This window comes from Pseudonocardia wallangbongensis (genome assembly GCF_054486945.1).
This window is the reverse complement of sequence record NZ_JBRERS010000009.1, coordinates 284359-339921: the sequence shown is the minus strand read 5'-3', so window position 1 is coordinate 339921 and position 55563 is coordinate 284359. Positions and strand designations below refer to the sequence as shown.

Here is a 55563-nt window from a genome sequence, read left to right as displayed (position 1 = left end):
CGAACGGATGAGGACGGTGTCGGGTTCAGAGGGAGGTGCGCACGTGAAGCGCTACGTGTCCGGCTTCGCCACCATGGTCGCCGCGGCCGCCGTGTCGGTGCCGCTGTTCGCCGGCGCGGCCCAGGCGGGCGACCCGAAGAACCACGACGGTCCGGACGGCCGATCGGGTTCGGCCACCGCCACCTGCCGCTGGCTCCCGCCGGTGGACGACGGCTTCATCATCCAGTGCACGACGTCCGGCGGCACCGGTGGTGCCGGCGGCGCGTCCGTCGAGTACTGACCGGCCGGCGCGGCCCGGACGCGGTGCGCCGCGGCCGGGCCGCCCGTACGACGAGGGGGCGACCATGTCCGGTGACCAGCCAGCACCAGCGGAGGAACGGAGGGGGCGGCGGATCCGGCGCGGCCCGGTGATCGTCCTGGCGGCGCTGCTGGTGCTCGCGCTCCTCCCGGTGTTCGTCGCGCGGATCTACGTCATCCCGTCCGGCTCGATGGAACGGACGCTGCACGGCTGTCCCGGCTGCGACAACGACCGCGTGCTGGTCGACAAGCTGACCTACCGGTTCAGGGCCCCGGAGCGGGGCGACGTCCTGGTGTTCACGCTCCCGGACAGCTGGACCAACAGTGAACTGGAGGTCTCGGCGGGCAGCGGCAACCTGCTCCTCGACGGCGTGGCGCGGCTCGGCGCGCTCGTGGGGATGAACTCTCACAGCGAGAACGAGACCGAGTACATCAAGCGCGTGATCGCGGTCGGTGGGCAGACGGTGGCGTGTTGCGACGAGCGCAACCGGATCGTCGTCGACGGAGTCGGCGTGGACGAGCCGTTCCTCTACTTCCTGCCTGAGGCCGGGGCCCTGCGGCAGGCCGAGTTCGCGCCCGTCCGCGTCCCCGACGGGGAGCTGTGGGTGATGGGCGACAGCCGCAACGACTCGGTCGACTCGCGCGCCGAGGGCAACGGCCCGGTGGCGGTCTCGCAGGTCATCGGCAAGGCCCGGTTCATCCTGTGGCCCTTCGGCCGCATCGGCGGGATCCGCTGACGAGCCACATTCTCAGGGCAGCGTGAGGATCTCCGTCCCGTCCGCCGTGACCACGAGGGTGTGCTCGAACTGCGCGGTGCGCGCACGGTCCTTCGTGACGACGGTCCACCCGTCGTCCCAGACGTCGTAGTCGATCGTGCCGAGCGTGATCATCGGCTCGATCGTGAACGTCATGCCCGGCTCCAGCACGGTGTCGACGCTCGGCTCGTCGTAGTGCAGCACGACCAGGCCGCTGTGGAACGCGCGGCCGATGCCGTGGCCGGTGAAGTCGCGCACCACCCCGTAGCCGAACCGCTTGGCGTACGACTCGATCACCCGGCCGACGACGTTGAGCTCCCGGCCCGGGCGCACCGCCTTGATCGCCCGCATCGTGGCCTCGCGGGTGCGCTCGACGAGGAGGCGGTCCTCCTCGCTCACGTTCCCGGCGAGGAACGTGCCGTTGGTGTCGCCGTGGACGCCGCCGATGTAACCGGTGACGTCGATGTTGACGATGTCGCCGTCCTGGATGACCGTGGAGTCCGGGATGCCGTGGCAGATCACCTCGTTGAGGCTGGTGCAGCAGGACTTGGGGAAGCCCTTGTAGCCCAGCGTGGACGGGTAGGCGTCGTGGGCCACGAGGAACTCGTGCACCACACGGTCGACCTCGTCGGTGGTGACGCCCGGCGCCACCGCCTTCCCACCCGTCTCGAGGGCCTGCGCGGCGATCTTCCCGGCCACCCGCATCCGCTCGATCACCTCGGGGGTCTGCACCCAGGGGTCGGAGTTGCGCTCCGGGCGCTTCCGGCCGACGTACTCCGGCCGCGCGATGTGCGCGGGCACGGGCCGGGTCGGCGAGACGGTGCCGGGGGTGAGCAGCGTGCGGGCGGGCATGGCGCCAGTCTATGCAGCCGCGACGGTCCGCGACCCGGCGCTCACGGACCGGTGCTCAGTGCAGGGCGCGCTGGCGGGCCCGCAGGGACACGGCGGCCGAGAGCGCCCGCCACCCGATCAGGAGGACGGCGAGGGCGACGGCGGTGACCGCGGCGAAGCTCGGCGGCAGGCTCCAGGTGAACCCGGCCCGCACCAGCAGCCCGATCACGACGGTGCCCGCCCAGACGGTGAGGGCCGCCCTGACCCCGACCGGGTTGGCCCGCACGTACGGCGTGGCCCACACCGCCACGAGACCGACGAGGAAGGGCGCCGCGGTGCCGAGCAGGCCGAGCAGGTCGTCGGGCTCGGCGTGGCTCATGCGGCCGATGGCGGCGAACACCACGACGGCGACGACGTCGGCCACGATCGCGAGCGCGGGTATCCGCCGGGGCGACATGACATCCAGCGTAAGCGCCGGGGCAAGACCCCCGTTGGTGTCGCGCGCCACGAGACACCGCCCAGTTCAGCCGATGGCGGACAGGAAGCGCTGCGCGACCTGCACCGCGGGCGCGGACGACGCACCGTCGACCACCAGCACGGCGAACGCCACGTCGCCCCGGTAGCCCATGAACCAGCCGTGCGCGCGGCCGTCACCGGTGAACTCCGCGGTGCCCGTCTTGCCGTAGACCTCCCCCAGGCCCGCGAGCGCGCTCGCCGTGCCGTCCGTGACGACCGCCCGCATCATCGCCCGCAGCTGGCCGAGGGCCGCCGGGTCGGGCACGGTGGCGGGGACCAGTACCCCGGTGGGCCGGCCCCGGATGAGCTGGGGCACCACCGGCGCGCCGTGCGCCACCACCGCGGCCGCCAGCGCGACGCCGAACGGGCTCGCCAGCACCTGCCCCTGCCCGAACCCGTTCTCCGCGCGCAGCACCTCCTCGGCGGACGCCGGCACCGCTCCGGTGACCGTGACGATGCCGGGGACGGCGTAGTCGGCGCCCAGCCCGAGCCGCAGCGCGGCCGCCGGCAGGGCGCCGGGTTCCAGCTGCACCGCGAGCTGCGCGAACGTGGTGTTGCAGGAGCGGGCGAACGCGGTGAGCAGCGGGACGGTGCCGAGGTCGAACCGGCCCGCGTTGGGCACGACCCGCCCGCCGATGACGGTGGTACCCGGGCATGCGACCTGGGTGTCGACGGTGACGCCGTCCTCGGCCATCGCGGCCGTGGCCGTCACCACCTTGAACGTGGAGCCCGGCGGGTACCGGCCGGTGAGCGCGAGCGGGCCCTCGGCGTCGGCGGCGGGGTTCTGCGCGACGGCCAGCAGGTCGCCGGTGGACGCCGAGACGGCCACGAGCATGGCCTGCTGCACCACCGGCTCCACGGCGTCCTCGGCGGCGGACTGGATGGCGCGGTCCATCCCGACACCCACCGTGGTGCCCGGCCGCGGGGCCTGCTCGGCGAGCGAGCGGACGGCGGCACCGCTGCTGTCCACGATCGAGACCGACCAGCCGGGCACGCCCTCCAACTGCTCCGCGGCCTCGTCGCGGACGCCGGGGAGCACCTGCCGTCCGAAGTCGGAGTTCGGCGCGAGCAGCCGCTCCGATGTGGTGAACCGCACACCGGCCAGGTGGTGGATCGCGGTCTTGACCTGGGCGTAGTCCGTCTCGCGCAGCACGGCGACCGGGTAGGCCTGCCCGTCGGGGGTGCGCGCGGCACCGTCGGTGATGGACGCCTGGGTGATCCGCGGGTCGAACGGGGAGAGCGCGGCGGCCAGCGCGCCCGTGACGGCGGGCAGGTCGCCCGTGGCGCGCCGGTCCAGCAGCACGGCGACCACCGTGGTGGCCTCGAGCAGCGGTGCCCCGCCCCGATCGACCACCGGCGCGGGCGAGGGTGCCTCGGTGCGCACCGCGAGCCGCTGCCCGGCCGCCAGGTCGGGATGCACCACGGTGGGTGCCCAGTGCACCCGCCAGCCCTCCTCGGTCTCGGGTGCGGGACGCAGCTCCACCTCACCGAGGTAGCGCCAGTCGCGTTGGCGGCCGAGCTGCCAGTCGACGTCGACGGCCGCGGTGGCGCTGTCGGCGTCGGTGCGCACCTGGCCGAGGGTGGCCGAGAGGCCCTCCGGGGCGAGGGCCTTGCGCGTGGTCGCGAGCAGCTCGCCCGCGCGGGCCGGGTCGTCGGTGAGGGAGGCGGCGCGCGCGTCGTCGCCGGCGGACCAGGCGGCGAGGAACGCCGTCGCGGTGTCCTCCGGCCCGGTGTCCCCGAAGAGCCCGCAGCCGGCCGTGGCGAGCAGCACGCCGAGCACGGCGGCCAGGGCGGTGGTCGGGTGGGGGCGCGGCACGGGGCGAGTATGCCGAGGGGCCCCGGCGCCGCCGGGCTTCACCCGGCCGTGTCGCGGGCCTCGAACACCGTGCACCGGCGGGTGCGGGTGCGGCGGACGTCGGGGAAGCGGGCGCGCAGCGCGTCCTCGATGCGCTGGCCCCACTCCTCCCGGAGCAGGAGCGCGCGGGCGGCGCGGGCCGGCCGCTCGCCACCGTGCCAGCTCAGCACGAGCCGCCCGCCCGGGCGCAGCACGCGCCGCAGCTCGGCGACACCGGCGTCCAGGTCGGGCCAGATCGCGACGTTGTTCACGCCCACGACGAGGTCGACGGCCCCGTCGGGCAGGCCGGTGGCGGCCGCGTCCCCGGCCCGCACGTCGAGGCGGCCGGCCGCGATCGCACCGGCGTGGGCACGGATCGCGAGCGCCCGCATCTCGCCCGAGGGTTCGACGCCGGTGACGTGCCGGGCCGTGCGGGTGAGCATGCCGAGCAGCACGCCGGGACCGGGGCCGAGCTCGAGGACGTCCATGCCGGGGAGCCGCCCGAGCAGCTGCGCGATCTCGCGCTGCTGGGCCCGGTTGAGCAGTCGCATGAGCTGCCCGCCGAACGTGCCGAGCCGCCCGGCCGGGAGCGCGGCGAAGGAGTTCGGCACCGTGCCGGTCGTCCATGACGGGGGTGTCGCTGCTGCCATGCCCCCACCGTGGCGTGCCTGCGCCGGTAACGCGACCACCGGCGACGACGGATGAAAGGGCATCCTCCGCCCGGTCTAGTCTGCGGGCGGACCAGTAAGGACGACGCGAAGAGGACGAGCCTCCAGTATGCAGATCCACACCACCCCGCTCCCCGGCTCGGCACTGGTCGACCTGAAGCTCCTGGAGGACGACCGCGGCTTCTTCGCCCGGGCCTTCTGCCGTCAGGAGTTCGTCGACGCGGGCCTCGAGCCCCTGGTGGAGCAGGCCAACATCTCGTTCAACCACAAGGCGGGCACGCTGCGCGGGTTCCACTACCAGCTGGAGCCGAACGCGGAGACGAAGTTCATCCGCTGCTACCGGGGCGCGATCTGGGACGTGATCGTCGACCTGCGCCCCGAGTCACCCACGTACCTGAAGTGGTTCGGAGCCGAGCTCACCGAGGACAACCGCACCGCGATGTACGTGCCGCGCAACTTCGCGCACGCCTACATCACCCTGACCGACAAGGCCGAGGTCATGTACCAGGTCTCCACGGCCTACACCCCGGGCGCGGAGCGCGGCCTGCGGTGGGACGACCCGGCGCTCGGCGTCGAGTGGCCGATCCCGCCCGCGGTCGTCTCGGAGAAGGACGCGGCCTGGCCGCTGCTGTCCGAGGTCTCGGTGGAGGCCCGCTGATGCTGATCCTGGACACCGCACTCGCCCGCCGCGAGGCCGAGAACCGCCCGATCCGCGTCGGCATGATCGGCGCCGGCTTCATGGGCCGCGGGCTGGCCAACCAGATCGTGAACTCGGTGCCGGGGATGCGGCTCGTCGCGATCGCCAACCGCACCCCCGCCAACGCCGAGCGCGCCTTCAGCGAGGCCGGCGTCGAGGCGGTGCGCGTCGAGGGTGCGACGGAGCTCGACGCGACGATCGAGAAGGGCGGCGCCGCCGTCCTCGAGGACGCGTTCGAGCTGCTGAAGGCCGTGCACCTGGACTGCGTCGTCGACGTCACCGGAGCCGTCGAGTTCGGCGCCCGGGTCACCGTCGCCGCCATCGACCGCGGCCTGCCGATCGTCACGATGAACGCCGAGCTGGACGGCACCGTCGGCCCGCTGCTCGCCCACCGGGCGCGCGCGGCCGGGGTGGTGCTCACCGGGTGCGACGGCGACCAGCCGGGCGTGCAGGCCAACCTGATGCGGTTCGTCAAGGGCCTGGGGGTCACCCCGCTGGTGGCGGGCAACATCAAGGGCCTTCAGGACGAGTACCGCACGCCCACCACCCAGAAGGCGTTCGCCGAGAAGTGGGGCCAGGACCCGTACATGGTCACGAGCTTCGCCGACGGCACGAAGATCTCCTTCGAGCAGGCGATCGTGGCCAACGCGTTCGGGCTCACCGTGCCCGAGCGCGGCATGAACGGCTGGGACCACGAGGGCCACGTCGACGAGCTCACCAGCCGCTACGACGTCGACGAGCTGCGCGAGAAGGGCGGCATCGTCGACTACGTGGTGAAGTCGAAGCCGAGCCCGGGCGTGTTCGTGCTGGGCACGCACGACGACCCGAAGCAGCGCCACTACCTGAACCTGTACAAGCTGGGCGAGGGCCCGCTGTACAGCTTCTACACGCCCTACCACCTGTGCCACTTCGAGGTGCCCAACTCGGTGGTCCGCGCCGTCGACTTCGCCGACGCCGCGCTCGCCGCGCCCGCCGGGCCGCACGTGGACGTCGTCGCCACGGCGAAGCAGGACCTCAAGGCCGGCCACACCGTCGACGGGCTCGGCGGCTACGACACCTACGGCGTGGCCGAGTCCACCCCGGTCACGCGGTCGGAGAGCCTCCTGCCGATGGGGGTGGCCGAGGGTTGCGTGCTCAAGCGCGACGTGGCGACGGACGAGGCACTGACCTACGCCGACGTCACGCTGCCCCCCGGGCGCCTGGTCGACCAGCTGCGCGAGGAGCAGGAGAAGCTCTTCGGCTGAGGGCCACGTCCCACCGCCAGCATGGTGGCCATACTGCGGCGTTACACCAGTATGGCCACCATGCTGGCGTTTCAGACCGTTGCCGGGGCGCGGCGCGTCGCCAGGGCGTGGTCCACGCTGTAGCGGCCGGCGCCCACCGCGGCCAGCACCAGCGCCGCGGCGGCGATCACGCCGACGAGCTCCCAGCCGCCGTCGCCGACCATGACGCCGTTGCCGACGTGGACGATCAGGGCGGCGCCCAGCATGTCCAGCACGACGAGGACTCCCACGACCGCCGTGGCCGCGCCGACCAGGACCAGCGCCCCGCCGACGAGCTCGACGACGCCCGCGTAGGTGGCCGAGACCGGCGCGAGCGGGACGCCCATCTTCCCGAAGCCCTCGGCGGTGGCGCCGAGGCCGTTCGTCACCACCTTCTGCCAGCCGTGCGCGATGAGGACGACGCCGAGCAGCAGGCGGGCCACCAGCAGTGCGCCGTCCCGGACGGAGGGGGGCAGCGTACGGATCACGGCAACGACTCCTCGATGTAGGTGAGCGTTGAACAGTTGCGCGTTCATCTTAGGAAAGCCTTTGTAACGCCGCCGTGTGATCCGCGCCCGCCCAGCGCGGTCCGCGCCCGGGCGCCGTCCCGCGGGGGACTTCACACACCTAGGACCGACTTCGCACAAGGCCGGCCCTAGGCCGGCCCTGTGTGAAGCCCACCCACGGTGTGTGAAGTGGCGCGAGACCGGGCTATCCCTGGGGCGCGCCGCCATCTCCGGGCGGCCGCCGGTGCTCGATCAGCACCCCGAGCCCGTCCAGCACGCGCTGGAGTCCGAACTCGAAGTGGTCGAACATCGAGTTGAACGCCCCGGCCTCGCCGACCTTCGTCAGCATCGGCAGCTCCCCCGCCACCACGGCGGGCCCGACGTACTCGGACTGGATCTCCCACCACTCCTCGTCGCTGATGCCGGTGCGGTCGGCCGCCTGCATCGCCTCGATGGTGGTCTTCGCCAGGCCGGCGACGAACGAGCTGAGCACGACGACGGCGCCGAGCATCTCCTCCTCGGAGAGGCCGATGTCGTCGATGGCGCGCAGGGCGACGTCGGTGGAGCGCATCGAGTGCGGCCCGAGCATCGGGCGGCCCTGCGCGATCTGCAGCATCCACGGATGCCGGAGGTAGAGCGCCCACTCCTGGCGGCCGGACGCCTCCAGGCGCTCCCGCCAGCCGGCCGCGACGGCCTCCGCGTCCGCGATGTCCTCGCTGTAGACCTCGTCGACCATGAGGTCCACGAGCTCGGACTTGCCGGGGACGTACCGGTAGAGCGACATGGCGCCGACCCCGAGCGCACCCGCGATGCGTCGCATCGACAGCGCGACCAGTCCCTCGGCGTCGGCCAGGTCGATCGCGGCCCGGACGATCGTCGCGACCGAGAGGCCCGGCTTCGGCCCGCGGGTGGGCTCGGGCGCGCCGCCCCACATCAGCTGGAGGCTGCGCCGGACGGCCGCACCGCCGTCGGTCCGACCCGCCGTATCGTCTCGTGGCATTGTCGGACATCCTAGAATTGAATACGTTGTACGAATCAAGAAGTACGGTGTACACAGTAGTCCATCGTCACGGCGTGCCGGCCGCCGCCCGCAGGTTCTCGGCGAGCGCCGACACCGACGGCGTCCGGTCCCTGGCTCCCCAGGCCAGCAAGTGGTGGCGGCGGGACCACGGGTCCTGCAGCGCGCACACCTCCAGCCGCCGGTCGTCCTCCACGGCCCGGCGCGGCGCGATCGCCAGCCCGACTCCCGCCGCCGCCAGGGCGACGAGGACGTTGATGTCGGCGACGGTGGTGCGGTAGCGCACCGCGGGGGCGTGCGGGCCCAGGCTCCTCTCGATCCAGCGCCGCAGCGACGACTCCGCGTCGAGCCCCACCAGGGGGTGCTCGGCCACCTCGCGGTAGGCCAGGGAGGTCCGTCCCGCGAGGATCCCACCCGCCTGACCGATCACGACGATGGAGTCGTCGCCGAGGAGTTCGGTCTCGACGTCGCCGTCCCCGGCCTCATTGTCGATCACCACCCCCAGGTCGGCCGCACCGTCGGCGAGCATCTGCAGCGTCTGCGGGGTGCGGCTCTCGTGGACCTCGACGTCGGCATCGGGGTGCTCGCGCAGGAACGTGACCAGAGCCCGGGGCACGAGCCCGTACATCGCGGAACCGCCGGCGAGCAGCGTCACAGGGGCGGTGGGACGGCGGCTGTAGCTGCCGACGGCTCCCTCGAGGCGCGCGGCGTGGATCAGGACGTCCCGCGCGTGGCGGGCGAGCGTCGTGCCCGCCGGCGTGGGCCGCACGCCCCGCCGGCCGCGGACGAGCAGGTCCACCCCGGCGTGGTGTTCGAGGGCCCGGACCCGCGCGCTCGCCGAAGGCAGGCTGAGGTGCATCCGCCGCGCACCCGCGGTGATCGAGCCCCCCGCCACGATGTACAGGAAGAGCCGCAGGTCGTCCAGGTCGTACCGCACGCCTTCAGCCTAAGGCCCTGCCTGAGGCTGGATTCGGGGATCGCGCATTGTGGATCTACCCGCCGGCGGGCGATCCTCGGCCCGTGTCCGAGTTGGTGCTCGTCCTGGTGGCCGGGATCGCCGCAGGCGCCCTGAACGCGGTCGGCGGGGGCGGCACGTTCGTGGCGCTGCCGGCCCTCGTCGCCGCCGGGCTGCCCCCGGTCACGGCGAACGCCGCGTCGACCGTCGCCCTCGTACCCGGTTCCCTGGCCAGCGCGTGGGTGTACCGCCGGGACGTCCGGCCCGTCGGCGCGACGGCCACGCGGGCGCTCACGGCGGCCAGCATGGGTGGCGGCGCCGTCGGAGCGGTCCTGCTGCTCGTCCTGCCGTCGGCGTCGTTCGACGCCGCGGTGCCGTGGCTCCTCGCGTTCGCGACCGTCGTGCTGGCCTTCGGCCGCCACGCCCTGCGCGCCGTGAGCGGCGTCCTGGGCCGCCCGGTCGGCCTGGGCCCCCGGGCCGTTCTCGCGTGGCAGTTCGTCCTCTCGGTGTACGGCGGGTACTTCGGCGGCGCGGTCGGCATCCTCATGCTCGCCGTGTGGACGATCGGGGTCGGCCTCGACCCGGCCGCCAGCAACCCGACGCGGGTCACGCAGGTCGCGGCCGTCTACGTCGCCGCCACGGTGCTGTTCCTGTTCGCGTCCGACGTGCTGCGCGCGCCGCTCCTGCTGGTCGGCATGCTGATCGGCGCGGTGATCGGCGGCGTCGCGGGTGCCGCCGTCGCCCGCCGCATGCCGGCGCGGCTGCTGCGCGCCGTCGTGCTCGGCACGGCCGCCACGATGACCGTTCTCTACTTCCTGCGCGGGTAGGCGGTGACCTACACCGAGGGGTCCCGGGCCCGGCTGGTGATGTCCTTCGAGGCGTGCGAGCTCTCCGACCTCGCCCGCGCGCTGGTCCCGATCGACGACGGCTCCACCGCGCTCGCCGACGCCACGCAGGTGCTCGCGGCGGCGCACCGGCTCCTCGACGCCGCCGTGGTGGCGCGACGGGCGGCCGGCAGGAGCTGGCAGCACATCGGCGACGTCCTGGGCCTGCCTGCCGCGGAGGCGCAGGACCGCTTCTCGCCGGCCGAGGCCCGCTTCCGCCAACAGCTGTGCTCCCCGAACGCAGCTGATGGCGGCGGGTGGCGGGACCACATCGTGCGCGAGCCCCGAGAAGCGGCGGAGGACCTGGACGAATGGGTAGGTCACGGCCCCGCTCCGGTATCCGGCGGCCTGAGGCGAGGGGATGATCCGCCCGCTGGAAGCAGCGGCTGAGCGGCCGCACACGTCGGGTGGGGTCCGCACACATGGTGGGGCGTGTGCGCCGTGCCGCGAGGGTGTGTGCGGCCGGGGAACGTGGCCCTACCGCTTCCGGCCTACGGCGCCGAACTCGTCGACCGCCACGGCCGTGCCGATCTCGGTCGGCTCGGGCCGCCACAGCGGGCAGGACACGACGCCCGGCTCGAGCAGATCGAGACCCTCGAAGTACTGGGCGATCTGCTCGGGGGTGCGCAGGACGTAGGGCAGCGAACCCGCCTGGTTCCACATGTCGATGGCCGCGTCGAACGGACCTCCGTCCGTGATGCCGTCGGCGACCACGAGGTAGCTCCCGGGTGCCAGCGCGGACATCAGCTCGTGGGCGATCCGGTGTGCGTCCGGGAACCGGGGGACGTGGCCGAGGATGTTCATGAGCATCAGCGCGACCGGGCGCTCGAAGTCCAGGCTCTCGCCGGCGAGCTCGAGTACCCGCGCGGTGTCGCGCAGGTCGGCGTCGATGTACGCCGTGGTGCCCCGCAGCAGCACGCGGGCGTGCGCCAGCACCACGGGGTCGTTGTCGACGTAGACGACCCGCGCGTCCGGGGCGACCCGCTGCGCCACCTCGTGCGTGTTGTCCGCCGTGGGCAGGCCGGTGCCGATGTCGAGGAACTGGCGGACACCCGCCTCCCCCGCCAGGTGCGCGACCGCGCGCCGGAGGAAGCCGCGTGATCCACGGGCGATGTCGACGATGGGCGGGAACATCCGCCGGAAGTCGTCACCGACCTGGCGGTCGACCTCGTAGTTGTCCTTGCCGCCGAGCCAGTAGTTCCAGATGCGGGGCGAGTGGGCGACCGTCGTGTCGATCGCGGAGGGCTCCTGGCTGCTCACGCCGAAACCCTACCGCCGATCGCCACCCGTTCGTGCTCCATCGGACACGTAGCGTGGCGGGCTCAGAAGAGGACGGTGGCGAAGCTGCCGATCTGGGTGAACCCGATCCGCGTGTACGCCGCCCGCGCCACCCGGTTGAACCCGTTGACGTAGAGGCTCGACACCCGCCCCATGGCGGCGAGGCGCTCCGCGACCGCGGCCGTGCCGGCCGTGCCGAGCCCGTGGCCGCGCCGGTCCGGGTGCACCCACACGCCCTGGATCTGCCCGACCTGACCGGACAACGCCCCGATCTCGGCCTTGAACACGACCTCGCCGTTCTCGAACCGGGCGAACGCCCGCCCGGCCGACACCAGCTCCGCGACGCGGGCCCGGTAGCCGACCCCGCCGTCGCCCAGCCGCGGGTCGATGCCGACCTCCTCGGTGAACATCGCGACGGCGGCCGGCAGGTAGCTGTCCAGCTCGGACGGGTGCACCGGGCGCACGTACGGGTCGGGCGCCACGGTGGGCGAGCCGGTGAGCACCATCAGCGGCTGGTCGGCGCGCACCTCCCGCGCCGGCGCCCAGTGCGGCGCGAGGTCGTCCCACAGCGGCAGCACCAGCTCCGCCCGCCCCACCAGCGACGAGCAGGTGCGGCCGTGGCGGCGCGCACGGTCGGCGAAGCTGCGCAGGGCGGCGCGGTCACCGCGGAGCGGTACGAGGTTGGCACCGGAGAAGCAGAGCCCGTCCAACCGCGGGCCGACGGCCCACAGCTCACCGCCGAGGCGCCACGGATCGAGACCTGCCAACTCGACGCGAGCGGCGACCATGCAGGCGGCCACCGGATCGTCGTCCAGGACGGCGCGCACACCTGCGCGGTCCCGGTCGTCGAGGAGCCGCGCTCCGGCGAGACGAAGCACCCCCCAACGATGCCAGACGTTCGTGCTCGTGCCCACGACGGGATCGGCCTGTCAGCCGACGGTGACCTGAGGGCTGCCCTCGCCTTCCAGCGACTCGGCGATCTTCATCGCTTCCTCGATCAAGGTCTCGACGATGGCGTGCTCCGGCACGGTCTTGATCACCTCGCCCTTGACGAAGATCTGCCCCTTGCCGTTGCCGGACGCGACCCCGAGGTCCGCCTCCCTGGCCTCACCCGGGCCGTTCACGACGCAACCCATGACGGCGACGCGCAGCGGCACCTCCATCCCGGTGAGCCCGGCGGTGACCTCGTCGGCGAGCTTGTAGACGTCCACCTGGGCACGGCCGCAGGACGGGCAGGAGACGATCTCCAGCTTGCGCGGCCGGAGGTTGAGCGACTGCAGGATCTGCGTGCCGACCTTGATCTCCTCGACCGGCGGGGCGGAGAGCGAGACCCGGATCGTGTCGCCGATGCCCTGGCGCAGCAGCGCCCCGAACGCCACGGCGGACTTGATCGTGCCCTGGAACGCCGGGCCGGCCTCGGTGACGCCGAGGTGCAGCGGGTAGTCGCACTGCTCGGCGAGCAGCTCGTAGGCCCGGACCATGACGACGGGGTCGTTGTGCTTGACCGAGATCTTGATGTCGTGGAAGTCGTGCTCGGCGAACAGGCTCGCCTCCCACATCGCCGACTCGGCGAGCGCCTCGGGTGTGGCCTTGCCGTACTTCTGCATCAGGCGCTTGTCCAGCGAGCCCGCGTTGACGCCGATGCGGATCGGCGTGCCGTGGTCCTTGGCCGCCTGCGCGATCTCCTTGACCTGGTCGTCGAACTTGCGGATGTTGCCCGGGTTGACCCGGACGGCCGCGCAGCCCGCCGCGATCGCGGCGAAGACGTACTTGGGCTGGAAGTGGATGTCGGCGATCACCGGGATCTGCGACTTCCGCGCGATCGCGGGCAGCGCCTCGGCGTCGTCCTGGCTCGGGCAGGCGACGCGGACGATGTCGCAGCCCGCCGCGGTGAGCTCGGCGATCTGCTGGAGGGTGGCGTTGACGTCGGCGGTGAGGGTGGTGGTCATCGACTGCACCGAGATCGGGAAATCCGATCCGACGCCCACCGGGCCGACGTGCAGCTGCCGGGTCGTGCGACGGGGGGCCAGGGTCGGGGCCGGCGGTGCGGGCATGCCCAGTGAGACGCTCACGAACCCCAGTATCCCCGCCCCCGCCGGGCACCGCTTCCGACGGTGGCCGGGCCCACGCCGTCCGCCCCGGGAGGACGGGCTGGATCTTTCACCTGCCACCTCCCACCTGCCACCATCTGTGGTCGACCGGTCGCGGAGAGCAGGGGGTGTGGGGGCGTGCGCAACGGTTCCCTGGTCCGGCGGCGGCAGCTCGCCCGCACCCTGCGCGAGCTGCGGGTCCACGCGGGCCTGACGATCGAGGCCGCCGCGCCGAGGCTGGACGTCTCCCCCAGCAAGCTCAGCCGCATCGAGAACGCCCACCAGGGCGTCGACGTGCACATCGTGCGCAGCATGCTGGACCTGTTCGACGTCGGCGGGGACCGGTGGACGGAGCTCCTTGACCTCACTCGGGCGGCCGGCGCGAAGGGGTGGTGGCGGGCGTACGGGCTGGACGACCGCGGTTACATCCCGCTGGAAGCCGAGGCGAGCACGGTCCGCGAGTTCGCTGCCAGCCTCGTACCCGGGCTGTTGCAGACCGCGGACTACGCCCGGGCGCTGTTCGAGACCTCCCTGCGCTCACGATCTCCGGAGATCCTCGAACGCGATGTGACGGTCAGGATGATCCGGCAGCAGCGGCTCACATCATCCGAGCACCCCAACGAACTGCTCGCAGTGATCGAAGAGGCGGCACTGCACCGCGTGCTGGGAAGCCGTGCGGCGACGTCCACGCAGCTCGCCCAGCTCGTCGACACCGCGAAGCTCGACTCGGTGACGGTTCAGGTCCTGCCCGGCGACGTCGGCGGCCACCCCGGGTTGGACGGGGCCTTCACCGTGCTCAGCTTCGACGGGCTCGGCGAGCCGGACATGGGATACCTCGAACACCCCATGGGGTCGATGCATATCGAGAAGGAGGAACACGTGGCGCGAGCTAGGGTGGTCTTCGACCACCTGAGCTCCATCGCGCTGAGCCCCGGCGAGAGCGTGGCGCTGATCGAGCGGGTGATCGCGCAGATGTAGCCGCGACCGCAAGAGGTGCCCATGCCTGCTCCGGACCCGGTTGGCGCGGCATGGCGGAAGAGCAGCTTCAGCGGCGGCAACAGCGGCGGTGCCGGCTGCGTCGAGGTGGCCCTCCTCCCGGGCGGTCAGGTCGCCGTCCGCGACACGAAGGACCGCACGCGACCCCCGCACCGCCACTCCGCCCCGGCCTGGCGCGAGTTCATGGCCGCCGTCCGGGCGGGCGAGTTCGGGTCGTGATAAGCGGGATCGGGGCATGAGCTGCACCCGGAGCCTGTTGCCGAATCGGCCGCGCCGGCGTTTCGGCGATCAAGGCGAAATGGTCGCTAGTCGATCTTCAACAGCGACCATTAGCCCTTGATCGACGCCCTGACCTGCCGTTATCGGGTGCACATCGTCGTCGCCACAACCATCGACAACCGATACCGCAGATCACGGGCCGCCGGCCGGCGGCTGGATCTGGCAACAGCCTCCATGTGGCCCCCGCACCAGGCCGCCGATCATGCCCAGCGGGCCCCGGCTTGATCAGCAGGTCGGTGCACCCACGGCCACATACGGCCGCCCCGCACCGAAGCCGCGATCAAGTGCCCGGAACCACCTCCGGTGGCGCCGCGCGCCCCACCGGGCAGGCCCCGGCCTGCCCGCGAAGCTGCCCGAAGGGGCCGCAGAGGCTCGTCTGTCAAGGGGCGCGAAGCGCTCGCGCAGCGACGCGGAGCGCCCTTGACAGACGAGGGGCGGCCCCGCACCCTGCGCGGCGCCACCGGAGGCCACGACCAGACACCACTCCCCCGGGAGCGGCAAGCGCCGGCGACGAGCCCAAGCCCGGGCCCGCCCGTGCACCCCGTCTCCCCTCGCGCGCCCCGCTCCGCCGAGCACGGGGCTGCGCGCAGCGCCGACAGGTACCACGATGGACCCGTGTCCGACGACGCCGCGCCCTTGCGACCGACGCCCCGCTACGAGAGCGTGCTCCGGCACGCGGAGGACCAGGCGAGACGCCACGGCCACCGCTACCTCGGCGTCGAGCACCTGCTGCTCGGCATCCTGGACGGCGGGGAGTCGGTGGCCGCCGACGTGCTGGCGAAGTACGTCGACCCACCGGAGCTGCGGAGGGCGGTCGAGCGGGTCCTCGCGTCCGAGGGCTACAACCGGCCGGCGCAGCCCGAGCCGGACGAGGACGGGCGATCCGCGAGCACCCCGGTCACGCTGGTCCGTGACGACGAGCGGCAGCAGGCGGTGATCCACTGGGCGTGGCAGGGCCGCCGCGGCCACTCGGATCTGTACCGGGTGCAGCTGGACTGGGCGGGCGAGCCGATCGACGTCGGCGCGGGCGACATGTTCGACGCCCTCGTGCGGATCCGCGAGCAGCTCGAGCCGCAGGGGTGGCTCGTGGCGGTGCAGGGCTCGCGCCTGGACACCTTTCCGAGCGAGATGCAGCGCGAGATGGCGGGCGGGCTCAACGTCTACGTCATGCGCATCGGCGAGCCGATCCGGCTCGGGGACGCCGTGGAGACGTTCGCCGAGGCCGACCCGGGCCTGCTCGCCACCGTGGCCGCCCAGCACGAGCGGGCCGCGGACTGGGAGCGCTCGGTGCGGGGCGGCGTGGGATCGGGGCGGTAGCCGGCCCGAACCGGGTCAGAAGGGCAGCTGGATCGGGTTGACGACGTCCGCTACCAGCAGGATCGCGCTCCACCCGATGAACAGCAGCGCCACCATGTAGGCGATCGGTAGCAGCTTGGCCGCGTCCACCGGGCCGGGGTCGGGCTTGCCGCGCAACCGCGCGATGCGCTTCTTCACCGCCTCCCACACCGCGGGGAAGATCTGCCCGCCGTCGAGCGGGGGCAGCGGCAGCATGTTGAACAGGAACAGCGAGATGTTCACCAGCGCCAGCAGGTTGAGCAGGAACAGCACCTGCTGCGTGGCGGTGAAGTCGTCGGAGGCCAGGAACTCGCCCCCGATCCGGGACACGCCCACGATGCCGACCGGCCCGTTCTGGTCCCGTTCGGCGCCGAGGAAGGCCGAGCCGAACAGGTTCGGCAGCCGCTCCGGCAGGTTGATGATCGCCTGCCCCGTGCGGACGATGACGTCGCCGACCGCCACGACCACGGCGCCCGGCCCCTGCGGCGCGATGGTCGGCACCGGCGTGACCCCGAGGAAGCTCACCTCGACGACCCGCTCCGGGTCGTTCAGGTCCAGGGCTTCGGTGCGGATCAGGCTGGGGGTGAGGTCCAGGCGCTGTCCTGCGCGCTCCACGGTGATCGTCACCGTGCCGGAGGCGACCCGGATGGCCTCCTGCAGGGAGCGCCAGTCGTTGTCGGCCACCGGCGTGCCGTTGAAGGCGACGATCTTGTCGCCCGGCAGCACTCCGGCCGCCGCGGCCGGGCTCGGCGCGGCGTCCGCCGGGCACTGCTCCGTCTGCGGTGCCGTGGCGGGCAGGACGCACTCGCTGACCGTCGCGATCGTGGTGCTGCTCGTCGGAACGCCGATCCCCATGATCGCGATCGCGAACAGGAAGATGGCGAGGATCAGGTTCTGGAACGGCCCCGCCGCCATCACGACGATCCGCTTCCACGGCGCGCGGGTGTAGAACTGCCGGTCCGCGTCCTCGGGCCGCACGTCCATCGCCGACTGGTGCCGGGCGTCGTCGATGAGGCCCTGGAAGGGGCCGGTGCGGCGGCTGCGGCCCAGCGTCTCGCCCTTGGCGGGCGGCAGCATTCCGATCATGCGGATGTAGCCGCCGAGCGGGATCACCTTGATCCCGAACTCGGTGTCGCCCACCTTGCGCGACCACAGCGTCTTGCCGAACCCCACGAAGAACTCCGGCACCTTGATGCCGAACTTCCTGGCTGTGACGTAGTGGCCGAGCTCGTGCCAGGCCACCGAGACCAAGATCCCGGCGAAGAGCAGCAGGATCCCGAGAACGAACATCATGAGAGTGGCGCCTTCCTCGAGGCGGCGAGCTCACCCGCGCGCGCCCGCGCCCACTCCTCCGCAGCCAGCACGTCCGCCACGGTAGCGGGGTCCGCGGTCCAGGCGTCGGCCGCCTCGAGGACGCGCTCGAGGACGTCGAAGATGCCGACGAACGGGAGCCGGCCCGTCACGAACGCGGCGACGGCCTCCTCGTTCGCTGCGTTGAACACGGCGGGGACGCTCCCACCTGCCGTGCCGGCGGCGCGGGCCAGCCGGACGCCGGGGAGCGCGTCGTCGTCGAGGGGCTCGAACGTCCAGCTCTGCGCGGTGTCCCAGCGGCACGGCCGCGCCGCACCGGGGAGGCGGTCCGGCCAGCCGAGCGCCAGCGCGATGGGGAGCTTCATGTCCGGCGGGCTGGCCTGGGCGAGCGTCGAACCGTCGACGAAGGTCACCATCGAGTGCACGATGGACTGCGGGTGCACCGCCACGTCGATCCGGTCGTACGGCACCCCGAAGAGCAGGTGGGCCTCGATGAGCTCCAGGCCCTTGTTGACGAGCGTGGCCGAGTTGATCGTGACGACGGGGCCCATGACCCAGGTCGGGTGCGCGAGCGCCTCGGTCACCGTGACGCCCGCCAGTTCGGCGCGCGGCCGGCCGCGGAACGGGCCGCCCGAGGCGGTGAGCACCAGCCGATCGACCTCCTCGGCGCGGCCCCCGCGCAGGCACTGGGCGAGCGCCGAGTGCTCGGAGTCGACCGGCACGATCTGGCCCGGCGTCGCCGCGCCCGTGACGAGCGCACCCCCGGCCACCAGCGACTCCTTGTTGGCGAGCGCCAACGTCGCCCCCGAGGCGAGAGCCGCGAGGGTGGGGCCGAGCCCGACGGAGCCGGTGATCGCGTTCAACACGGTGTCGGCGCCGGCGGTGGTGGTGAGCTCCGCCGCGGCGTCGGGGCCGGAGAGCACCTCGACGCCGGGCAGCCGTTCCCGCAGCGCGGCGGCGTCGGCGCCGGCCACGGCGACCCGGGGCACGCGGTGCTCCCGGACCTGCCGCACGAGGAGGTCGGGGTCACGGCCGCCCGCCGCGAGACCCGCGACCGTGAACCGGTCGGGGTGTGCGGCGACGACGTCGAGTGCCTGCGTGCCGACCGAGCCGGTGGATCCCAGCACGACGACGGAGCGAGTGGTCATCACCGCCCATCATCCCCGCCGCCGTGTTGTGCGACGATGAGGCCCGCACCGCGGATCAGGAGGACAGGGTGGCACGGAACTCGCGAGAGCTGGCACAACGGCCCGCGGTCGACCCGCAGGACGAGCCGTCGGCCGAGTGGGGCTGGCACGGTGGGTTCCCGCGCGGGATGGTCGTCGGCGGCTGGGTCAGCGTCTTCATCCTCCTCGTCATGAACTTCACGAACAACAACCTCACGAACAACACGGCGAACGTCTGGCTCACCGGGCTCGCGATCCTGATGGCGATCGGGCTCGTGATGCACTCGATCCGCAAGCGCACCGCCTGGCGGCGCTGAGTTCGATGGCCGGGTCCGCCGTCGAGCTGGAGGTCGGCGACCGCGTCGTCCGGATCTCCAACCCCGACCGGGTGTACTTCCCGGCGCGCGGGGAGACCAAGCTCGACCTGGCGCGGTACTACCTGTCCGTCTCCGACGGCGTCGTGCGCGCGCTCCGCGACCGCCCGTGCATGCTGCACCGCTTCCCCACCGGCGTCACCGGCGAGAAGGTGCACCAGAAGCGGCTGCCCAAGGGCGCACCCGACTGGGTGCAGACCGTGCGCATCCACTTCCCCCGCTGGAACCGCACCGCCGACGAGCTGTGCGTGCAGCACCCGGCGGACGTGATCTGGGCGGTGCAGATGTCCACCGTCGAGTTCCACCCCTGGAACTCCCGGTGCGCCGACACCGAGAAGCCCGACGAGTGGCGCATCGACCTCGACCCGATGCCGGAGTCGAGCTACGCCGACGTGCGCCGCGTCGCGCACGTCGCCCACGAGGTGCTCGACGAGCTCGGGGCCACCGGCTGGCCCAAGACGTCGGGCGGCAAGGGCATGCACGTCTACGTGCGGATCGCCCCCGACCACGGGTTCGCCGACGTCCGGCGCGCCGCGCGCGCGTTCGCCCGTGAGGTCGCCCGCCGCTGCGACCTCGTCGACCTGACGTGGTGGCGCAAGGACCGCAACCCCAAGTCGATCTTCGTCGACTACAACCAGAACACCCGCGACCACACCATCCGCTGCGCCTACTCGGTGCGCGGGGTGCCCGAGGCCGTGGTCTCCACCCCGATCCGCTGGGACGAGGTCGACGACGCGGACCCGCGCGACTTCACCATCGCCACGGTCCCGGCCCGCGTCGCGGAGCACGGCGACCTGCACGCCGGCATCGACGACGCGGTCTTCGGGATCGACGAGCTCCTCGAGTGGGCCGACCGCGACGCCCACGAGGGCGACGCCCCGCCCGACGACGAGGACGCGCAGGATCTCGACGCCTGAGGCCGGGGCGCTCACCCCTCGTGGACAGTCTCGCCGCCCAGCACCGTCGTGAGCACCCGCGCCTCGCGGATCTCGTCGACCGGGCAGGTGAGCACGTCGCGGTCCGGCACGACGAAGTCGGCCAGCTTGCCGGGCTCGATCGAGCCGATCCGGTCGGCCCACCCGATCACGTCGGCGACGCCGGCGGTGGACGCCGTCCAGCCCGCGACGTCAGCGCCCGGCCGGCCGACGGGTGCCTCGTACGTCGCCACGACCCGGCAGGCCAGTCGCCCCTCTGCCCGCAGGGAGCGGACCGCAGCGCCAAACGCTCCGGCACCCTCCTGTTCCGCGGCTGAGGCGCCCCGCCCCGTCACACACCAACATCGGCGCTCGCACACCAACTGCAGTTGGTGTGCCGGCACCACGGTTCATGTGTGAGCTGCCGCGTGGAGGCGGGCGTACTCCGCGGTCATCGCCGGGAGCTGCCAGTGGGCGTTCAGCCCGCTCGGGTTGGGCAGCACCCACACCCCGGTGCGGCCGAGCCGCTCCTCCTGCGGCCCGACCGCCGCGCGGGGCTCGCCGAACGCCGTGCGGTAGGCCGTCACCCCCACCACGGCGAGCCAATGCGGGCGCCACTGCGCCACGAGCGCCCGTAGCCTCAGACCGCCCGCCACCAGCTCCGCCGGGGCCAGCTCGTCGGCCCGGGCGGTGGCCCGTGGCGCCAGGTTCGTGATGCCCAGCCCGAGCGCGCGCAGCTCCCCCTGCTCGGCGGGTCGCAGCAGCCGTGGCGTGAAGCCGGCGCCGTGCAGGGCGGGCCAGAAGCGGTTGCCGGGCCGCGCGAAGTGGTGCCCGGTGGCGGCCGAGAGGAGCCCGGGGTTGATGCCGCAGAAGAGCACGCGCAGCGGCGGGTCGCCGGGGCCGGGCAGGACGTCCTCGATCGTGCGGTCGCGCGCGGCGTCCAACTCGGCACGGGTGAAGCGGGGCACCGGTAGATGATCCCGCTAGTACTGGCCGGAGTTCGTGATGGTGCCCGCCGCAGCGTCGCCGGTGGCGCGGGCCGCAGGCTGCCGCCGGCGCCGGGTTGGCGTCACCACCGTCCCCCGGGGATCGCGTGGGCGGCCTTCCCCGGCCTGCAGGCACGCCCGTCCGTGAACGGGATCCTGCGGTGCGAGCGGCGGCGGTGCCGTTCCCCGGGGCCGCTCCGATCGTGACGGCCTCGCGGTCGTTCGTGGGGACGCCCCAGGTGTCTGGGGAGTGCAGGGCTGGGCGCCGCGACCACCGCAGGTCGAGTGGCCGTCAACCGCGGCGGTCTCGTTGCGAACTGGCGTGCCAGTAGGTCCGGGACGGCCGCCCAGGTGCCCCTGGGGGACGGTAGTGGCGCCCACCGGACCACCCCGCGAGGGCGAGGTCGGAGCGGGGACGGGAGTGGCCGCGCCCGGGACCGGGTCCACAGGGGGCGGGGCGATCGGGCTGCGGGCCGGGCACGGCGCACCCACCGGCGGCCGATCCCGCAAGACCTCACCCCGCTGACGTCATGATCATGAAAATCCGGCGTCGCGATGCTCCCACCACTGGTCACGGTCAAGATCGCGAGTATCGGTTGGCCATTGTCGTGGGGGCAGCCATGGGCAACCGATACTTCGGATCATGCCCGCGCATCGACGGGATCGGCCCCGCGCCGCCGACCAGCAACATGATCACGATCTACAGCTGTACTACTAGCCGGCGAGCGCGATCAGGCCGACCGCCGCCCCGGCCAGCCCGAGCCCCGCGGTCTGGGTCCGGGTGATCCGCTCCCGCAGGACGGTGAGCCCGAGCAGCACCGGCACCACCGGGTACAACGCCGCCAGCACGACGGCCACGGCGAGCAGCTGCTCGCGGATGGCGAGCGTGTAACAGGTGATCGCGAGCGTCCCGACCGCCCCGCTCCCGGCCGCCGCGAGCGCGAACCGCCGCGGCATCCGCAGCGGGCGCGCGGCGAGCGCCATCGGCAGGATCGTGCCGACGGCGGCGACGCGGCTCGCGACCAGCGGCCAGAGCCCGGCGGCGGGGTCCACGGCGACCAGGGCGACGAACTGGAGCGCGAACCCGAGCCCCGAGACGAGCCCGACGACGCTCCCCTCCGCGGTCGGCCGGCCGCGCCCGACGTGCGTGACCAGCCAGAGCGCGGGCGCGGCCGCGACGATCCCCAGCCAGCACGGCGCCGACGGCCGCTCCCCCAGCAGCAGCACGCCGGTCAGCACCGGGAGGACGACGCCGCCGACGTCGCTCAGCGGGACGACGACGGACAGCTGCCCGATGCCCATGCCGCGGAACAGGAACGCGACGCCGATGCCCGTGCCGATGCCGGACAGGGCACCCCAGCCGAGCGCGCCCGGCGTCACCGTCGGGGCCGGCACCAGCACCGCCGCGACCAGGATCAGCGCCGTCCCGCCGAGCTGCGCGACGAGCGCCACGGCGGCGCTGTGCACGCGGCGGGCGAGCAGGGCGCTGACGAAGTCGGTGATCCCGAAACAGAGCGCCGCGCCGAGGGCGAGGGCCTCACCCACGGGCGCCGTCCCGCCCACGGACGCCGTCCCGCTCGGCCCGGCCCACCGGGCAGATCGCGCCCGCCTCGGTGCAGCAGGGCCGGTCGCACAGCCGGCAGACGCGCTCCGAGCTGCCGACCTCGGCGTAGACCGCCCGCAGCAGCTTCTCCAGCACCCGCGCGAGCGCCTCCTGGTCGGCGGGCGGCAGGGTGTCGACGAGCGCGGCGAGCCGGTCGCCGCGCACCCCCAGCAGGTCCGCCGAGGCCGCGCGGCCCGCGGCCGTCGGGTGCACCGCCACCCACTTGCCCAGCGTCGGCCTGCGTTCGACCAGACCGCGCGCCTCCAGCGCGTCGACCATCCGCGCCGCCGCCGACTGCGTCAGGCCGACGCGCCTGCCGAGCTCCGTAACGCTTATCCCCTGGTCGGCGCTCAGGACGACGAGGGCCGCCGCTCCGCTGCCACTGACGCCGGCGGCTGCGGTGGCCCCGCCGAGCGCGAGATCCGTGACGGCCAGCGCGGTCGCTCCGAGCAGGTTCGCCGTCCTCTTGTCATGCATGACTCATGCATACCCTTTACGTCGACGGGTTATGCGGCAGACTTGCGCCCGTGGAGCTCCCGGTCATGCCGCCCGTCAAGCCGATGCTGGCCAAGCCGATCGGCGACATCCCCGCCGGTCAGCTGTACGAGCCGAAGTGGGACGGGTTCCGCTCGATCATCTTCCGCGACGGCGACGACGTGGAGATCGGCAGCCGCAACGAGCGGCCGATGACGCGCTACTTCCCCGAGGTCGTCGAGGCCGTCATCGCGAACTTCCCCGAGCGCGCCGTGGTCGACGGGGAGGTCGTGGTGGCCGACACCGCCCGCAACACCCTCGACTTCGACGCGCTTCAGCAACGCATCCACCCCGCCGCGAGCCGCGTCAACCTGCTCGCCGGGCAGACACCGGCGAGCTTCATCGCGTTCGACCTGCTGGCCCTCGGCGACGAGGACCTCACCCAGCGGCCGTTCGGGGAACGCCGCGCGCTGCTGGAGAAGGCGTTCGCCGACGCCGCGCCGCCGGTCCACCTCACGCCGGTCACGCGCGACGTGGACGTCGCACGGCAGTGGTTCGAGCAGTTCGAGGGCGCCGGGCTCGACGGGCTGATCGCGAAGAAGCTCGATCTGCCCTACCAGCCGGACAAGCGCGTGCTGAGCAAGATCAAGCACGAGCGCACGGCCGACTGCGTGGTGGCCGGCTACCGGGTGCACAAGTCCGGCCCGGACGCCCTGGGCTCGCTGTTGCTCGGTCTCTACGACGACCGGGGAGTGCTCAACTCGATCGGCGTCGTCGGGGCCTTCCCGATGGCCACCCGCCGGTCGCTGCTGACCGAGATGCAGCCGCTCGTCACCACGTTCGACGAGCACCCGTGGAACTGGGCGGCGCACCAGCAGGGCGAGCGCACCCCGCGCAAGAACGAGACCAGCCGGTGGAACGCGGGCAAGGACCTGTCGTTCGTGCCGCTGCGCCCGGAGCGCGTGGTCGAGGTCCGCTACGACTACATGGAAGGCGACCGGTTCCGCCACACCGCGCAGTTCGTGCGCTGGCGCCCGGACCGCGACCCCGAGTCGTGCACCTACGAGCAGCTCGAGCGGCCGGTCAAGTTCGACCTGGCCGACGTGCTGAACGTCAAGTAGGCCGAGGGGCGCGCACCGGCTGCCGGCGCAGGAGCCGGAAGGCGACCTGCATCACCGGTCCGGTCCCCAGCGCCAGGACCAGGGTGCCGACCCCGACCGGGCCGCCGAGCAGCCAGCCCACGAGCACGACCATCAGCTCGATCGCGCAGCGGGACGCGCCGATCGGCAGGCCGCGCCGGTGGCAGGCCACCATCAGGCTGTCCCGCGGCCCGGCGCCGAGGCCGGCGCCGATGTAGAGCGCACCCCCGACCCCGAGCACCACCACGGCCGCGGCCAGCACCAGCCCCCGCACCGCGATCGGCCCATCCCGGAGGCCGTCGAGCCACGACGTCGCCAGTAGCGCGTCCAGGGACCAGCCGATCACGAGGATGTTCACCAGCGTGCCCACCCCGGGACGCACGCCCAGCGTCCAGGACACCACGAGGACCAGCAGGCCCACCGCGGTCACGGCCGCACCGAACGACACCCCCAGCCGCGCGCTCAGCCCACCGTGCAGCGTGTCCCACGGCGACACGCCCAGGCCCGCCTGGACCGACGCCCACACCGCCACGGCGCAGAGGGCCACCCCGACGACGAACTGCAGCAGGCGGGCGGGGACGCGGGAGGACACGGGGCTCCTTCACGGGTACGAACGGCTCCGGGGACCCGGAGCTCGGCAGGGCGGCAGCCGGCCTCAGGCCTCCGAGGCGGCGAGCTGCCCGCAGGCGGCCGCGATCTCGCGGCCGCGGGTGTCGCGCACCGTGCACGCGACGCCGGCGGCCTGCACCCGCGCCACGAACTCGTCCTGCACCCGGCGCGGCGATGCGTCCCACTTGCTGCCCGGCGTGGGGTTGAGCGGGATGAGGTTGACGTGCACGCGGGAGTGCCCCACGTGCTGGCGCAGCAGCTTCCCGAGCAGGTCGGCGCGCCACGCGTGGTCGTTGACGTCGCGGATCAGCGCGTACTCGATCGACACCCGCCGGCCCGTGGTCTGCGCGTAGCGCCGCGCGGCGTCCAGGACCTCCGCGACCTTCCAGCGGTTGTTGACGGGCACGAGCGTGTCGCGCAGCTCGTCGTCGGGGGTGTGCAGCGACACGGCGAGGGTGACCGGGAGGCCCTCGGCGGTCAGCCTGTCGATCGCCGGCACCAACCCCACCGTGGAGACGGTGACGCCACGCGCGGAGATCCCGAGGCCGTCCGGCGACGGCTCCGTGATCCGCCGCACGGCCGCCACCACGCGCTTGTAGTTGGCGAGCGGTTCGCCCATCCCCATGAACACCACGTTGGACAGCCGCATCGGGGCGCCCAGCGCGCCGTCCCGCGCCGCGGCCGCAGCCTGGCGCACCTGCTCCACGATCTCCCCGGTGGACAGGTTGCGCTCCAACCCGCCCTGCCCGGTGGCGCAGAACGGGCAGGCCATCCCGCAGCCGGCCTGGCTGGACACGCACACGGTGGCGCGGTCCGGGTAGCCCATCAGCACCGACTCGGCGCGCGTGCCGTCGTGGCCCTTCCAGAGGGTCTTGCGGGTGGCGCCGTCGTCACACGCCTGCTCGAGCACGGGCACGACCAGGGGCGGCAGCAGGTCCCGCAGGGTGTCGCGGGCGGCCGCAGGCAGGTCGGTCATCGCGTCGACGTCCGCGGTGAACCGGCCGAAATAGTGGCGGGCGAGCTGGTCGGCGCGGAAGCCGGGAAGCCCGAGCTCGCCGACCGCGGCCCGGCGGTCGGCGGGGTCGAGGTCGGCGAGATGGCGCGGTGGCAGGGCGCGCCGCGGCGCGTCGAACACGAGGGGAAGGGCAGTCATGACCCCTCGATTGTGCCAGCGGCTACCGGAGCTGCTTCAGCACGTCCGCCGAAGGGCGTATCCGAGCACGGCGATCCCGAGGGCCGGTCCCCACACGGCGAACGGGAACACGACCAGGCCCCACAGCTCACCCGAGCCGATCATCAAGATCATCATCGGGGCCGCGGCGACGGTGAACAGCGCGGCCACCACCCCGCCGGGCACGACCGCCGCGGCCGGCGGCACCGGCCGCCCGCGGACCACCGGCACCCACCGCGGCCAGACCTCGCCCCACCGCGCCACCAGGCCCGTCGTCAGCACCGCTCCGGCGAGGGCGGCGAGCCCGAGCAGCAGACCGTGCAGCCGCATCTCCGGCGCGGCCGCGAACTCGGCGGGATCCATGCCGAACGGCCATGGTGTCAGCCAGGTCATCCGCAGCAGGCCGTACGGCAGCGCGCACAGCGCAGCGACGACCGTGGCGACCCTCCCCCACCGCGCCGCGGCCTCCGGGTGCGCCCACCCGGGACGGCCCGTCCGGCCGCGGAGCGCGCTGCGGGCGCCCAGCACGCCCCACACCAGGGCGCCGCCCAGGAAGGACGCGCTGACCACCGACGGGCCCGCGAGGTGCACCGTGGCACCGATGACGCCCAGGTAGCGGCGCAACACGTCGCCGTCGGCGATCCCGGTGACCCAGGCCAGCACTCCGACCAGGACGAACACCCCGACCGCCACCGGCCTGCCCCGCCGGCGCCACGCCCCGGCGAGCACCGTGGCGAACAGCACGACCGGCCCGAACATCGCCATCAGGTACCCCACGAGCGTCAGCGGCCGGAAACCCGGCACGGCGAGCCCGAAGACCAGCACCCACGCGGCCGCCACACCCACGACGAGGCCCCGCGCCCGCCCCGTCCGCGCGAGCGCGGCAACACCCAGCCCCACGAGCCCGGCCCAGACCAGCGCCGGCGGCACCACGGCCGGTGGCACGAGATCGAGCACCGTCCCGGTCGTGTTCGCCGGATCGGGCGTGAACGGGTACCGCGCGGGGCGCAACCACCACCACAGCCCGAGCGCGACGGTGAGAGCGGACCAGGCGGCCGCGACGACCGGCAGGGTCGACGCGCGGGCGCTCGACCCGGAAGCGATGTCCATGCCCGGGACGATCCGCCGATCGGCGATCCCGATCCTCCCGGCGCGGCGGGATCCCGCTCCCCCGGCAGGGGGATCGCGTCGCTGATGGGCGCCCACGAACCTTCGCGCGCAGCGTCGGTGGTGCGATCGGCGCGATCGCTCGCACCACGACCGCTTACGGCGATCATGAGACTGCCGGCGACCGACCGACCCACCGCAATGCATGGTCAAGTCGACGCCATGGGTCTTGCCCCCTTGATCGGAAACGCAAGGGGTCGACGTGACCATGAAACGTTGCGGTGGGCGCGCCGTACCCGGCCGGTGACCGGCTGCCCCAGCAACCTCGACCCGGTCCCGCATGCGGTCGCCGGCCTTCCCCCGCCCCTGCCCGTGTGTGCGGTGGCCGGGTGGGCACAACTACCGGACCCGTGGCCGGGTGGGCGGCCGTCCCCGACCCTCTGGCACGCCCGTCAGGACGAGACCGTCCCCGTCTTGTGGCAACGACGATGTGCTCCCGATAACGGCAGGTCAGCGCGTCGATCAAGGGATGATGGTCGCTGTTGAAGATCGACTAGCAACCATTTCGCCTTGATCGCCGAACGCCGCCGCGGCCGATTCGGCAACACCCTCGGGGTGCGGCTCATGTCCCGGCCACCGGGTCCGGCGGTTGTGCCCACCCGGCCACCCCACGCGCGAGAGGTTGGTGGCGATCCCGGCTGACGTCCGCGCGGGGTCCGGGTGCGGGCGCCGGGGCAGAACCGGCGAGCCGGGAACGCCGCGCCCAAGCAGCCGTCCCCGCCCCGCAGGACCGATCAGCCGCCAACCGTCGAGTTCGGACTTACTCATCCAGCGTGCGAGGGTGCCGTTTGCTCCACCTGGGGCGGCTCGCCGCCCAGTGTCCCGAACCGGAAGTCCGGTGCATAAATCGGCGGATCCAGGTTTCCGCTGGGTGCGCCGACGAGCCGGCCTCGTACCGAGGCGTACTCGGACGGTTCGTCGGTGCGGCTAGCGCCGCGCCCGGTACCGCACCTCCGCCAGCAGCCCCGCGCGGTGCGCGCTCGTCAACCAGAACAACGCGCCGGCGGCGAGCCCCACCACGCCCTGCGGGTACAGACCGCCCGCCGAGCTGAGCGCGAACAGCGCCCCCGCCGCACCGAGCACCATCACCGCGCCCCCCAACGCGAGCAGGGACCGCTCGTCCAACTGGGAGGACAGCATCATCACGGCGACGCCGATCATGGCCGCGGCCACCGGAACGGCGAGCTCACCCCACGACAGCCTCCCGAGCGCAACGACGGCGACCGCCACCAGCGCGGCCGTGACGCCCAGCAGCCGCAGGAACCGGCTGCGGCCACCTCGCCGTAGCGGCTCACCCGGCCCGTAGCGGCTGCGCAGGGCCATCACGAGCACGCCGGTGACGCCCAACCCGGCGGCCGAGACGACCGTGCCGAGGCCCGCGTCGAGCGCCGCCGCACCGATCGTCCACCACGCCGCGCCGACGATCGGCTCGAAGTAGGGCACACGCATGAACCCACGGTAGCGACGGCGCACCGCGAGGTTCAGGGCACCCGCCAGTGGGGTGTCCACGCAGCCTCACCGGCTCGCCGGGCGAAAGTGGACCGAACGGCACGATCGCTCGCACCTAGGAGCGGAAGGTCTCCTTGCGGCGGACGTGCAGCCGGTAGCCGACAGGCAGCACGGTCCCGGTGGTCGCGGCGACCGCGCGCTCCGCGACGGCCCGGGAGAACTCGATGCGCAGCACCGCCTCGAGCGTGTCCCGGTCCGCGAACCGCCACGTCGTCGGGATGCGGCGCATCGAGAAGCCTTGCCGTTCGAAGAACCCCTCGACCCGGTCCGACCGGTAGCGCGGGAGGTCGGCGCGCATCCAGTCGCCGTACGGCGGAACGGTGGCGTCGAGGTCGACGATCGCGATCGCTCCGCCCGGGCGCAGCACCCGCTGGGCCTCGACCAGCCCCGGCTCGCAGCCGGGCCCGAAGAAGTAGGCGGTGCGCGCGTGCACGACGTCCACGCTCCCGTCCGGCAACGGGAGCGCCGCCGCACCCGCCCGGTACACGGCGGCCCGGCCGCCCATCCGCTCGCGCGCACGCTCCACCAGGCCGGCGTGGGGCTCGACCCCGGTCACCGACGCGGCCCCGGCGGCGAACACCGGCAGGTGGAAACCGTCGCCGCACCCGACGTCCAGCACGTCGGCGCCCGCCCACGGCACGGCCTCGCGCAGCGCGGCCCAGATCGCGCCCTCGGCATCCTGCGCGCGGTTCTCGCGCTCGTAGACGTCGGGCCAGTTCCAGATGTTGGGGCTCGGGATCGCCGCGTCGGGCTCGACACCGACGAGGTGGCGGTACCCGCGGATCACGGGGCGACGATGCTGAGCAGCGCCCAGGCGACGACCGCGGTGGGCAGCAGGGAGTCCATCCGGTCCAGGAGGCCACCGTGGCCCGGCAGCAGGGCGCCCATGTCCTTGATGCCGAGATCGCGCTTGACCATCGACTCGATGAGGTCGCCGAGCGTGGCGCAGGTGACGAGCAGCGCCCCGGTGATCGCGCCCGCCCACCACTGCCCACCCAGCATCAGGTGCACGCACAGCGCACCCGCCACCATGCCGGCCAGCTGCGACCCGCCGAAGCCCTCCCACGACTTCTTGGGGCTGATCGTCGGGGCCATCGGGTGGCGGCCCAGCAGGACGCCCGACGCGTACCCGCCGACGTCGGAGGCCACCCCGCAGATCAGGAAGGTGAGCACGCGGGCGAGCCCGTCATCCGCCACGACCAGCAGGACCGCGAACGAGCAGAACAGCGGGACGTAGGCCGCCGTGAACACGCCCGCCGTGACGTCCCGGACGTAGTGCGCCGCGCCCGCACGCAACCGCCAGAGCAGCACCGCGAGCGCCGTGACCGCGAACGCCACCGCGAGCCCCTGCAGCCGGAACGGCCACGACAGCCAGACCATCGCCTGCCCACCCGCGAGCAGGATCGGCAGCGGCACCTCGATGTCGGCGCCCCGGCGCAGCGCACCGGCCAACTCCCACGTGGCCACCGCGGTGGCGACGGCCAGCACCCCGATGAAGAAATGCCGCTCCACGAGCAGCGACACCAGGATGACGACGCCCATGCCGACACCGACGGTGATGGCTGCGACCAGATCGCGTCCGGCCCGGGACGGCCGGCCGGCCGGAGGCACCATCGCCGTGGTGTGGGAGGAGGAGGCGGTCAACGTCAGACTTCGAGCAGCTCGGTTTCCTTGTGCTTGACCAGTTCGTCGACCTGGTGCACGTACCGGTCCGTGGTGCCCTGCAGCTCCTTCTCCGCGCGGCCGACCTCGTCCTCGCCCGCCTCGCCGTCGCGGACGATGCGGTGCAACTCGTCCATGGCCTTGCGGCGGACGCTGCGGATCGTGACGCGGGCGTCCTCACCCTTGCCGCGCGCCACCTTCACCATCTCCCGGCGCCGCTCCTCGGACAGCTGCGGGATGATCACGCGGATGATCTGCCCGTCATTGCCCGGGTTGAGCCCGAGGTCGGAGTTGCGGATGGCGGTCTCGATGGACTTGAGCTGGCCGGCGTCATAGGGCTTGATGACCGCCATGCGGGCCTCGGGCACGTTGATCGAGGCGAGCTGGTTGATCGGGGTCATCGAGCCGTAGTAGTCGACGAGCACCCGCGAGAACATGTTCGCGTTGGCGCGGCCGGTGCGGACCGAGGCGAGGTCGTCCTTCGCGACGGCGACGGCCTTCTCCATCTTCTCCTCGGCGTCGAAGAGCGTCTCGTCGATCACGGCGTATCCCTACTTTCCGCAAACTCCTGGGTGCTGACCAGGGTGCCGATCCTCTCACCCCGCACCGCTCGTGCGATGTTCCCCTCGACGAGCAGGTTGAACACGATGATCGGCATCTTGTTGTCCATGCAGAGGCTGAAAGCGGTGGCGTCGGCGACCTTCAACCCCTGCTCGAGCACCTCGCGATGGGTGATCTCGTCGTACAGCTTCGCGCCGGGGTCGAGCTTCGGATCGGCCGTGAACACCCCGTCGACGCCCTTCGCCATCAGGACGACCTCGGCCCCGATCTCCAGGGCGCGCTGCGCGCCCGCGGTGTCGGTGGAGAAGTAGGGCATGCCGACACCCGCGCCGAAGATCACGACCCGGCCCTTCTCGAGGTGCCGGATGGCGCGGCGCGGGATGTAGGCCTCCGCCACCTGGCCCATCGTGATGGCCGTCTGGACCCGCGTCTCCACGTGGTTCTCGCGCTCCAGGAAATCCTGCAGCGCGAGGCAGTTCATGACAGTGCCGAGCATGCCCATGTAGTCGGCCCGCGCGCGGTCCATGCCACGCTGCTGCAACTCCTCGCCGCGGAAGAAGTTGCCGCCGCCGATCACCACCGCCACCTGCGCGCCGGTGGAGACGACCTCGGCGATCTGGTGTGCGACGGTCTCGACCACTCCCGGGTCGACCCCGACGGCCCCGCCGCCGAACATCTCGCCGCCCAGCTTGAGCAGCACACGGCGATATCCGGGGCTGGATCCGTCGGAGCCGATCCGTGGAGTGGTCATCGCGTCGTCTCGTCCGCCGGCCGGCTCAGGCCTGGCCGACCTCGAAGCGGGCGAACTCGCGGACGGTGACACCTGCCTCGTCGAGGAGGGCCTTCACCGTCTTCTTCGGCTCGTGGACCGACGGCTGCTCCAGCAGCACGACGTCCTTGTAGAAGCCGTTGATCCGGCCCTCGACGATGCGGGGCAGCACCTGCTCGGGCTTGCCCTCCTCGCGGGCGGTGGCCTCCGCGATGCGGCGCTCGTTCTCCAGCACGTCACCCGGGACCTGGTCGCGGGTGGTGTACTGCGGCCGAGCCGCGGCGATGTGCATGGCCACGCTCTTGGCGGCCTCGTCGCTCGCACCCTCGTACCCCACCAACGCACCGATGGCCGGCGGCAGGTCCGACGCCCGGCGGTGCAGGTACAGCGCCACCGGCCCGTCGACGTGGATGTAGCGCTTGAGCTCGAGCTTCTCGCCGATGCGGACCGAGAGCGCCTGCACGGCCTCCTCGACGGTGGCACCGTCGAGCGAGGCCTTCTTCAGCGCGTCCAGGTCGGCGGGCGCCTGGTCCACCGCGATCCGGAGGATCTTGGCGGCGAGCGCCTGGAAGTCGTCGCTCTTGGCGACGAAGTCGGTCTCGCTGTTCAGCTCGATCATGGTGCCGCCCTCGGCCGCGACCAGCCCGTTGGCCGTCTCCCGGCCCGCGCGCTTGCCCACGTCCTTGGCGCCCTTGATGCGCAGCAGCTCGACCGCCTTGTCGAACTCGCCCTCGGACTCCTCGAGCGCCTTCTTGCAGTCCATCATCCCGGAACCGGTCAGGTCCCGGAGCTTCTTGACGTCGGCGGCGGTGTAGTTCGCCATGGTGCCTGCTTCGTCCGTTCTTTTCGGGAGGTGTGCGGGGCGTCAGCCCGCGGTCTGCTGGGTGCCGTTGCTGGTGGTCGCCGGCGCGGGCTCGGCGGCCGGGTTCGGCGCCTCCGCAGCCTGGACCGCGGCGGTGAGGCTGGCACCGTCGGACCCGGCACCCTCGGCGAGCAGGTTCTGCTCCCACTCCGCCAGCGGCTCGTCGGTGCCGACGCCGGCCTCCGGCTTCTCCTCGCCCTCGGATCCGCGCGACCGCTGCGAGCGCTGCATCAGGCCGTCGGCCGCGGCGCGGGCGATCACCTTTGTGAGCAGCGCGGCGGACCGGATCGCGTCGTCGTTGCCCGGGATCGGGAAGTCGACCTCGTCGGGGTCGCAGTTGGTGTCCAGGATGGAGACCACCGGGATGCCCAGCTTGCGGGCCTCACCGACGGCGATGTGCTCCTTCTTGGTGTCCACCACCCAGACCGCGCTCGGCACCTTCGCCATGTCCCGGATGCCGCCGAGGGTCTTCTCGAGCTTGTCCTTCTCGCGGGTGAGCATGAGGATCTCCTTCTTGGTGCGACCCTCGAAGCCCCCCGTCTGCTCCATCGACTCCAGCTCCTTGAGGCGCTGCAGGCGCTTGTGCACGGTCTGGAAGTTGGTGAGCATGCCGCCCAGCCAGCGCTGGTTGACGTAGGGCATGTTGACCCGGCCCGCCTCGTCGGCGATGGCCTCCTGCGCCTGCTTCTTCGTGCCGACGAACATGACCGTGCCGCCGTGGGCGACGGTCTCGCGGACGAACTCGTAGGCCCGGTCGATGTACGACAGGGTCTGCTGCAGGTCGATGATGTAGATGCCGTTGCGCTCGGTGAGGATGTAGCGCTTCATCTTCGGGTTCCAGCGGCGGGTCTGGTGCCCGAAGTGCACACCGGAATCCAGCAACTGCTTCATGGTGACGACGGCCACGGCCGGTACTCACCCTCTCATCAGGCGCGACCGCCGAACGGCCACGCGTGCGGTTTCGCGGAGCGCCGGTCGGCGGCACCGCCCTGACGTGGCGCCGGTGGCCGGGCCCGGGAGGACCGGGACCGCCCGTCCACCGCTCCCGCTCGAGACGGGTGCGCGCACGCGCGAAGTCACCTCAACGCTGTCGAGATGCAGATCGAGTGTACGCCGCGGGCACGAGACGCCCGACGGTGCATCCCATGGTTGTCCACCTCGACCCCGAGCCATCCACCGAACCGGCCCGCACCACCCCCACCGCCCCGTCCGCCACCAGGCTGAGGCCATGGGCGGCACGAGGCGGCGTACGTGGGCGGGGTTCATGACCAGCGCCGTCGGTCGGGCGTTGCCGGGGCGACGACCATCCGGTCCCCGCGGCGCCGGGCGGGCACGCCGCGCGCTGGTCGCCACCGTCGGCGCGGCGGTGCTGCTCGGGGGGACGCTGCTCGCGGCGGTGCTCCCCGCGCCGGCGCCAACGCCCGTCACGCCCGCTGCCCGCGCCGACGCGTCGCGGCCCGATCGGCCGGCGCGATTCGCCCCACCGGACCCACCCGCGCCGCCCGGCGGGCCCGGGATCCCCGCCCCGGGGGCGAAGTACGCCTGGCCGCTCCCGCCGGTCCCCGCGATCGGTGCGCGCTTCCGGGCACCGCCCCATCCGTACGGGCGCGGCCACCGGGGTGTCGACCTCGTGGGCACCGCCGGCGGGCCGGTGCTCGCGGCCCGCGCCGGCACCGTCGTGTTCGCCGGGGCGGTCGCCGGCCGCGGCGTGGTGTCCGTCGACCACGACGACGGGCTGCGCACCACGTACGAACCGGTGCGCCCCACGGTCCGCGCGGGCGCCGTGGTCGGGGCAGGCGACGTGCTCGGGTTGCTGGAGCCCGGCCACCCCGGCTGCGCCGCGGCGGCCTGCCTGCACTGGGGGGTGCGGCGCGGGCCCCGGGAGTACCTGGACCCGCTCGTGCTCGTGCGCCCGCCCGAGGTGCGGCTGCTGCCCGTGCCGGACACCGGCCCGTGGCCCGCCGGCACCGGCACTGCCGCGGCCGGCTCAGCCCGTCGCGAGCTCCTCCAGCCGGCCCCGCAGGCGCCCCACCAGCCGGGTGTGCAGCTGGCACACCCGCGACTCGGTCACCCCGAGCACCCGCCCGATCTCGGCGAGCGTGCGGTTCTCCAGGTAGTAGAGGCGCACGACGTCACGGTCCCGCTCCTCGAGCTGCGCCACCGCGAACGCGAGCTGGCGGAGCGTCTCGGCCGACTGCACCACGGCCATCGGGTCGGGCGCGCGGTCGTCGGCCAGGACCTCCGACACCCCGCCGCTGTTCTCGTCCAGTGCCTCAACGCTGATCAGCTGCACCTGCCGCCCGAGCGCCCGCACCTCCCGCACCGGCAGGCCCAGCTCCTGGGCGAGCTCGCCATCGGTGGCGGCCCGCTGGAGCCGCCCTTCCAGCCGCTCCTGCGCGCGCTCCAGATCGCGGACGCGCCCGCGCACGGTCCGCGGCACCCAGTCCTGCGCGCGCAGCTCGTCGAGGATCGCACCGCGAATGCGCGACACGGCGTAGTTCTCGAACCGCGGGCTCCGCTCGGGGTCGAACCGCTCCACCGCGTCGATGAGCCCGAACACGCCGCACTGCACCAGGTCGGCCACATCGACGTAGGAGGGCAACGCGCTCCCGAGCCGGTGCGCCACCGCCCGCAGCAGCGGCGTGTAGTGCACGACGAGCCGGTCACGCAGCACTGGGGACGGCTGGGCCAGGTAGGCCGACCAGAGTTCCTCCACGGACGTCGCCGGGACCGCTACGGGCAGCACCGGGGCGCTGACCGTAGCCGGCGGTATCGTTCTGAGCTGCGCAGACGGGGCCGAGACGACGTCATGCCCTCGGATGCGCCTGCTCATGAACCACCTTCAGCCGCTCGACGGTCACCTGCGTGTAGAGCTGAGTGGTTGCTAGCTTAGCGTGACCGAGCAACTCCTGTACGTAACGAAGGTCCGCGCCGCCCTCCAACATGTGGGTCGCCGCGGCGTGCCGGAGGCCGTGCGGACCGATGTCCGGAGCGCCCGGAACGGCCGCGAGCGCCTGGTGGACGACGCGGCGGGCCACCCGCGGGTCGAGCCGGCCGCCCCGCGCGCCGAGCAGAAGGGCGGGCGGTGATCCCGGGCGTGTCAGGGCGGGTCGGCCGGCGGCGAGCCATCGTCGCAACGCGTCGGAGGCGGGCACCCCGTAGACGACGGTGCGTTCACGGTTGCCCTTGCCGATCACCCGCAGGGCGCGCCGGGCCGGGTCGACGGCATCGAGGTCGAGCGCGCACAGCTCCGCCACCCGCACCCCCGTGGCGTAGAGCAGTTCCAGGACGAGCAGGTCGCGCAGCGCGACGGGGTGCTCCTCCGCGGCGCCGCTGCCGGCGGCGTCGAGCACCGCGCCGGCCTGCCCGGCGGTGGGCACCGCGGGCAGGGCCCGCCGTGGCCGCGGCGACGCCAGCCGTGCCCCCGGGTCGACGGGCATGCTCCCGGTGCGATGTGCCCATGCGGTGAAGCTGCGCGCCGCGGCCGCGCGACGGGCGAGCGTGGCCCGCCCGAGCCCGGCCTCGTGTCCCGCCGCCAGCCAGCGGCGCAGCCGCGGCAGGTCGAGGCCGTCCAGGCCGTGCAGGCCGTCCAGCAGACCCGTCAGGTCACCGCGGTAGGCCCGCACGGTGTGGGCGGAGCGCCCCCGCTCCAGCGCGAGGTGCTGCAGGAACGCCTCCAATGCCGCTGCCGGGCCGGGAGCGAGCTCTGCCTGGGAGGACACCCATCGACGGTGCGCGCCGCGCCCCGCGCGGTCAAGCATCCCGTCAGCGTGTCCCGGCGCGGGTGGCCGCGCACATCGGCTGGGGTCCGCACACATGGTCGGGCAGGTGTGCGGTGCCGCCACGGTGTGTGCGGTGGCGATAGCCGCTAGGCCGGGTCCCGCCGGCGCCAGCGGCCCTCGCAGTGCTCCACCAGCCCGCGCCGCTCTAGGGCCATCAGTGCCGCCCGCACGGTGCCGATCGGTACGCCGGACTCCAGCGCGAGCCAGCGGGTGTCGCGGGCGGCCCGGGCCGGCATGGCGTCGTGGACGAGCGCCGCGGGCGGGTCGAGGCCGTCGGTGGGCCGTCCCGCCGCGGGGCCGGGCGGGCCGGCGAGGTGCTCGCCGATCGGCGCCACCGCCTCCAGCACCTCGTCGCTGCTGGTGACCAGCAGCGCGCCGTCGCGGACGAGGCGATGGCACCCCACCGACATCGCCGACGTGACCGGCCCGGGCACCGCCATCACCGGCATGCCCAGCGACAGGGCGTCCGACGCGGTGCGCTGTGCCCCGCTGCGCGGCCCCGCCTCGACGACGACGGTGCCGGTCGCCAGGCCCGCGATCAACCGGTTGCGCACCAGGAAGCGGTGCCGCGCCGGCACCCCGCCGGGCGGGTACTCGCTCACGACGAGCCCGCTCGCGGCGATCCGCTCCAGCAGCAGCTCGTGGGACGCGGGGTAGACGCGGTCGGCCCCGCACGCGAGCACCGCCACGGTGGGGCCCTCGACGCCGAGCGCCCCGCGGTGGGCGGCGCCGTCGATCCCGATGGCCGCACCGGAGACCACGGTGCACCCGCGGTCGGCGAGCCCGGACCCGAGCTCGGCGGCGACGTGAGCGCCGTAGCTCGTGGCCGCCCGGGCCCCGACCACGGCGACGGCGTGCCCGCAGAGCTCGTCGAGCCGCCCCGGGCCGCGCACCCAGAGCGCCAGCGGAGGAGCGAGCTGCGCGACACCCGCCGCGTCGAACGCCGCGAACGCCTCGGCGGGCCACTCGGGGTGCTCCGGCGTGACCAGCCGGGCCCCGGCGGCGGCAGCGGCCTCGAGATCGGCGCCGGGCCGGTGCACCGCCCGTCGGACGCCCGTCTCGCCGGCCACGCGCTCGTCGACCCGCCCGTCGTGCACCCTGGCCGCCGCCTCGACCGGCCCGACCCGGGCCACCAGCTCGGCCAGCGCGGGCGCGGGCGGTTCGGCCACCCGGGACAGGTAGGCCCGGGCGAGCAGGACCTGCTCGTTCATGCCGCCCTCCGGTCGCGGAAGAAGAGGGCGGTCTCGATCAGGTCCTCGTCGGGCCGGTCGCGCCCGGCGAGGTCGGCCAGCGTCCAGGCGACGCGCAGGGCGCGGTCGGCTCCCCGCGCCGTGAGCTGGCCGGCCCGCAGCCCGGCATCGAGCGGGCGTACCGCGCTGCGCGGCAGCGCGAACCGCGTGCGCAGCACGGGCCCCGGGACGTCGGCGTTGGTGCGGTAGCCCAGGGCACCCCACCGCTCGGTGGCCGCGCCGCGAGCCGCCAGCACCCGCGCCCGCACCGTGGCGGTGTCCTCGGCGTGCCCGGTGGCGATGAGCGCGGTGACCGGGAACATGCGGGCGCGCAGATCGACGCGGTCGAGCAGCGGGCCCGACAGCCGACCCAGGTAGCGGCGGCGCACGAGTGACGGGCAGACGCAGTCGCGGTCGTGGGCGGGCGCGCAGGGGCAGGGGTTGGCGGCCAGCACGAGCTGGAACCGGGCCGGGTACTGCACCGTGCCGTCGGCCCGCGCGAGCCGGACCTCCCCCTCTTCGAGGGGGGTGCGCAGCGAGTCGAGCAGGCCGGCGCCCCACTCCGGCGCCTCGTCGAGGAACAGGACGCCGAGGTGCGCCAGCGACACCGCTCCCGGCCGCGCGATCCCGGAGCCACCGCCGAGGAGTGCCGCCATCGAGCTGGAGTGGTGTGGCGCGATGAACGGCGGCACCGAGCTCAGCACCCCGGCGGCGGGCAGCCGCCCGGCCACGGACCGGATGGCGGCGAGCGCGAGCGCCTCCTGCGACGCGAGCCGCGGGAGCAGACCTACGAACCGCCGCGCCAGCATCGTCTTGCCCGTGCCGGGCGGGCCGACCAGCAGGACGTGATGGCCGCCGGCGGCCGCGATCTCGACGGCCTGCCGCGCATCGTCCTGCCCCACGACGTCGGCGAGATCGGGCGGCTCCGGAGCCGCGTCCTCGACGACCTGCCCCGGCCGGAGCAGCTCGCCCCCGCCCCGGAGGAAGGCCAGCACGTCGGCCAGGCACGACGCGCCGTGGACCTCGAGGCCCTCGAGGAGGCCGGCCTCGGCGAGCACCGCCGCCGGCACCACCGCACGTCGCATGCCGGCATCGCGCGCGGCGATCAGGCAGGGCAGCACGCCGCGGACGGCCCGGAGCCTCCCGTCGAGGGCCAGCTCGCCCAGCAGGACGGTGCCGTCGAGCTCGGGCTGCGGCAGCACCTCGCCCGCCCCGAGCACCGCACAGGCCAGGGCCAGGTCGAAGCCGCTGCCGGTCTTGCGCAGGTTGGCGGGCGAGAGCGCGAGCACGATCTTCTGGTCGGTCCAGGTGTACCCCGAGTTGACGACGGCCGCGCGGACGCGGTCCTTCGACTCGTGCAGGGCCGCGTCGGGCAACCCGAGCAGGTGGAACTTGGGCAGGCCCTTGCCGAGGTCGGCCTCGATCTCCACGACGTGGCCGTCGACGCCGACGAGGGCCACCGCGTAGGCGCGTGCGATCGGCATCAGAACGCCGCCTCGTAGTGCTGGACGGTGACCGGCGCCCCCGGCTTCGCGACGATGGCGAGCACGTCGAACCGGACCGGGATCCAGCGGACCTGGTGGGCCTGCAGCCACGCGTTGGTGACCAGCCGGATGCGGGCCACCTTGCGCACGTCGACGGCCTCGGCCGGCTCGCCGTACCAGGTGCCCGAACGGGTCTTGACCTCGCAGACCACGAGCCGGTCGGAGTCGGTGGCAACCAGGTCGATCTCGCCGTGGCGGCACCGCCAGTTGCGCGAGAGGATCACCAGACCCCGCTGCTCGAGGTAGCGGGCCGCGAGATCCTCACCGCGGCGCCCGAGCACGTCCTTCGCTGCCATACCGTCAACGATCGGTGACGCGGGGGTGCGCGGACAGGCCGGCCGGAGATCTGTGGACAGCCGGGGTACGAGGTGGACAACCCAGCTGCCTGGGTCGGGCGGGGCCGTCGGTGCGAGCTGCTACCGCCCGGCGGAGGACCCTAGTGTCCCGAACCGGAAGTCCGGTGCATAAGTCGGCGGATCCAGGTTTCCGCTGGGTGCGCCGGCGGGCCGGCCTCGTACCGGGCGTACTCGGACGGTTCGCCGGTGCGGCCAGCGGGAAGCCGGGCCGTCGAGTTATGTGGTGGACTTTCGGTTCGGGACACCAGTGTGCCGTTCGCTCCACAGGAGCCGCGGGCTAGCCGAACTGGTTGCCCTCCGGCAACCGCAGGTCGGGCTTCTCGAGCTCCTCGACGTTGACGTCCTTGAACGTCAGGACCCGGACGTTCTTCACGAAGCGGGCCGGGCGGTACATGTCCCACACCCACGCGTCGGACATCCGGACCTCGAAGTAGATCTCCCCGTCGGCGTTGCGGGCCGCGACGTCGACCGAGTTGGCCAGGTAGAAGCGCCGCTCCGTCTCCACGACGTAGGAGAACTGGGCCACTATGTCCCGGTACTCCTTGTAGAGCGTGAGCTCCATCTCGGTCTCGTACTTCTCGAGATCCTCGGCGCTCACGGTGCTACCCCTCCTCTGGAACCGTCGGACGTCCCGACGGCCAGCGCCCCATTGTGGACCAGACCCTCCATGAGGTCCTCCCCCAGCCCCGACTCGATCGGGTCGTCGTCGGCAAGGTCCGCGTCGTCGTCGAGTACGACCACGGGTGGGCGCACGCCGTCACGGGCGGCGCGCACGTTCACGAACGAGTACCGGTGCACCCGGCTGGGCCCGTGGACGAGCATCGCCTCGTCGTGCACGGGGGTGCAGTAGCCCTTGTGCTCGGCGAAGCCGTACTGGGGGAAATCGGCGTCGAGCGCGACCATGAGCCGGTCCCGGGTGACCTTGGCCAGCACGGACGCCGCCGCCACGCAGGCCGCGACCTGGTCGCCCTTGGGCACGGCGAGCGCCGGGGTGCCGAACCCGCGCACGGCGAACCCGTCGGTGAGGACGTAGCCCGGCACGGTGGCGAGGCCGGCGACGGCGCGGCGCATCCCCTCGACGTTCGCCACGTGCACCCCGCGCCGGTCGACCTCCTCCGGCGGGATGACCACGACGGAGAGGTCCGCCGCCCGGCGCCGGATGAGCGTGTAGTACTCCTCGCGCGCCGCGGGCGTGAGGAGCTTCGAGTCGGTGAGGCCGTCCAGCCGTTTCGCGTCGCCGGGTCGCAGTACGCACGCGGCGACGACGAGCGGGCCCGCGCAGGCACCTCGCCCCGCCTCGTCGACTCCTGCGACGGGCCCCAGGCCGTGCCGGTGCAGCGTGCTCTGCAGCGTCCAGCTGCCGGCCGAGCGTCGGACGACGGCGCGGGCCGGACGCAGCTCGGGCGGCAGCACCACGCGCACCGGGCGGCGGCGCGCCCGCCGGTGGGGTACAGGTCGTGCGGCCATCGAGGAGCAGTCTGCGCCAACCGGTGAACGGCCGTGCGCTCAGGGTGGCAGTCCGGGGAGCACTAGCGCGGGATGAAGTCCGGGAAGCGCTGGTCACGGCGCCTGCGCCGGAGCAGGGCGACCGGCAGCGTGCCGAGCAGCCCGAGGGCGAGCGGTGCGCCCGCGGCCGCGTCGCCCATCCCGACGGCGGTGCTGTGGGGGTCCTGGGCGGCGACCCACCCGAACCGGTCGAACGGCAGCACGATCATCCGGGCCTGCCCGATCACGTTCTCGATGGGCACCGCGCCGTGGTCGGGCATCCGCGAGTCGGCCGAGTTGTTGCGGCTGTCCCCCATCATCCACAGGTGCCCGTCGGGCACGGTGACGGGACCGAACGACGCCTGCTTGGGTGGCCCGGCCTCGGGCAGGTAGAAGATGTACGGCTCGTTGAGGGACCTGCCGTCGACCATCACCTGGCCGCGCGAGTCGCAGCACTGCACGGTCTGGCCGCCGACGGCGATGACCCGTTTGACGAAGTCCTTCTCGTCGGGTGGGGCGAGGCCGATCAGCGAGCCGAACACCTGCAGCCCGCGGACCACGGGGTTGCTCGGCTCGTCGATCTCGATCTCGCTGCTCCAGCTGTCCGGCCCGCGGAACACGACGACGTCGCCGGGTGCGGGATCGCCGAACCGATAAGTGATCTTGTCGACGAGCACGCGGTCGTTGTTGCAGCCGGTGCAGCCGTGGAGGGTGGTCTCCATCGATCCGGAGGGGATGACGTAGACCTTCGCGAGGAACGTCTGGATCAGGAACGTGAGGACGAGCGCCACCACGATCAGGATCGGCAGTTCTTTCCAGAACGTGGGCCGCCTGCGCCGGCCGGGCCGCAGCTTGCGCCCGCTCGCCTCGACCTGCTCCTTGTACTCCGACGCCGGTCTGCCGTCGGGGGACGCGCCCGCGCGGCGGCGGTGACGACCCGGCACCTCCCCCTGAGCGGGGTCGGCGGGGGCGACCGCACCGTCGAGCACGATGGTGGGCTCGTCATCCGCCGGGTCGGGGCGCCGCGGCGGTGGCGGAGACGGGGCTCTCCGGTCCGGCGGCGGGACGCGTCCGGGGGGCGCCTGGCGGCGCGCGCCGTTGGGCGGAGCGCCCTGCTGGCGGCTGTGCCGGGGTGGCGGAAGATCGCGCTGCGAGCGCCGGCCGGGCGTGACGGACCCCGGTTCGCGCGGCACGAACGGCTCCGACGCGGAGAGCCGCGGTGGTGCGGCCCGCCGGTCATCGGGGAGCTCAGGGAGGGCCACGCCCACGAGGCTACGGCAACCGTGCCAGAACGGTCAGGACGCGGACGGGGTCTCGCGCTTCTCCTTGATCTTCGCGGCCTTGCCGCGCAGGTCACGGAGGTAGTAGAGCTTCGCGCGGCGGACGTCGCCGCGGGTGAAGACCTCGATCTTGTCGATGTTCGGGGAGTGCACCGGGAAGGTGCGCTCGACGCCGACACCGAAGGAGACCTTGCGGACGGTGAAGGTCTCCCGGGACCCGGAGCCCTGGCGCCGGATGACGACGCCCTGGAAGACCTGGACCCGGGACCGGCTGCCCTCGATGACCTTCACGTGCACCTTGAGCGTGTCGCCCGGCCGGAAGGCGGGGATGTCGGAGCGCAGCAGCTGTGCGTCCAGTGCGTCCAGGGTGTTCATCGCGAAGATCCGTCCTCGGTGCGTGATAGCGGTCGTGCGTGGGCGCCGTCCGATGTCGAGTCGTGAGGCGCCGGGCAGGCCCGTTGGGGGCTCGGGCAACCAGTCCATAGTGCCAGATGCGCGATCGCGCGGCGCAGTCACCCGTCCCGCAGGCTCGCGAGGAACGTCCGGTCGGCGTGGTCCAGCGCGTCGTCGGGGAGGGCGGCGAGCAGGTCGGGGCGCCGCTCGGCGGTACGTTCGAGCGCGCGGTCGCGCCGCCAGCGGGCGATGAGGGCGTGGTTGCCGCTGCGCAGCACCTCCGGGACGGCGAGGCCGCGCCAGACCTCCGGTCGCGTGTAGGCCGGGCCCTCCAGGAGCCCGTCGGAGAACGAGTCCTGCTGCGCCGACGCGGGGTTGCCGAGCACGCCGGGCAGCAGCCGGACCACCGCCTCCACCATCACCAGCACCGCGACCTCACCGCCGACCAGCACGTAGTCGCCGATGCTCACCTCGTCCACCGGCAGCTCGTGGCGCCGGGCGTCCTCGACGACGCGCTCGTCGATGCCCTCGTAGCGCCCGCAGACGAACACGAGCCGCTCCTCGTCGCTCCACGCCTGCGCCGTGGCCTGCGTGAACGGCCGCCCGGCCGGGGTGGGCACGACGATCCGGGACGGGCGCTCGTCGAGCGCGAGCACGGCGTCGAGCGCCTCTCCCCAGACCTGCGGGCGCATCACCATGCCCGGCCCTCCCCCGTACGGGGAGTCGTCGACGGCCTGGTGGACGTCGTGGGTCCAGCCGCGCAGGTCGTGCACGGCGAGGTCGAGGAGCCCCGCGCCGATCGCCCGCCCGAGCAGCGCCTCGCGCAGCGGGTCCAGATAGCCCGGGAAGATGGTGACGACGTCGATCCGCACGGCTGGATGCTCCCAGGCCGGGCCCGCCGTCAGCCGGCCGCCTTGCGGTTGCGCACCACCTGCTCCACGGTTGCCCGGGCCGGTTCCAGCCGTACCCCGCGCGCGGCCAGGATGTGGTGCGCGGCTCCGCCCTCGGTGTGGATCAGGCCGAGCAGGATGTGCTCGGCGCCGATGTGGTCGTGCCCCAGGTGGATCGCTTCGCGCAGCGAGAGCTCGAGCGCCTTCTTCGAGGGGCCCTCGAACGGGATGTGGCCGACGAGCCAACCGGACTTCCCGCCGAGGGCGGCCCGGGTGCGGTCGAGCGCGCCCGGCCCGAACGCCTCCTCGACCTGGCGGCGCACCTCGTCGAGGTCGATCCCGATGGTGGACAGCGCCTCGGCGTCGAGGGCCTGGGGCGAGCCGGCGTGGAGCCGCTCGACGTCGCGCAGCACCTCGGCCTCGTCGACGCCGAGCTCCTCCAGCACGGCGAGCGCGAGGTTGTCCCGCACGGTGTAGATCGCGGCGAGCATGTGCTCGGTGCGGATCTCGTCCGCCTGCCGCGTCCGCGCCTCCTCCTGCGCCTCGACGACGACCTGGCGGGCCTCGCCGGTGAACCGTTCGAACATGTCGTCCCCCTCAGAACCCGTACCGGCGGTACTTCTTGTGCACGGCCTGGCGGCTCACGTGCAGTGCGTCCGCGATCTGCTGCCAGGACCACCCCTGGGACCGCGCGTTCGAGACCTGCAGCTCCTCCAGCGACTCCAGCAGCCCCCGCAGGGACGTCACCGCTGCCAACCCGACGGCCGGGTCCCTGCTGGAGGCCGCCGCCGCGACCTTCGTGGCATCGCTCATGCCTGTCAACCTACGTTGACAGCGCGCCGAACGTCAACCTGAGTTGACAGAACTGCGCCGAACGGTCGTTGCCACGCCACCGGTTCCGGGGTGCACTGAACGCCCGCCCAGCACGGAGGACCGCCGTGCCCGCTCCGAGCAGCACCCGGCGCCGGGACCCGCCCGGCGTGGACCGCGCGCGCGTGGTCGTCCGCCTGCTCGGTGAGCCGTCGGCCACCGTCGACGGGCGACGGCGCCCGGAGCTCGTCGGGCCGCGCGTGCTGCGGCTGCTCGCGCGCGTGGCACTCGCGGGCGACGCCGGGGTCGCCCGCGACCGGCTCGCGTGCGAGCTGTGGCCCGACTCGAGCACCCCGCAGGCCCGCACCAACCTGCGCAAGCTGCTCCACGACCTGCGCAGGGCGCTCCCGTGCGACGTCCTCGACACCGGAGGGCGCGCGGTGCGGTGGAGCGGCGGGGCGTCGGTGTGGCTCGACGTCCGCGCGTTCACCGACGCCGTCGGCAGCGGCGACCCGGAGGGCGCGGTGCGCTGTTACGGCGGCGACCTGCTCCCCGCGTGCGAGGACGACTGGACGATCGCCGTGCGCGAGCGGCTGCGCCGCCTCGCCGTCGAGGTGCTCGCCGGGCTCGCGGCGAGCGCCGATGCCGAGCACCGCGACATCGCCGTCCTCCGGCATGCCCGGCGCCTGCTCGCGATCGACGCGCTGCACGAACCCGCGTGCCGGCTGCTGATGGACACGCTTGCCCGGGGCGGCGAGCGTGGCGAGGCACTGCGCGCCTACGACCGCCTCGCCGCGGGGCTGGCGCGCGACCTCGGGGTCACCCCCGAGCCCGCCACGACGGCGATCGCCGAACGGCTCCGCGGGCCGGGCCACGACGCCCACCGCGGACCCGTCCTCGTCGGGCGCGCGGCCGAGCTCCGCGCCGCCGACGCCGCGTGGCGGGACGCCGCAGGCGGGCGCGCCCGGCTGCTCCTCGTGACCGGCGAGGCGGGAATCGGGAAGTCCCGGCTCGTCGAGGAGCTGGCCCGCCGGGTCGCCGCCGACGGGCACGCCGTGGCCTACGGCCAGGCCTACGAGGCCGCGGGCCGCCCGCCGTGGGGCCCGGTGATCGACTGGCTGCGGTCCGACCCCGTGCAGGCGGGTCTCGACGCGCTCGGCGACGCACGGCTGACCGAGCTAGCGCGGCTGTTGCCCGAGCTCAGGACGGCGCACCCGCGGCTGCCGGAGGCCCCGCCCGCCGGCGACATCGGCCGGCGCCACCACCTCCTCGACGCCGTCCGCCGCGGGCTGCTCGCGAGCCGGCGGTCGCTGCTGCTCGTCGTCGACGACCTGCAGTGGTGCGACAGCGACACGCTCGAGCTCTGCGGCTACCTCGTCCAGAGCTCGCCGTCGGCCCCGGTGCTGATCGCGGGAACGGTGCGGGTCGAGGACGCCGCCGGGGCGCGGGCGTGGGCGATGCTGCGCGGGAGCCTCGCCCCGTGCGGCGCCGTCTCGACGATCGCCCTCGGGCCGCTCGACCCCGCCGCGACGGCGGAGATGGCGGCGCTCGTCGAGCGGCGGGCGCTGCCCCCGGACACGGCGGCCCGGCTCTGGCACGAGACCGAGGGGAACCCGCTGTTCGTCCTCGAGGCGCTGCGGGCCGGGTTCGGCGGCGGCCGGGCCGGGCGGATCGCCCTCACGCCGACCGTCCACGCCGTGATCACGGCACGCCTGGACGGCCTCTCCCCCGGAGCGCGCCGCCTCGCCGAGGTGGCCGCGACGGTCGGGCGCGAGTTCTCCACGGGCGTCCTCGCCACCGCGGCGGGCCGCTCCGAGGACGATCTCACCGCCGACCTGGACGAGCTCTGGGAACACCACGTCGTACGCGAGCGCGGCCCGGCGTACGACTTCACCCACGACCGGCTGCGCGAGGTGGCCCTCGAGCTGATCAGCCCGGCCCGGCGCCGCCGGCTGCACCGCCGGGTGGCCGAGGCCATCGAGGCGCACCACGCCGCCGATCTCGACCCGGTCAGCGCCCGCCTCGCCGTCCACTACGCCGAGGCGGGCCTCGAAGCACGCGCGCTGGAGGCGTACGAGCGGGCGGCGCGGCACGCCCACCGGGTGTTCGCCCTCGACGACTGCATCGCGCTGCTCGAACGCGCCCTGCGGATGCTCGACGAGTCACCGCGGGGCACGGCCCGCGACGAGGTGGAGCTGCGGCTGCGTTCCGCGCTCGGCGTGCCGCTGGTCGCCCGGCGCGGGTACGGCGCCCCGGAGGTCCTGCACTGCTACGAGCGGGCGCTCACCCTGTACCGCAAGCTCGGCAGGCGCCCCGGCCCGGCGGTGCTGCGCGGCCTCGCCATGCACGCCGTCGCCACCCTCCGGCTCGACCGGGCCGCGGGGTTGGGCCGGGAGCTGCTCGTCGCGGACCGGGCCGACCGCACCACCCGTACGGAAGGCGAGTACGTGCTCGGCGTCACCGCGTTCTGGCGGGGCGAGTTCGCCGCCGCGGAACGCCACCTCCGGGATGCCATCGGCCACTACCGCCTCGAGGACGCCCCCCTGCACGTCGCGCGCTACGCCCAGGACCCCCTCGGCGTGTGCCTGTCCCGGCTCGCGCTCACGCACCTCTTCCGCGGCCGTCCCGCGGACGCCGATGCGACGATGCGGGCGGCGCTCCGGGTGGCCGCGGAGCTCGACGACCCGATGACCACCGGCTACGTCCGGGGCTTCGACGCCATCCTCGCCGCCCTCGAGCCCGGCCTGCGCGACCTGCACGGCGCGGTCGACGCGCTGGACACGGTGACGCGCACGATGCACATCGGCTACTTCGCGATCGTGGCCAGGCTCCTGCGGGGTTGGCGCGACGTGCTCGACGGCGACCCGCGCGGCGTCGCGTCGATGGGAGGCGCCATCGAGCGGTTCCGCGCCGAGCAGCCGCTGCACCTGACCCTGGCGCTCTGCCTGCAGGCCCGCGCCCACCTGCTCGCCGGGGACGCCGCCGCCGCGCGGCCGGCGCTGGCCGAGGGCCTGGGCGTCACCGCGGACAGCGGCCAGCGCTACCTGCTACCCGAACTCCTCCGCGTCGACGCCGAGGTGAGCGCGCTCGCCGGTGATCGGGCGGGCGCCGCCCGCAGCGCCGGCCGGGCCGAAGAGGCGGCCGTGGCGCTCGACTCCTCGTGGCTGCGCCGACGCGCCACCGCCACCCGCCTGAGCCTCTGATCGGGAACGCTCCGGGAACGCTCCTTCGGGCATGGTCTCCGCCTCCGCACGAGCACCAGGAGGGGAACCATGACCACGATCACTGAGCTGCGTGAGCAGGTGCGCGGACCCGTCGTCGAGCCGGGCGAGGGCGACTACGACGAGCTGCGCCGCGTCCACAACGGCATCCACGACCGCCGGCCCGCGCTCATCGTCCGGGCCACGTCGACGGCCGACGCCGTCGCCACCGTCAACTACGCGCGCGAGGCGGGCCTCGACCTCGCGGTCCGCGGCGGCGGCCACAGCGCCCCCGGGTTCGGGACGTGCGACGGCGGCGTCGTGCTCGACCTCGGACTGATCAACAACGTGTTCGTGGACCGCGTGAAGAAGACGGCCCGTACGGGAGCCGGTGCCACCTGGGGGGACTTCAACCACGCCACCCATGCCTACGGCCTCGCCACGACCGGCGGCATCATCTCGACCACCGGTGTGAGCGGCCTGACGCTGGGCGGTGGGGTCGGCTACCTCGTGCGCGGCTGCGGGCTGTCGTGCGACAACCTGGTCGGCGCGGAGGTGGTCACCGCCGACGGCAACGTCGTCGTCGCCAGCGAGCACGAGAACGAGGACCTGCTCTGGGCCCTGCGCGGCGGCGGGGGGAACTTCGGCGTCGTCACCTCGCTCGAGCTCGCCCTGCACGACGTCGACACCATCTACGGCGGCCCCATGCTGTACGAGGTCGCGGACGCACCCGCGGTCATGCGGGCCTACGACGACTACATCCAGGAGGCCCCCGAGCAGCTCGGGGCGTTCTTCGGCTGGCAGATGGCCCCACCGCTCCCGTTCATCCCGCAGGACCGGCACGGGGACATGTTCTGCGTGCTGGTCACGTGCTGGAGCGGCCGTCCGGAGCAGGGCGAGCAGGCGATCAAGCCGTTCCGCGACGTCGCCGAGGTCAAGGCCGAGCACGTCGGCCCGATGCCCTACCCCGCCCTCAACTCCGCCTTCGACGGCCTGTTCTACAAGGGGATGCGGCAGTACTGGAAGGCCGACTTCGTGCGCGACCTGCCCGACGCGGCCATCGCGGCGCACGCCGAGCACGGGCCGCCGACGCCGAGCCTCACCTCGACGATGCACCTCTACTCGATCAACGGGGCGGCGGCGCGGGTCGGCCAGGACGAGACGGCGTTCGGCCACCGCGACGCGCGGTACGCGATGGTCATCGGCGCGTTCTACGACACGCCGGCCGAGGACGAGGGCGCCATCCGGTGGGCGCGGGACTACTACGACGCCGTCCACCCCTTCTCGGGGACGGAAGGCGGGTACATCAACATGCTGTCGGAGGACGAGGGCCGCGTGCCGCAGAACTACGGGCGCAACTACGAACGGCTGCGCCAGGTCAAGGCCACCTTCGACCCGGACAACCTGTTCCACCTCAACCAGAACATCACCCCGGCCGGCTGACCGGGCCGAGCGTCCCCTCGATCCCGTCCAGCAGCCAGTCGAGGATCCGTTCGAAGGACTGCGGCGCGGGATCGTGGCGGGCGGGGTCGTTCGCCCACCGGACGAAGTGCGGGTAGCGACCTTCCTCGGTGATCCGCTGCAGGTAGGGCCGGGCTGCGTCGGCGAGGTCCTCGTCGGTCGGCAGCCCGGCCCGCTCGCGCATCGCCCGCTCCTCGAGCAGCGCCAGGCCGGAACCGAACACGTGCCCCAGCACGGTGTTGATCGCCCCCATCCGCTCCGCGGCACCGAGCTCGAACCCGTCGAGGGAGGCGAGGGCGGAGTCGTAGAGCGCGAGCGCGTGGGGCCCCAGCGGGGGCCTGCTGAACGCGAGCCGCGCGAACCACGGGTGGCGCTGCACCGCCTCCCATGCGGAGAGGCCGAGCCCGCGCAGGCTCGCGCGCCAGTCCCCCGCCGGCACCGTGACCTCGCCGTACACCTCGTCGACCATGAGGTCGGTCAGCCCGTCCTTGCTGCCGACGTACCGGTACAGCGACATCGGCGTGCTCGAGCCGACCCGCGCCGCGACGGCACGCATGGTCACCTCGCCGCGCGCGTCGGCGTCCGCGAGCGCCACCGCCGCGCCGACGATGCGTTCCCGGCTCAGCTGCTCGCCCCGCGGCGGGGCGGGATCGTCGAACCACACGAGGCTCATTGCCGCATCGTAATCTGCGATGTACAACGTACATGTGAATGTACGACGTACACATGTTCTCGTCGTCGGTGGCGGGCTCGTCGGGCTCACGGCCGCGCTGGTCCTGCGCCACCACGGCCTCGGCGTCACGCTCGTGGAGCGGCGCGCGGCCACCTCGCCGCAGCCCAAGGCCCGACGCCTCCACTTCCGGAGCATGGAGGTCTTCCGCGAGCTCGGGCTGGCCGCCACCGTGTACGAGGCCGCCCGCGACCTCGCCGACCACGACCGGATGGCCGTCGGCCGCACGCTCGCCGAGGCCGAGCAGCTGCCGCTCTGGCAGCCGGCGGGCATGGACGCGCCCGAGGTGAGCCCGGAGCTCCCCTGCCTCATCGCGCAGGACCTGCTGGAACCGGTGCTGCACGCCGCCGCGCAGGACGCGGGCGCCGACGTTCGGTTCGGGACCGCACTGACCGGATTCGAGCAGGACGCGGACGGCCTCGTGGCGGACCTGGACGGCCGGCCGCTGCGAGCGGCGTACGTCGTCGCGGCCGACGGGGCACGCAGCGGAACCCGGGAGCGGCTCGGCATCCGGCGCTCGGGCCGGGGAGCGCTCGGCGACCCGAGCGTGAACGTCTACTTCCGCGCGGACCTCGCCGACGTCGTGCGCGGCCGCGAGTTCAACCTCTGCCAGATCGAGCACCCGGACGCACCCGGCGCCCTCGCGTCCGTCGACGGGCGGTTCCGCTGGGTCTACATGACCGGGGGCGGGCACACCGACCGCGACTGGCCGACGGTGCTGCGCACCGCACTCGGCGTACCGGCCACCGACCTGGAGGTGCTGAGCGTTCTCCCCTGGCAGGCCGAGACGCTCGTCGCGGACCGGTACTCCATGGGCCGGGTGCACCTCGCCGGCGACGCGGCCCACGTGATGCCGCCGTTCGCCGCGATGGGGGCCAACACCGGGATCTCCGACGCCCACGAGCTCGGCTGGAAGCTCGCCGCCGTGCTCCGGGGCGAGGCGTCGCCCGCGCTCCTCGACAGCTACGACGCCGAGCGGCGGCCGGCCGGCCGGTTCGCGGCCGAGCAGTCCGCCCGCCGCACGCTCGACCTGCGCGGGCGGACAACGCCCGATCCCGATCTCGCACACCCGTTCGTGCTGGCGGCGGGCGGGTTCCAGTACCCGGCCGGGGCGCTGTGCCCGGCGGACGGCCAGGACCCCGAGCCGGTCGACCGGTTCGCACCCGCCGGTCGGGTCGGGACCCGCGTGCCGCACCGGTGGCTCGACGCCCCGCGCACGCGCTCGACCCTGCACCTGGGCGGCCCCGGCTGGGCGCTGCTCGTCGCGGGGGACCCGCGGCCCTGGACCACGGCCGGGGTGCCGGCGCACCGGCTCGACGCCGACTTCCTGCCCGCCGGCACCGCCCTGCTGCTGCGCCCCGACGACATCGTGGCCTGGCGCGGTACGGACGTCACGGCGCCGGCACGGGTGCTCCAGCAGCTCCTGCACCCCGCCTGAGGTCCGGTTGGAGCGGCGGTACGAACGGCCCTTTCGCCTGATAGGTGCGTACGAGAGTGCCTTTCGTGCAAGCGAAGCACTCCCTGGAGTGGCGGGGCCCGGTCTCGTGCGGATCGGCGCCTGGTGATCGATCCGAGATGCCCGGAACCGCCCCCACGAGGACGCACACCGCGGTCTCGCAACGATCAAGGTCGCATGATCGGTCCGAACTGCGGTGGATCGCCCTGCCCGGGGCGACGAGCGCGGTTTCGCAACGATCATGCCCGGCCGCGCCATCGTCTGCGTGTAGACCCGACCTAGTCGAGCAGGCCTTCGGGTGGGGTGAGGACCAGGCGCCCGGCGGCCAGGTCGACGGTCGGCACGATGGCCAGCACGAACGGGACGAGCGCGTCGGAGCGCGCCGGCCGGGCCAGCACGAGCATGTCGCCACCCGGACCGTGCAGGACCTCGCGGACGGAGCCGACGACCGTGCCGTCCGCCAGCTCGGCGCGCAGGCCCTCGAGCTGGTGGACGTGGAACGCCTCGTCGTCGGACGAGGGCGCGATGGCGTCGGCCGGGACGAGGAGCCGGGTGCCGCGGAGCGCCTCGGCGGCGTCGCGGTCCGCCGCCTCGACGAACCGCACGAGGAGTCGGCCGGAGTGCGGACGCGCCGACTCCACCGTCAGGGTGCCGGCCTGGCCGCCCGGCCGCTGCGCGACGAGCGCGACCCCGGGCGCGAACCGCTCGTCGGGCGCATCGGTGTGCACCTCGACGACGAGCTCGCCGCGCAGGCCGTGGGCCCGCACGACGATCCCGACGAGGTACTCGGTGCTAGCGATCGGTGTCGACGACATCCACCCGCACGCCCCGGCCGCCGACGCCGCCGACGACCGTGCGCAGCGCCGTGGCGGTCCGGCCACCGCGGCCGATCACCTTGCCGAGGTCCTCGGGATGCACCCGGACCTCGAGGGTGCGGCCACGGCGGGTGGTGACGAGCTCCACCTGCACGTCGTCCGGGTGGTCGACGATGCCCCGGACGAGGTGGTCGAGAGCGTCCGCCAGGACGCTCACGAGTCCTCCTCGCTGGCGCTCGTCGGCCTCGATCGCGGTGCCGCTGTGCTCATTGGTGACCTCGCAAGCTCGGTCACGCGTTCTCGGAGGCCTCGGAGGAGGCCGCCGGGGCGTTCTCCGCCGCCTCACCCTTCGCGCGGCGATCGCCCTTCTTCCTGGGCGTGGTGGCCTCGGTGGTGGGCTCCTCGCCGGCGGCGGCGAGCGCGGCCTGGAAGCGGGCCTGCTTGTCGACCTTCTCCGGCTGCGCCTTCAGGGTGCCCTCGGTGCCGGGCAGACCCTTGAACTTCTGCCAGTCGCCGGTGATCTCGAGCAGGTGCTGCACCGGCTCGGTGGGCTGCGCACCGACACCCAACCAGTACTGGGTCCGGTCCGAGTCGATCTCGATCAGGCTCGGCTCGTTCTTCGGGTGGTACTTGCCGATGGTCTCGATGGCCCGGCCGCTGCGGCGGGTGCGGGCGTCGGCGACGACGACTCGGTAGTACGGCTGGCGGATCTTGCCCAGCCTCATCAGCTTGATCTTGACGGCCACGCTGGTCGGTGCTCCTCGCGGATCTGTGGTTCGGGTGAGTCCGCGCGGCTCGCGTGGGGGTACGGGCTGCGCATTCCTCGGCGTCTGGTGCGCCCGCGGCACGGTTAGAGGGCCAGCCGCGGGGCCGATCGGCCATTCTGCCAGATGCGTGCTCGCGGCGGGGCGTCAGGCCATCGGTACCACGCCGAGGAGTCCGAGCACGAGCGCGATCCCCGGCAGCAGGTTGTTGATCTGGTGGGCCACGATGCTCGCGAGCAGCCTGCCGGTGTACAGGCGTGCGATGGCGATGGGGATCGCCACCACGAGCAGCAGCGGAGTGCGCGTGAACTCGAAGTGCGCGATCGCGAAGAGCAGCGTGCTCACGCCGAACGCCACCCAGCGCCCCCCGATCCTCTCGAGCCCGCCCCAGAGCAGGCCCCGGTAGAGGATCTCCTCGCACATCGGTGCGATGAACACGACGATGACCAGCACCAACACCGCGAGCGCAGGGCCCGCCCGGATCCCGCCGAACACGTCACCCACGGCGGAGGACGCGTCGTCCCCGACGACGGCGACGTAGACCATCGACGCCGGGATGGTGAGCACCAGGCCGCCGAAACCGAACGCGAGACCCACGCCGAGGTCGCGCCACGACCAGACCAGACCGAGGTCGATCCGCGGCCCGTTGCCGCGCACCCAGGTGATCAGCAGGGCTGTGGCGGCCGCGAGCACCGTGGGCACGCCGAGTGCGACGGCGAGGGCGCCCGCGGTCGGCCCGGCTTCGCCCACCACGAGCGCGCCGACCAGCGCGGACGTGACCAGGAACACCGCCTCGGCGAGCAGGTAGGCGCCCAGACCCCAGCGGTGGGTGCGGGTCGGGGCCGGCGCACCCCACGAGGCGCCGCGGGGCGGGGTGCGGCCGATCGACGGGGCGGGGTAGGGCGCGCCCGGGTAAGCCCCGGCGGCCGGGTAGGGACCGGCGGGCGGGTACGGCCCCGGCGGGTACGGCTGCCCCGGCACGGGCGGCGGCATTGCCGCGTACCCCGCCGGCGGTGCGGCGTAGCCGGGTGGTCCGGCCGCGTACCCCGCCGGCGGTGCGGCGTAGCCGGGCGGCGGTGCGACGGACCCTGGCGGGTACGCCGCCCATCCGGGCGGTGGTGATCCGGGCAGTGGTGATCCGGGTGGCGGCGGCGGAGTCGTGGCCACCCCCGCCGGCTGTCCCGCAGGTGCCGTGGCGTACGGCGGAGCAGGCGGGGCGCCGCCCGCGACACCCACCGCGGGCATCTCCCACCCCGTGGGCCCGGGCGGCGGCGCCGTGCCCTGGGCCGGCGCCACGACCTCGGCCGGGCCGCCCACGGGCGCTTCCCGAGCGGGGACGCCGTTGCCGGCGCCGCCGTCGGTCTGATCCTGTCCCGCGGCGACCGCCTCGCCTTCGGAGCCCGATCCGGACTCCTCCGAGCCTGGTCGGTCGTCCCTCTGCACCCCTCCCACGCACCCGACGCTACCGGCCGGCGGCGGACGGCGCCGCTCTCCGGCCGCCCGTCGAGCCGTGACGTCGCCCGATCGTCACCCGACCGGGCCACTGACCACACTTTCCGGTGAGGCGCACATCAGCGCTGTGGAGACGACACCGGGGCCCGGTCGTCCGACGTGAGCCGCCCGGGAAGCACCTGATCACCCTCGGCGACCGCCGGTCAGGTGCCGGCGTGCACCGGCCAGCCACGCAGCATGACGAGGGCGGGCTCGTGCAGCACCGACAGGTCGGCCCGCGGGTCGCGGCGGTACACCACCAGGTCGGCGCGGGCGCCCGGCTCGAGCCCGGGACGGCCGAGCCACGCCCGGGCTCCCCAGCTGGCCGCACCGAGGGCGTCGGCGGCGGAGAGGCCCGCGCGGTGCAGCGCGATCACCTCGTCGGCCAGCCGCCCGTGGTCGATGCCGCCGCCGGCGTCGGTGCCCGCGTACACCGGCACCCCGGCCTCGACGGCCCGGCGCACCGTCTCGTAGGCGCCCGCGTACAGCCGGCGCATGTGGTCGGCGTACGCGGGGTACCTGCTCGCCTGGTCGGCGATCCCCGGGAAGTTCTCGACGTTGATGAGCGTGGGCACCAGCACGGTGCCGCGCTCGGCCATCTCGGCGATGAGGTCGTCCGTGAGACCGGTGCCGTGCTCGATGCAGTCGATCCCCGCGCGGACCAGGCCCGGGATCGCAGCGGCGCCGAACACGTGTGCCGTGACGCGCGCGCCCGCGGCGTGGGCGGCGTCGATCGCCGCGGCGAGCACGTCGTCGGACCAGAGCGGGGCGAGGTCGCCCACCCCGCGGTCGATCCAGTCCCCGACCAGCTTGACCCATCCGTCGCCGGCCGCGGCCTGCTCGGCGACGATGTCGGGCAGCAACGCGGGATCGTCCAGCTCCAGCGACATGCCGGGGATGTAGCGCTTGGGGCGGGCCAGGTGCCGGCCGGCGCGGATGATCTCCGGGAGGTCGGCGCGGGCCTGCAGGGGCGTGGTGTCGATCGGCGAGCCGCAGTCGCGGATCAGCAGGGTGCCGGCGTCGCGGTCGACGCGGGCCTGGGCGTCGGCCTCCTCCAGCTCGACGCCCCCGTTCGGGCCGAGCCCGATGTGGCAGTGGGCGTCGACGAGACCGGGCACGATGAACCCGCCGTCGACGAGCGTCTCCGCGCCGGGGATCGGCTCGACGATCCGGCCCGTCGCGTCGACGAACAGGTCGACGGCGTCCTCACCGGGCAGCAGCACACCGCGCAGCCGATACACAGGGGCTACTTCTCCTTGGGGAACTTGAACTTGCTCGGGTCGAACCCGGGCGGCAGCTGGTCGAGGCCCGGAGGGAGGTCGCGTAGCGACGCCGGCAGCCCGGACAGGTCCGGCATCCCGCCCGCGGGGCCCCCGGGCAGCCCCGCGGCCCGCGCCGG

At 73.7% G+C, this 55563-nt stretch carries 62 protein-coding genes and 1 pseudogene (2 of these 63 cut by a window edge); 18 read left to right on the top strand and 45 right to left on the bottom strand.

Going from position 1 to position 55563, the window contains the following annotated elements; translation table 11 throughout:
• The 3 genes from ACU436_RS29925 to lepB (ACU436_RS29915) form a co-directional block, all read left to right on the top strand.
• Nucleotides 1-11, top strand: the 3' end of a protein-coding gene (locus tag ACU436_RS29925; protein ID WP_459030332.1) for a hypothetical protein. The gene continues 187 nt to the left of window position 1, outside the view; 11 of the gene's 198 nt are visible here — the last part of the coding sequence; its start codon lies beyond the left edge, outside the window; its stop codon occupies nucleotides 9-11.
• A 32-nt stretch (nucleotides 12-43) separates the two neighbouring features.
• On the top strand, nucleotides 44-280 hold the full coding sequence (locus ACU436_RS29920) for a hypothetical protein (protein WP_459030331.1): 237 nt from the start codon (nucleotides 44-46) through the stop codon (nucleotides 278-280).
• Nucleotides 281-344: 64 nt separating this feature from the next.
• Nucleotides 345-1034 carry a signal peptidase I gene (lepB, locus tag ACU436_RS29915; RefSeq protein WP_459030330.1) on the top strand — a complete coding sequence of 230 codons (690 nt, stop codon included), beginning with the start codon at nucleotides 345-347 and terminating at the stop codon, nucleotides 1032-1034.
• Between the two features lie 12 nt (nucleotides 1035-1046).
• On the opposite strand, the gene map is transcribed toward lepB (ACU436_RS29915), so the two are convergent.
• The 4 genes from map to ACU436_RS29895 all read right to left on the bottom strand — a co-directional run bounded on the left by map (nucleotide 1047) and on the right by ACU436_RS29895 (nucleotide 4883).
• A complete protein-coding gene (gene map, locus ACU436_RS29910; RefSeq protein WP_459030328.1) occupies nucleotides 1047-1904 on the bottom strand; it encodes a type I methionyl aminopeptidase in 858 nt (285 codons plus the stop codon).
• A gap of 55 nt (nucleotides 1905-1959) precedes the next feature.
• Nucleotides 1960-2340, bottom strand: coding sequence for a DUF3054 domain-containing protein (locus tag ACU436_RS29905; protein ID WP_459030327.1), 381 nt, complete (start codon nucleotides 2338-2340; stop codon nucleotides 1960-1962).
• Nucleotides 2341-2406: 66 nt separating this feature from the next.
• Nucleotides 2407-4215 (bottom strand): penicillin-binding transpeptidase domain-containing protein, encoded by a 1809-nt coding sequence (locus tag ACU436_RS29900; protein WP_459030326.1) that lies wholly within the window; start codon nucleotides 4213-4215, stop codon nucleotides 2407-2409.
• A 38-nt stretch (nucleotides 4216-4253) separates the two neighbouring features.
• Nucleotides 4254-4883 carry a class I SAM-dependent methyltransferase gene (locus tag ACU436_RS29895; protein WP_459030325.1) on the bottom strand — a complete coding sequence of 210 codons (630 nt, stop codon included), beginning with the start codon at nucleotides 4881-4883 and terminating at the stop codon, nucleotides 4254-4256.
• Nucleotides 4884-5010: 127 nt separating this feature from the next.
• Here ACU436_RS29895 and rfbC point away from each other — a divergent pair, with 127 nt between their 5' ends.
• Entirely contained in the window at nucleotides 5011-5559 is a 549-nt protein-coding gene (gene rfbC / locus ACU436_RS29890) for a dTDP-4-dehydrorhamnose 3,5-epimerase (protein ID WP_459030324.1), read from the top strand.
• Nucleotides 5559-6842, top strand: coding sequence for an NAD(P)H-dependent oxidoreductase (locus ACU436_RS29885; RefSeq protein WP_459030323.1), 1284 nt, complete (start codon nucleotides 5559-5561; stop codon nucleotides 6840-6842). The genes rfbC and ACU436_RS29885 overlap by 1 nt, the downstream gene beginning before the upstream one ends.
• Nucleotides 6843-6913: 71 nt before the next feature.
• Here the strand turns inward: ACU436_RS29885 and ACU436_RS29880 are convergent, their stop codons facing one another.
• From ACU436_RS29880 to ACU436_RS29870, 3 genes are all read right to left on the bottom strand, one after another.
• Nucleotides 6914-7348: a DoxX family protein gene (locus ACU436_RS29880; protein ID WP_459030322.1), complete on the bottom strand. Its 435-nt coding sequence runs from the start codon at nucleotides 7346-7348 to the stop codon at nucleotides 6914-6916.
• 223 nt (nucleotides 7349-7571) lie between these two features.
• Nucleotides 7572-8366, bottom strand: coding sequence for a TetR/AcrR family transcriptional regulator (locus ACU436_RS29875; RefSeq protein ID WP_459030321.1), 795 nt, complete (start codon nucleotides 8364-8366; stop codon nucleotides 7572-7574).
• A gap of 67 nt (nucleotides 8367-8433) precedes the next feature.
• Nucleotides 8434-9321, bottom strand: a complete 888-nt coding sequence (locus tag ACU436_RS29870; protein ID WP_459030320.1) for a LysR family transcriptional regulator — start codon at nucleotides 9319-9321, stop codon at nucleotides 8434-8436.
• Between the two features lie 83 nt (nucleotides 9322-9404).
• Between ACU436_RS29870 and ACU436_RS29865 the strand changes: the two genes are divergently transcribed.
• Both ACU436_RS29865 and ACU436_RS29860 read left to right on the top strand, forming a co-directional pair.
• On the top strand, nucleotides 9405-10166 hold the full coding sequence (locus ACU436_RS29865; protein ID WP_459030319.1) for a sulfite exporter TauE/SafE family protein: 762 nt from the start codon (nucleotides 9405-9407) through the stop codon (nucleotides 10164-10166).
• A gap of 3 nt (nucleotides 10167-10169) precedes the next feature.
• Nucleotides 10170-10613 (top strand): hypothetical protein, encoded by a 444-nt coding sequence (locus tag ACU436_RS29860; RefSeq protein WP_459030318.1) that lies wholly within the window; start codon nucleotides 10170-10172, stop codon nucleotides 10611-10613.
• An 87-nt stretch (nucleotides 10614-10700) separates the two neighbouring features.
• Here the strand turns inward: ACU436_RS29860 and ACU436_RS29855 are convergent, their stop codons facing one another.
• From ACU436_RS29855 to ispG, 3 genes are all read right to left on the bottom strand, one after another.
• Nucleotides 10701-11483: an SAM-dependent methyltransferase gene (locus ACU436_RS29855; RefSeq protein WP_459030317.1), complete on the bottom strand. Its 783-nt coding sequence runs from the start codon at nucleotides 11481-11483 to the stop codon at nucleotides 10701-10703.
• A gap of 62 nt (nucleotides 11484-11545) precedes the next feature.
• Complete coding sequence (locus ACU436_RS29850) at nucleotides 11546-12379, bottom strand: GNAT family N-acetyltransferase (RefSeq protein WP_459030316.1); 834 nt, start codon at nucleotides 12377-12379, stop codon at nucleotides 11546-11548.
• A gap of 51 nt (nucleotides 12380-12430) precedes the next feature.
• A complete protein-coding gene (gene ispG, locus ACU436_RS29845) occupies nucleotides 12431-13555 on the bottom strand; it encodes a flavodoxin-dependent (E)-4-hydroxy-3-methylbut-2-enyl-diphosphate synthase (protein ID WP_459030363.1) in 1125 nt (374 codons plus the stop codon).
• Nucleotides 13556-13729: 174 nt separating this feature from the next.
• Here ispG and ACU436_RS29840 point away from each other — a divergent pair, with 174 nt between their 5' ends.
• The 4 genes from ACU436_RS29840 (at nucleotide 13730) to ACU436_RS29825 (ending at nucleotide 16183) form a co-directional block, all read left to right on the top strand.
• Nucleotides 13730-14569, top strand: a complete 840-nt coding sequence (locus tag ACU436_RS29840; protein WP_459030315.1) for a helix-turn-helix domain-containing protein — start codon at nucleotides 13730-13732, stop codon at nucleotides 14567-14569.
• 21 nt (nucleotides 14570-14590) lie between these two features.
• Entirely contained in the window at nucleotides 14591-14806 is a 216-nt protein-coding gene (locus ACU436_RS29835) for a DUF397 domain-containing protein (RefSeq protein WP_459030314.1), read from the top strand.
• Nucleotides 14807-14923: 117 nt separating this feature from the next.
• The gene (locus ACU436_RS29830) at nucleotides 14924-15091 is read left to right on the top strand and encodes a hypothetical protein (RefSeq protein ID WP_459030313.1); all 168 of its coding nucleotides are present in this window, start codon (nucleotides 14924-14926) and stop codon (nucleotides 15089-15091) included.
• Nucleotides 15092-15481: 390 nt separating this feature from the next.
• Nucleotides 15482-16183, top strand: a complete 702-nt coding sequence (locus tag ACU436_RS29825; protein ID WP_459030312.1) for a Clp protease N-terminal domain-containing protein — start codon at nucleotides 15482-15484, stop codon at nucleotides 16181-16183.
• Nucleotides 16184-16198: 15 nt separating this feature from the next.
• Here ACU436_RS29825 and ACU436_RS29820 read toward each other — a convergent pair whose 3' ends face one another.
• Both ACU436_RS29820 and dxr read right to left on the bottom strand, forming a co-directional pair.
• A complete protein-coding gene (locus ACU436_RS29820; protein WP_459030311.1) occupies nucleotides 16199-17494 on the bottom strand; it encodes a M50 family metallopeptidase in 1296 nt (431 codons plus the stop codon).
• Nucleotides 17491-18660 carry a 1-deoxy-D-xylulose-5-phosphate reductoisomerase gene (gene dxr, locus ACU436_RS29815; RefSeq protein WP_459030310.1) on the bottom strand — a complete coding sequence of 390 codons (1170 nt, stop codon included), beginning with the start codon at nucleotides 18658-18660 and terminating at the stop codon, nucleotides 17491-17493. The genes ACU436_RS29820 and dxr overlap by 4 nt, the downstream gene beginning before the upstream one ends.
• Before the next feature lie 68 nt (nucleotides 18661-18728).
• Here dxr and ACU436_RS29810 point away from each other — a divergent pair, with 68 nt between their 5' ends.
• Nucleotides 18729-18995 (top strand): DUF2631 domain-containing protein, encoded by a 267-nt coding sequence (locus tag ACU436_RS29810; protein WP_459030309.1) that lies wholly within the window; start codon nucleotides 18729-18731, stop codon nucleotides 18993-18995.
• Between the two features lie 5 nt (nucleotides 18996-19000).
• On the top strand, nucleotides 19001-19969 hold the full coding sequence (gene ligD, locus ACU436_RS29805) for a non-homologous end-joining DNA ligase (RefSeq protein ID WP_459030308.1): 969 nt from the start codon (nucleotides 19001-19003) through the stop codon (nucleotides 19967-19969).
• Nucleotides 19970-19980: 11 nt separating this feature from the next.
• Here the strand turns inward: ligD and ACU436_RS29800 are convergent, their stop codons facing one another.
• The 4 genes from ACU436_RS29800 to ACU436_RS29785 form a co-directional block, all read right to left on the bottom strand.
• The gene (locus ACU436_RS29800) at nucleotides 19981-20220 is read right to left on the bottom strand and encodes an amidohydrolase family protein (RefSeq protein WP_459030307.1); all 240 of its coding nucleotides are present in this window, start codon (nucleotides 20218-20220) and stop codon (nucleotides 19981-19983) included.
• Between the two features lie 156 nt (nucleotides 20221-20376).
• Nucleotides 20377-20934 carry a G/U mismatch-specific DNA glycosylase gene (mug, locus tag ACU436_RS29795; RefSeq protein ID WP_459030306.1) on the bottom strand — a complete coding sequence of 186 codons (558 nt, stop codon included), beginning with the start codon at nucleotides 20932-20934 and terminating at the stop codon, nucleotides 20377-20379.
• A gap of 732 nt (nucleotides 20935-21666) precedes the next feature.
• Entirely contained in the window at nucleotides 21667-22497 is an 831-nt protein-coding gene (locus tag ACU436_RS29790; protein ID WP_459030305.1) for an EamA family transporter, read from the bottom strand.
• Entirely contained in the window at nucleotides 22490-23032 is a 543-nt protein-coding gene (locus tag ACU436_RS29785) for a MarR family winged helix-turn-helix transcriptional regulator (protein WP_459030304.1), read from the bottom strand. Before ACU436_RS29785 ends, ACU436_RS29790 begins: the two co-directional genes overlap by 8 nt.
• Nucleotides 23033-23082: 50 nt before the next feature.
• Here ACU436_RS29785 and ACU436_RS29780 point away from each other — a divergent pair, with 50 nt between their 5' ends.
• Complete coding sequence (locus ACU436_RS29780; RefSeq protein WP_459030303.1) at nucleotides 23083-24150, top strand: ATP-dependent DNA ligase; 1068 nt, start codon at nucleotides 23083-23085, stop codon at nucleotides 24148-24150.
• On the opposite strand, the gene ACU436_RS29775 is transcribed toward ACU436_RS29780, so the two are convergent.
• From ACU436_RS29775 to rpsB, 10 genes are all read right to left on the bottom strand, one after another.
• Nucleotides 24143-24760 carry a YczE/YyaS/YitT family protein gene (locus ACU436_RS29775; protein WP_459030302.1) on the bottom strand — a complete coding sequence of 206 codons (618 nt, stop codon included), beginning with the start codon at nucleotides 24758-24760 and terminating at the stop codon, nucleotides 24143-24145. The genes ACU436_RS29780 and ACU436_RS29775 overlap by 8 nt on opposite strands.
• A 63-nt stretch (nucleotides 24761-24823) precedes the next feature.
• The gene (gene rlmN / locus ACU436_RS29770; protein WP_459030301.1) at nucleotides 24824-25930 is read right to left on the bottom strand and encodes a 23S rRNA (adenine(2503)-C(2))-methyltransferase RlmN; all 1107 of its coding nucleotides are present in this window, start codon (nucleotides 25928-25930) and stop codon (nucleotides 24824-24826) included.
• A gap of 36 nt (nucleotides 25931-25966) precedes the next feature.
• The gene (locus ACU436_RS29765; protein ID WP_459030300.1) at nucleotides 25967-27058 is read right to left on the bottom strand and encodes a hypothetical protein; all 1092 of its coding nucleotides are present in this window, start codon (nucleotides 27056-27058) and stop codon (nucleotides 25967-25969) included.
• Nucleotides 27059-28042: 984 nt separating this feature from the next.
• Nucleotides 28043-28564, bottom strand: a complete 522-nt coding sequence (locus ACU436_RS29760; RefSeq protein WP_459030299.1) for a hypothetical protein — start codon at nucleotides 28562-28564, stop codon at nucleotides 28043-28045.
• Between the two features lie 115 nt (nucleotides 28565-28679).
• Nucleotides 28680-29408, bottom strand: a complete 729-nt coding sequence (locus ACU436_RS29755) for a class I SAM-dependent methyltransferase (RefSeq protein WP_459030362.1) — start codon at nucleotides 29406-29408, stop codon at nucleotides 28680-28682.
• On the bottom strand, nucleotides 29408-30238 hold the full coding sequence (locus ACU436_RS29750) for a phosphatidate cytidylyltransferase (RefSeq protein ID WP_459030298.1): 831 nt from the start codon (nucleotides 30236-30238) through the stop codon (nucleotides 29408-29410). The genes ACU436_RS29755 and ACU436_RS29750 overlap by 1 nt, the downstream gene beginning before the upstream one ends.
• Nucleotides 30239-30270: 32 nt before the next feature.
• A complete protein-coding gene (gene frr / locus ACU436_RS29745; RefSeq protein WP_459030297.1) occupies nucleotides 30271-30828 on the bottom strand; it encodes a ribosome recycling factor in 558 nt (185 codons plus the stop codon).
• Complete coding sequence (pyrH, locus tag ACU436_RS29740) at nucleotides 30825-31598, bottom strand: UMP kinase (protein ID WP_459030296.1); 774 nt, start codon at nucleotides 31596-31598, stop codon at nucleotides 30825-30827. The genes frr and pyrH overlap by 4 nt, the downstream gene beginning before the upstream one ends.
• A 25-nt stretch (nucleotides 31599-31623) precedes the next feature.
• Entirely contained in the window at nucleotides 31624-32439 is an 816-nt protein-coding gene (gene tsf, locus ACU436_RS29735; RefSeq protein ID WP_459030295.1) for a translation elongation factor Ts, read from the bottom strand.
• Between the two features lie 42 nt (nucleotides 32440-32481).
• The gene (rpsB, locus tag ACU436_RS29730) at nucleotides 32482-33384 is read right to left on the bottom strand and encodes a 30S ribosomal protein S2 (RefSeq protein WP_459030294.1); all 903 of its coding nucleotides are present in this window, start codon (nucleotides 33382-33384) and stop codon (nucleotides 32482-32484) included.
• On the opposite strand from rpsB, the pseudogene ACU436_RS29725 reads away from it, so the two are divergent.
• Nucleotides 33368-34342, top strand: a pseudogene (locus ACU436_RS29725) (M23 family metallopeptidase); the annotation flags it as partial. The gene rpsB and the pseudogene ACU436_RS29725 overlap by 17 nt on opposite strands.
• A 123-nt stretch (nucleotides 34343-34465) precedes the next feature.
• Here ACU436_RS29725 and ACU436_RS29720 read toward each other — a convergent pair.
• From ACU436_RS29720 to ACU436_RS29665, 12 genes are all read right to left on the bottom strand, one after another.
• Complete coding sequence (locus ACU436_RS29720) at nucleotides 34466-35224, bottom strand: FliA/WhiG family RNA polymerase sigma factor (protein WP_459030293.1); 759 nt, start codon at nucleotides 35222-35224, stop codon at nucleotides 34466-34468.
• 61 nt (nucleotides 35225-35285) lie between these two features.
• Nucleotides 35286-36239 (bottom strand): tyrosine-type recombinase/integrase, encoded by a 954-nt coding sequence (locus tag ACU436_RS29715; protein WP_459030292.1) that lies wholly within the window; start codon nucleotides 36237-36239, stop codon nucleotides 35286-35288.
• Between the two features lie 107 nt (nucleotides 36240-36346).
• Entirely contained in the window at nucleotides 36347-37471 is a 1125-nt protein-coding gene (gene dprA / locus ACU436_RS29710) for a DNA-processing protein DprA (RefSeq protein WP_459030291.1), read from the bottom strand.
• Nucleotides 37468-38973 carry a YifB family Mg chelatase-like AAA ATPase gene (locus tag ACU436_RS29705; RefSeq protein WP_459030290.1) on the bottom strand — a complete coding sequence of 502 codons (1506 nt, stop codon included), beginning with the start codon at nucleotides 38971-38973 and terminating at the stop codon, nucleotides 37468-37470. Before ACU436_RS29705 ends, dprA begins: the two co-directional genes overlap by 4 nt.
• Entirely contained in the window at nucleotides 38973-39329 is a 357-nt protein-coding gene (locus tag ACU436_RS29700; protein WP_459030289.1) for a YraN family protein, read from the bottom strand. The genes ACU436_RS29705 and ACU436_RS29700 overlap by 1 nt, the downstream gene beginning before the upstream one ends.
• 337 nt (nucleotides 39330-39666) lie before the next feature.
• Nucleotides 39667-39987: a DUF2469 domain-containing protein gene (locus ACU436_RS29695; RefSeq protein ID WP_459030287.1), complete on the bottom strand. Its 321-nt coding sequence runs from the start codon at nucleotides 39985-39987 to the stop codon at nucleotides 39667-39669.
• Nucleotides 39984-40856 (bottom strand): ribonuclease HII, encoded by an 873-nt coding sequence (locus ACU436_RS29690; protein ID WP_459030286.1) that lies wholly within the window; start codon nucleotides 40854-40856, stop codon nucleotides 39984-39986. Before ACU436_RS29690 ends, ACU436_RS29695 begins: the two co-directional genes overlap by 4 nt.
• Before the next feature lie 62 nt (nucleotides 40857-40918).
• Entirely contained in the window at nucleotides 40919-41818 is a 900-nt protein-coding gene (gene lepB, locus ACU436_RS29685) for a signal peptidase I (protein WP_459030361.1), read from the bottom strand.
• Between the two features lie 351 nt (nucleotides 41819-42169).
• Nucleotides 42170-42529 carry a 50S ribosomal protein L19 gene (gene rplS, locus ACU436_RS29680; RefSeq protein WP_459030284.1) on the bottom strand — a complete coding sequence of 120 codons (360 nt, stop codon included), beginning with the start codon at nucleotides 42527-42529 and terminating at the stop codon, nucleotides 42170-42172.
• A gap of 137 nt (nucleotides 42530-42666) precedes the next feature.
• Nucleotides 42667-43419: a tRNA (guanosine(37)-N1)-methyltransferase TrmD gene (gene trmD, locus ACU436_RS29675; protein WP_459030282.1), complete on the bottom strand. Its 753-nt coding sequence runs from the start codon at nucleotides 43417-43419 to the stop codon at nucleotides 42667-42669.
• A 29-nt stretch (nucleotides 43420-43448) separates the two neighbouring features.
• Nucleotides 43449-44024, bottom strand: coding sequence for a Clp protease N-terminal domain-containing protein (locus ACU436_RS29670; protein ID WP_459030281.1), 576 nt, complete (start codon nucleotides 44022-44024; stop codon nucleotides 43449-43451).
• A 10-nt stretch (nucleotides 44025-44034) separates the two neighbouring features.
• Nucleotides 44035-44250: an AsnC family protein gene (locus ACU436_RS29665; protein ID WP_459030280.1), complete on the bottom strand. Its 216-nt coding sequence runs from the start codon at nucleotides 44248-44250 to the stop codon at nucleotides 44035-44037.
• A gap of 125 nt (nucleotides 44251-44375) precedes the next feature.
• Between ACU436_RS29665 and ACU436_RS29660 the strand changes: the two genes are divergently transcribed.
• Together ACU436_RS29660 and ACU436_RS29655 are read left to right on the top strand one after the other, a co-directional pair.
• The gene (locus ACU436_RS29660; RefSeq protein WP_459030278.1) at nucleotides 44376-47450 is read left to right on the top strand and encodes an ATP-binding protein; all 3075 of its coding nucleotides are present in this window, start codon (nucleotides 44376-44378) and stop codon (nucleotides 47448-47450) included.
• A 69-nt stretch (nucleotides 47451-47519) separates the two neighbouring features.
• Nucleotides 47520-48890, top strand: a complete 1371-nt coding sequence (locus ACU436_RS29655) for an FAD-binding oxidoreductase (protein ID WP_459030277.1) — start codon at nucleotides 47520-47522, stop codon at nucleotides 48888-48890.
• Here the strand turns inward: ACU436_RS29655 and ACU436_RS29650 are convergent.
• On the bottom strand, nucleotides 48874-49581 hold the full coding sequence (locus ACU436_RS29650; protein WP_459030276.1) for a TetR/AcrR family transcriptional regulator C-terminal domain-containing protein: 708 nt from the start codon (nucleotides 49579-49581) through the stop codon (nucleotides 48874-48876). The two genes, ACU436_RS29655 and ACU436_RS29650, sit on opposite strands and share 17 nt — an antisense overlap.
• 19 nt (nucleotides 49582-49600) lie before the next feature.
• Here ACU436_RS29650 and ACU436_RS29645 point away from each other — a divergent pair, with 19 nt between their 5' ends.
• The gene (locus ACU436_RS29645; RefSeq protein WP_459030275.1) at nucleotides 49601-51076 is read left to right on the top strand and encodes an FAD-dependent monooxygenase; all 1476 of its coding nucleotides are present in this window, start codon (nucleotides 49601-49603) and stop codon (nucleotides 51074-51076) included.
• Between the two features lie 296 nt (nucleotides 51077-51372).
• Here the strand turns inward: ACU436_RS29645 and rimM are convergent, their stop codons facing one another.
• The 6 genes from rimM to ffh all read right to left on the bottom strand — a co-directional run.
• Complete coding sequence (gene rimM, locus ACU436_RS29640; RefSeq protein WP_459030273.1) at nucleotides 51373-51909, bottom strand: ribosome maturation factor RimM; 537 nt, start codon at nucleotides 51907-51909, stop codon at nucleotides 51373-51375.
• On the bottom strand, nucleotides 51887-52126 hold the full coding sequence (locus ACU436_RS29635; protein WP_459030272.1) for an RNA-binding protein: 240 nt from the start codon (nucleotides 52124-52126) through the stop codon (nucleotides 51887-51889). Before ACU436_RS29635 ends, rimM begins: the two co-directional genes overlap by 23 nt.
• Nucleotides 52127-52199: 73 nt before the next feature.
• Nucleotides 52200-52655, bottom strand: coding sequence for a 30S ribosomal protein S16 (rpsP, locus tag ACU436_RS29630; RefSeq protein ID WP_459030271.1), 456 nt, complete (start codon nucleotides 52653-52655; stop codon nucleotides 52200-52202).
• Nucleotides 52656-52820: 165 nt separating this feature from the next.
• Nucleotides 52821-54125: a CPBP family intramembrane glutamic endopeptidase gene (locus ACU436_RS29625; protein WP_459030270.1), complete on the bottom strand. Its 1305-nt coding sequence runs from the start codon at nucleotides 54123-54125 to the stop codon at nucleotides 52821-52823.
• Between the two features lie 203 nt (nucleotides 54126-54328).
• On the bottom strand, nucleotides 54329-55405 hold the full coding sequence (locus ACU436_RS29620) for an amidohydrolase family protein (protein WP_459030269.1): 1077 nt from the start codon (nucleotides 55403-55405) through the stop codon (nucleotides 54329-54331).
• 5 nt (nucleotides 55406-55410) lie between these two features.
• Nucleotides 55411-55563: the 3' end of a signal recognition particle protein gene (gene ffh, locus ACU436_RS29615; RefSeq protein ID WP_459030268.1), read on the bottom strand. Its footprint extends 1386 nt past the window's final position; the window shows 153 of its 1539 coding nt (coding positions 1387-1539); the start codon falls outside the window, past its right edge; the stop codon is at nucleotides 55411-55413.

Coding starts and splice junctions, on each gene's coding strand:
- rplS (WP_459030284.1), bottom strand. CDS start 42,529: ATGAACACCCTGGACGCACTGGACGCACAGCTGCTGCGCTCCGACATC.
- pyrH (WP_459030296.1), bottom strand. CDS start 31,598: ATGACCACTCCACGGATCGGCTCCGACGGATCCAGCCCCGGATATCGC.
- ACU436_RS29665 (WP_459030280.1), bottom strand. CDS start 44,250: ATGAGCGATGCCACGAAGGTCGCGGCGGCGGCCTCCAGCAGGGACCCG.
- map (WP_459030328.1), bottom strand. CDS start 1,904: ATGCCCGCCCGCACGCTGCTCACCCCCGGCACCGTCTCGCCGACCCGG.
- lepB (WP_459030330.1), top strand. CDS start 345: ATGTCCGGTGACCAGCCAGCACCAGCGGAGGAACGGAGGGGGCGGCGG.
- ACU436_RS29650 (WP_459030276.1), bottom strand. CDS start 49,581: ATGAGCCTCGTGTGGTTCGACGATCCCGCCCCGCCGCGGGGCGAGCAG.
- tsf (WP_459030295.1), bottom strand. CDS start 32,439: ATGGCGAACTACACCGCCGCCGACGTCAAGAAGCTCCGGGACCTGACC.
- ACU436_RS29895 (WP_459030325.1), bottom strand. CDS start 4,883: ATGGCAGCAGCGACACCCCCGTCATGGACGACCGGCACGGTGCCGAAC.
- ACU436_RS29785 (WP_459030304.1), bottom strand. CDS start 23,032: ATGCATGACAAGAGGACGGCGAACCTGCTCGGAGCGACCGCGCTGGCC.
- ACU436_RS29905 (WP_459030327.1), bottom strand. CDS start 2,340: ATGTCGCCCCGGCGGATACCCGCGCTCGCGATCGTGGCCGACGTCGTC.
- ACU436_RS29645 (WP_459030275.1), top strand. CDS start 49,601: ATGTACAACGTACATGTGAATGTACGACGTACACATGTTCTCGTCGTC.
- dxr (WP_459030310.1), bottom strand. CDS start 18,660: ATGACCACTCGCTCCGTCGTCGTGCTGGGATCCACCGGCTCGGTCGGC.
- ACU436_RS29875 (WP_459030321.1), bottom strand. CDS start 8,366: ATGCCACGAGACGATACGGCGGGTCGGACCGACGGCGGTGCGGCCGTC.
- ACU436_RS29690 (WP_459030286.1), bottom strand. CDS start 40,856: ATGGCCGCACGACCTGTACCCCACCGGCGGGCGCGCCGCCGCCCGGTG.
- rfbC (WP_459030324.1), top strand. CDS start 5,011: ATGCAGATCCACACCACCCCGCTCCCCGGCTCGGCACTGGTCGACCTG.
- ligD (WP_459030308.1), top strand. CDS start 19,001: ATGGCCGGGTCCGCCGTCGAGCTGGAGGTCGGCGACCGCGTCGTCCGG.
- dprA (WP_459030291.1), bottom strand. CDS start 37,471: ATGAACGAGCAGGTCCTGCTCGCCCGGGCCTACCTGTCCCGGGTGGCC.
- ACU436_RS29820 (WP_459030311.1), bottom strand. CDS start 17,494: ATGATGTTCGTTCTCGGGATCCTGCTGCTCTTCGCCGGGATCTTGGTC.
- ACU436_RS29700 (WP_459030289.1), bottom strand. CDS start 39,329: ATGGCAGCGAAGGACGTGCTCGGGCGCCGCGGTGAGGATCTCGCGGCC.
- ACU436_RS29670 (WP_459030281.1), bottom strand. CDS start 44,024: ATGTTCGAACGGTTCACCGGCGAGGCCCGCCAGGTCGTCGTCGAGGCG.
- ACU436_RS29885 (WP_459030323.1), top strand. CDS start 5,559: ATGCTGATCCTGGACACCGCACTCGCCCGCCGCGAGGCCGAGAACCGC.
- ACU436_RS29715 (WP_459030292.1), bottom strand. CDS start 36,239: ATGCTTGACCGCGCGGGGCGCGGCGCGCACCGTCGATGGGTGTCCTCC.
- ACU436_RS29765 (WP_459030300.1), bottom strand. CDS start 27,058: ATGGACATCGCTTCCGGGTCGAGCGCCCGCGCGTCGACCCTGCCGGTC.
- rimM (WP_459030273.1), bottom strand. CDS start 51,909: ATGTCGTCGACACCGATCGCTAGCACCGAGTACCTCGTCGGGATCGTC.
- ACU436_RS29750 (WP_459030298.1), bottom strand. CDS start 30,238: ATGGTGCCTCCGGCCGGCCGGCCGTCCCGGGCCGGACGCGATCTGGTC.
- ACU436_RS29705 (WP_459030290.1), bottom strand. CDS start 38,973: ATGCCGATCGCACGCGCCTACGCGGTGGCCCTCGTCGGCGTCGACGGC.
- ACU436_RS29655 (WP_459030277.1), top strand. CDS start 47,520: ATGACCACGATCACTGAGCTGCGTGAGCAGGTGCGCGGACCCGTCGTC.
- rlmN (WP_459030301.1), bottom strand. CDS start 25,930: ATGACTGCCCTTCCCCTCGTGTTCGACGCGCCGCGGCGCGCCCTGCCA.
- ispG (WP_459030363.1), bottom strand. CDS start 13,555: ATGCCCGCACCGCCGGCCCCGACCCTGGCCCCCCGTCGCACGACCCGG.
- ACU436_RS29835 (WP_459030314.1), top strand. CDS start 14,591: ATGCCTGCTCCGGACCCGGTTGGCGCGGCATGGCGGAAGAGCAGCTTC.
- ACU436_RS29760 (WP_459030299.1), bottom strand. CDS start 28,564: ATGCGTGTGCCCTACTTCGAGCCGATCGTCGGCGCGGCGTGGTGGACG.